Source organism: Blautia sp. DFI.1.216, assembly GCF_020594215.1.
Classification (GTDB): Bacteria; Bacillota; Clostridia; order Lachnospirales; family Lachnospiraceae; genus Blautia_A; species Blautia_A wexlerae.
This window is the reverse complement of record NZ_JAJDML010000032.1, coordinates 1-44,910: the sequence shown is the minus strand read 5'-3', so window position 1 is coordinate 44,910 and position 44,910 is coordinate 1. Positions and strand designations below refer to the sequence as shown.

Genomic DNA, 44,910 nt, shown 5'->3' with positions numbered 1-44,910 from the left:
CTGTAAAGTTTTTTAACTTTCTTCAATTTTAGTATTGACTTTTTATTTGCAGGCTAAAGTAAACTTAAATGAAAAACTAAATTCCAATTCTACTTAAAAGTCTACAACTGGAATTTAGTTTTTCATTTAAGTATCACTAAAGTAACGAGAATGCGACGCGCAGTTATTCAAAAGCGTTTTTTACTAAAAATGTATCCTCTGTTTTTAGGCATTATTACTATGTATTTTCATATCCTGCGGCATCAGCGGATGGTTACGCAGGGCAAATATCGTATCTTCGTGGATTTCCTGATTATTTTAATACGAAATTCTTTAATTCATCCCTCTTTTTGACATGAAGCTTGTTAAAGATATCTGTAAGATAATGCTTCACTGTGTTTAGGGATACCCCCATGTGTTCTGCGATCTCCCGGTTGCTCCAGTCCCGGCAGGCCAGCATGGCAATGGAAAATTCCATGGTAGTCAGAGCGTCTGTCACAGGGTTGTCTGATGCAGGATTGTGAACCGCCATCCATCCACGGCTGAAGGTAATAACTGCATCCGATATTTTTCTGTACATCTCCGGATTTTCTTTGCGGATGCAGGACTCCAGAAGTCCCTGGAGAAGTCCGTGGAGTTCGATAAACGGCTCGATAAGCTCATCCTTCTCTGCCAGTTTCCAGGCAGTGAGTATGGCTTTTTCTGCTTCTGCCTGATTCTTCAGACTGATTTCACACATAGCAGTCACACAGTAAAGATATATCATCCCAACAGGATAAATTTCTTTACAGGAAAACAGTGCCGCATCACAGATTCCCAGCGCTCTGCTGTATTCACCTTTCAGATAAAGGTCATGGGAAATTACATTGGCAGCAAAAATTCTCAGTCCCTGAGGCAGACTGCTCATATATTTCTTCATATCCGGCAGTTCCTCTGTAGAGAGGTGTAAAAGAACGGTTCCCATATATCCTGCAAATACACAATATGCTGTATTTCTCTCAGAAGTGGGAGCTGCCATCTCTTTTCTCAGACATTCCCGGATGATCTCAAGGCCACGTTCGGATGCCTTCGCATTTCCCAGCGTAAGATTAGAGTACACATAGAGCATACATGCAGACAGCTTCAGTTCCAGCCGGGAACTCATAATATAAATCTCCACCAGATCACTGCATTTCTGCGCCTGCCCTGTGAAATAATAAAATTCTGCAATAGCGATCTCCCGGAAATCTCTGTCTGCAAAACTCTCTGCTGCTTTTCTTGCATTTCCTGGCTCAAATGCTGTATTTATCAGTGGTAATACTGTATTTTCCGTCATATGTCCGCTCTGCCACGTCCTTTCTCTCTGTATTTTTTTATATTACCACCTTTTTCCTGTTTTTTCTATAACACTTATAAATTCTCGCCGCAGTGCGATCCTGCCCGAAGGGTTTTGTTATGTTATAGGAACATTACGGAGTAATTTCCTATAACATAACAAATACCGGATCAGGCCTGTTTGGCTCAATCCGGTATTTGTTTATTTCACATTGAAAACTTCCATCAGGATTATTTTACAGTGATTTTCAGAGCTTTGTATATGCCATTCTGTGCATATACCCATATTGTGCAGGTTCCTTTGCCTGTTGCCCTGATAAGGCCATCCGGGGTAACGGTGGCTACTTTTGTATTGCTGCTTTCGTAGCAGAGTTTTCTGTGGCGTTCGATCTTCTTATCTTTCTTTACTTCTTTTGCTTTTATCTGTGCGGTTTTTCCCATTTTCAGGGTGATCTTTGAAACATTCCTCTTATTTCCAATCTGGGTTACGGAAACAGCTTTTGCATTTCCGTATTTACCGCCTCCGGTGACTGCATGTACAGATATGGATGTGTCTGTCACTACCTTTTTGCCATTTACCAGTCTGTAGGCTTTTACCACATATTTATAGTAAGTACCTTTTTTCAGGTCCTTCTGGGTCCATGTGCTGATATCTCCACCGGTGATAGTGGCAAGCTTCCTGTACTTGTAAGACTTTGTACCTGTATTACAGCGGTTGCCGTATATGAAATATCCATCTGCATCCTTAATGATGTTCCACTGCAATGTCACAGAAGTTTTTGTCTGTTTTACAGAACGGGCTCTTAACCTTCTGAAGCCTGTGGTCTTATTGATCGTGGGTTCATCCGGGACTTTCACTGTGATCATAATGGAAGCTGTAATTTTTCCATCCTCTGTTGTAACTGTGATCTCTGCAGTTCCATTTCCCACTGCTGTTACCTTGCCGTTTTCATCTGTAGTGGCAACTTTTTCGTTATCGGATTTCCAGATCAGTTTCTGTAAATCTGCATTTTCAGGCTCGATCTTTACTTTCAGTTCTGTGGATTCACCAATCTTTGTCAGGGTTTCTTTCTCTGCTTCTATGGTGAGCTTCTGGATTTCCACAGGGATTTTCACTGTTACGGAAACTGTCGCTGTATAACTGCCGCTTACAGATGTTGCGGTAATGGTGGCAGTTCCGTTTCCAACTGCTGTTACCTTGCCGTTTTCATCTACAGTTGCTACTTTCTCATCGCTGGATTGCCAGGTTACACGCTTATTGTCTGCATAAGACGGTGTCACCTCTGCGGTAAGTTGGGCGGTTTCATCTTTCTTTGTTAAGGTAAGAGTATCCGGAGATACCTTAATGCCTGTTACCGGGTAGCTTGGGGAATAGTAGGTGTCTTTGTAAGTCAGTACATAAATGGAGAATTTATCTGACTTAAAGGTAAGCTCGTTAGTACTGCTGTTAAAGACAGAATCTAATATATCAACAGTTGCCTGATTCGTTGCACTGTCCTTATGCAGTCTGAGAATTTTATAATCCCGGATGGTATAAGGCTGATTATTAATCATTTTATCCGGGATTTTAATCCTGATATTCATATTGATACCCGGATTTGTAATAAGTACCCTGTTCTCACCCGCAAGCTGTCTGTATAAATCTATGTCGAATAAAATCTGGTCTGCATTTTTTCCCACTGTCTTTTCTATTTCCATGTTGATTAAATTCTGCCATGCAGGATCAAGATTATTAACATGATTGATTTCAAGCCATACTTTAGCTCCTGATCCATTATCAATTCTGGTTTTATCACTTCCCGGGAAAAGTCCAAAAAGGATTGTTTCTTCATTGTCCAGAGCTGCTGCTGTGATTTCTGAGCCAAATATCTGGATATATTTATCTATTTTATCTGCATAGGGATCCGCCGGTTTTCCATCCTGTTTCGGGATGGAATCATATCTTTTCTGACCACAGCCTGGTGCTGTACAGGTTCGCTCCTGCATTCCTTCTGACCATGAAGTTGCAGGGCTTAATATCTTTCCGTCTTTTGGCCAGTTATGGTCCTCAATTGTAAAGGTGCCTTTCTCTCGTGTGACAGTATAATTCGGATTTGCACCTGCTGTTTCTGTGGCTGTAATTTCATATTTTCTGGCATCCTCACCTGATACTCTCTGCAATGTGATCCCAGATAGTGTTTCACCTTCAACGATGCCGTCTGTGGTATAAGTAAGCTGAGGTTCCTCCCCGCCGATATGCTTGTGTAAATCATCCGGTTTCACTGTTACTTCTTTGGGTTTAATTTCAAATGAACCGGTTGCTGTTCCGGCATTATAATTGGCAGATTCCGGTATCTGGGCTTTTACATAATAGGTGCCTGCATTCTTCGGTACTCCACCTGCCGCTTCTGCTCCGTTTTCAGTTGAAGTCTGCGTGGTACATGCCCCATCTGTATAGTAAGTGTACTGGACTGTCTGATTTTCCGGGTTCAGGTCTGAAGCTATTGACGGTGCATTTTTCTTTCCATCATAGGAGCCATATGTCCATCCCTCGATATCGACTTTGGAATAGGAATCTGTAGCACTTGCTTTTTTAACATTAAAATCACAGGTAGCAGAAAATCCCTTATAATTCTCTGTTTCTTTCACCACTGCCTTTAAGGTATATTCTCCGGCAGAAAGTTTTTTCAGGCCTTCTTCCGTTATACCAACATAAGTACTGTCATCCTTATCCTTAACTTTGTATTGATAGATCACCTTACTGTCGGATGGTGCCCCTTGCAATTTTATAACTGGCTGCTCGCCATATGTGAACTCATCTAAAACAACCGTTAAGGTAACCGGTGCTTTTTTTATTTCCCATGGATGTACGCTCTCGTCTTCGCTGAGACTGTAATTGGTATTTCCGAGAGCTGTAACCTTTGCCGTGTACTTCCGGGCATTCTTTCCGGTATTTGTATAAATTTCATCAGCTACATATGTCAGTTTAAATGTATCGTCGGACAGGGCATTTCTCACCCTTGCAGTGACTGTCTGGAGCTGTCCATTATAAGTTAATTCTGAACTGCTCCAGTTAAGCTGTGCCGGACGTGGTTTTATTTCAAAATCAGCAGATATCTCTTTTGAGTTCTGTTCTCCAGGCAGTGCAATGTTTACTTTTGCTTTATATTTTCCAGTGGAAGTGGGAAGTACTGAACTTTCCGGATAAGTGGTCCCGTCACGGCCTGCATATATGATTGATCCTATTGTTGCCCCTATTTCTGACGGAGAAGTATTATCACATGTTACAGAATAGGTACTGCCATATTCAGCACAGTTATTGTTATCAAATCCATTAAGCTTAAGTGAAACTGTTGCCTGTGCATTGTCAGAACCTGTTCCATAATATTCACATGGTGAATTTGCATTTGAGCAATATGCCTTAAGAGTATCGCCACTTAAACTATAGTTCCAGGAATGCACATGAACCCATTTTGCATACAATGTTATTTCTCTTGGATATGGATAAGAAATATCTTGAACGGAATCAATTCTGTTTCCTTGACCGTTTTTTCCAGTATACCAACCATCAAATCTGTAACCTGTCTTTTGGGGAATTTTTTCATGGCCATTGCCCCATTGGCAATCCCTCGACCATACCCAGTCCGTTGGCGGTCCGTCCGTTCCACCATCTAAATCATAAACAACTTTTGTAGGATTAACAATATTGTTCTGTACTGCTGCTTCATAATAATAGCCTGAATATTTTGAACTTTCAATACAGAGAAATATATTAATAAACTTTTCAGTTATCCCTATTTTACGATTAACAGGAACATATAAATATTGATTATTACGGAACATTTGTTGCGTATCGTTACTTTCTGGATTCTTTCCATCCGTTCCAATTCCGACAGACGCTTGATAGTACATGACTTTATATTTTCCCGTATCCTTTTGATCTCCAATATAAACATCAGGATCAACTCCAATTGTCACGGTTCCATCATGATTATTAATTATATCAACTATCGTCTGTCGTTCTATTGGAAATGGCTCAACATTTTTAATATGTACTATATGTTTTTGACCTTGATTAATATTTTCTGCTGCTGTACCATTATCCACTAAACCACAAACATTTTCTCCGTCACTGAACCCATTTTCCACCTCCGGCACTCCTGCAGTAGTTGCCGGCTGTTCTTTCTCCTCCTCTACCTCCGGCTCATCTGTAAATACCTCTTTCTCTTCTGTCTCCCCGGATGCCCCCCCCATCCGAGAATTCCGTCATGTCACTGCCCCATGCTATGGATGGTGTCATGGAGAAGCACATTGTAAGTGCAAGTATTCCTGATAATATCCTTTTCTTCATTGAAATCCCTCCTTCTGATCCTGATCTGGTGGATATGTGCATCCGCTGTTTCTGCATACTCCTGACCGCAATGTCATTTCACAGTCCAATCAGGTTTCTGTTACCTGTAATTATAACTGATTTTCTCTCATTTGATAATGCACTTTTCGGCACCAAAAAGTGCCCCTGTACATGAAAGTGTGTCAGCTGACCGTATGGTTTCTCAATTATCTAAGTTGATCCTATATATCACTCTTTCACGCAAAAAAAAGCAAGTAGTTTTATATCAAAAAGGCGTGCAAGTCTCGCTCCTCACACGCCATAATAATATCCATATTCTTCCTTTAATACCTTTTAACGATTATCCCCATTCCAGTTCATTCTGTCTGATATTCCATAGTCCTGCCGTGACAGATAAAGAGCACTTTTATCCGAATACTTTCTTTAACAATTCCATAATATCCTCATTTTTCAGGCCATATCTTTTCAATGAATTTTGATCAAATGGTTCTTGCTCCAGCAAGTCAATAAAACTATGTATATCATTACCTACTGCAATCGGCAATCCTTCTACTTTTTCAAGTATAAGTTCCGATGCAATACGCAAAACATCTTTTTTATGCTTCTTTATGTCACTGGAATCCACTTTTTCACCTAAATCTTTTCGACTTTTCAAATCAAGATACGCTTTTGCCTTGAAAAGTATTATATATTCTGGTCTTAGAACAGAAAGTCCATTTCTTATAACTTTTCCATTAAGAAGTGCCTTATAGTAATCATCATTCAAAAGAATTGCTGATAAACTGGATACTTCATCATCAATATGTATCGGTGTAATTCCTTCCGCGCTTTTAAGTTCAAAATCGCTTCTACAAAACAATTCGATCATTTTCGGAAATTTATCGTCTTCTGGTTTATCAAACCTATAGAATTGAGGAGTATTACCATTTGTTGCTTTGTTTCTATATTTCCCATCAACGATAAACTTCCAAAACATCTCTCCAAACTCCGGAGTTAATGCTTCAACAATCAAAACCATATCCAGATCTCTTGTAGCCCTGAAATTCACTTCATTGCTCTCAAAAAGAATATCGCAGGCTGCGCCACCTATTAAAACATACTGTTCTTCATAATCTGCAAAGTACTTTCAAAATGTATCTAATCCTTTGACCATACATATTCCTCCAACATCTCATTAATAGAAATATCAACCCGTTCCTCTTCCTGTTCATCTCCTGTCAGTGACAGTACTACGCTTAAAGGATCTTGAAATCCTTTTCCCAGAAAATCAATGAAATATCCCAGTTCCAAAACAATACAGCCAATTTCTTCCAATTCACTCACTTGTTTTTCCGTTTTCACTCCACTATCTTTTAGTTCTTTCTTCGTCACGGCATAAGTAGGATAAACATTATCGGACAAAAGAGAATACTCACATAAAGCAGAAATACCTGCTTTCTTTTCAAATTTTATATCTTCTCTCAAAATAAATCTTCGAATTACCGGATTTCTTAATACATTTTTAATCTGCTGCCATAATTGTTCTCGTTCATCCGGAATATCGATGACTCTTGATTTACCTTTCATACCCAACACATCAATATTTAAATATTCCAGTTCATCAAAACACCGGCTTGCAGATTTTGTTGACACTTCCAATCGTTTCGCCGCATCAGATACTTTTACTTCATTCCATCGTTCATAAATGGCTATTAGAAGCATTTTTTGCGTCAAAAATGAAATCAAATGAACTGGTGCCAACTCTCTTTCATTTTCTTTACTCAGCAAATATCCAATAAACGGGAGAAATACCTGCTTCCTATCTATTACAAAAGGAATTCCTTCTTCTATCATCTTTTCTTTTATATAAAATGTTGTTCGATCAAGAAAAACTGCACAGTTTAATCCTGTTATTTTTTCCACGCCAGCTCTGTCTCTACGCAAAACAACAAGTCCGATATCATCTTTGGGATGAATAGCCATCCATAATACACCATTAGTCTCTACTGTAAAAATGTCATATCTTCCACGATATGCTAATGGAAGTTTTTTATATACCTCTTTATTCTCTGTCATTATTACATTTTGCCGTAATGTTTTTTCCAAAAATTCTCTCATACTAATCACCTTTTTATAAATGTGACTTTTTTTACGTCACATTTATAATTTATCATATGTTGTTTAATTTTTCAAGTAAAATGTAATTACATAATCATAGACTTTTGAAGGTTCCATACGAATTATCTGATAGAGAAACGTTTCAGAAGGAACCTGGAACCAAAAAGTGTCCCCGTATAGCAAAAGCAGTGGCCGATATTGCCTGAAAAACCACCTGGGAAAAAGTTTCATTTTGATACTTTGTATGCTAAAATAAAACATATCGTATCAAGTGAGGGGTTTTACAGATGTCTAAAAAGAAATATAATCTGAATACAATTTACATCTCTGAGCGTCTGCAGGAGAATCTGAAGCCGATTTCACAATCTGCATTCACTGCTGTGACCGCTCCCATGGGATATGGAAAAACAACTGCTATCAACTGGTATCTGGACAAACAGAGCAAAAACGGAAATTCCTGTGTGATCCGGATCAGTATTTATTCTGATAATCTGTCTGTTTTCTGGCAGAGCGTTCAGAAGGCATTTGCCTTTGCAGGGCTTGATTTTCTGGATAATTATGTTTGCCCCTCAGATGTTGCCAGTGCCGGGATGCTTGCTGATGAGCTTTGTTATTCCCTGAGCGGTCAGACCTCTTACTACATTTTTATTGATGATTTTCATCTGCTGGGTGAACCTCATGTTGCAGATTTTTTTTGTATGCTTGCCAACAGACTGCCTGAAAATATCCACCTGATCGTATCCGGCAGAAATGCTTTTCTGTCCGGAAAAGAGATTCTCCGTCTTGGCAAAAAGTTATATCAGATCCATACCAGGGATCTGTGTCTGAACCGCCGGGAGCTTTCTGTCTATACCCATCGCTGCGGTGCCAGCCTGAACGAAGATCAGCTGAACACGCTTCTCTATTCCAGTGAGGGATGGTTCTCTGCAGTCTATCTGAATCTCTGTACCTTTTTTGAAAGCGGACATTTTCCTGACCATACTTCTAATATCTATGATATGTTTTCCTCTGCCATGATCGCACCTCTTTCTGATGCGCAGCAGGAATTTCTCACTGTTATGGGACTTGCAGATGAATTTACCGTTGAGATGGCTCTTTTTATTACAGGGAATCCGGAAGCCGGACAGATTCTTTCCCTTATGACCAGACAGAATGCTTTTATCACTCCTTTGCCCGATGGAGTCAGCTTCCGTTTTCACCATATGATGAAGGAATGTACACAGCGTGCCTTTGCCATGCTTTCCCATGAAAAACAGACAGATTTCCGGAATCGTTACGGACAATGGTATGAATCCCGGGGACAGTTTCTGCAGGCACTTGCTGCCTATAACAAGGCTCTTAACTATGATGCAGCACTTGCTGTTATCCAAAAGGATGCAGGAATCCTCCTGGCTTCTCTTTCGCCGGAAAAGGTTCTCGCATTTCTTGATGTCTGTCCAACAGAAATCCTGAAGAACAGGCCTCTGGCCCTTCTCGTATTAATGCGCCGTATGTTTACCTGGCATCAGATTCCCAAAATGCTGGAACTGAAGCAGCTTCTGACAGATACCATAGCTGAAGATAACACTTTGTCCGAAGATGAGAGAAAGAATCTCTCCGGAGAATGTGATCTCATTATGAGTTTTCTGATGTATAACGATATCACCGGCATGAGCGTTCTGCACCGTCAGGCCAGTTCCAAAATGACCAGACCTGCCATCAGTATCCGCAAAACAGGAAGCTGGACCTTCGGTTCTCCTTCTGTTCTGATGATGTTTCACCGCAGATCCGGAACCCTGGATGCAGAACTGACAGCTATGAATGAATGTATGCCCCACTATTACAGGATTACCCAGGGACATGGACAGGGTGCGGAATTGCTCATGAATGCAGAGGCAGCATTTATGCAGGGAAATTTTTCAGATGCACAGATTCTGCTGGAGCAGACTTATTCCACCATTGCATCAAACGGACAGCACAATATTTCGCTCTGCTGTGACTTCCTTGCTGCAAGGCTTTCCCTTTTTCAGGAGAGTGTCACCTTTGTGAAGAACCCTGAAGTAAAGCGTAAGGAGCTTCTGTCTCTCCACAATATGATGTGGCTGAATATTTTTGACAGTACTTATGCTTACTACTATGCATTAATTAGAATGCCGGAAAAGATTCCTGCATTATTTAAAGACCATATGTTATCCACTGTCAGCTTTCTTTCTCCCTGCAGACCTATGATGGAAATGATCGAGAATCAGGTCTTTCTTTCACAGAAAATGTACGCAAAAGTTATAGGCAGAAGCGAAACGCTTCTGCCTGTCTGTGAGAAAATGCACTATGAACTTGTGTCTCTCCACGTTCAGATCCAGACCGCTGCTGCTTACGCAATGCTGGGCAAACATCATGATGCACGACAGCTTCTGCTGAAAGCCTTAGGACACGCCATGCCGGATGGCTTTCTGATTCCGTTTGTAGAAAATTATACCTATATCAAGGACGTGCTGAGCAGTATTAATTCCATAGCATCAGAGCTTTTCACAGACCGGATCCTTTCCCTTGGTTCTGTTTATGAACAACACTGCCTCCGCCTGTCCAGCCGTAATTCCAGACCTGAGATCCTAAATATGCTGAACAGCAGAGAAGCAGAAATCGCAGCTTTGATCACTGACCGTCTAAGCAACCGCGAAATTGCCGAAAGGTTATTTCTCTCTGAAGGCACTGTGAAACAATATGTCAACCAGATTTATTCCAAGTTGATGATCAACGGTGATACACGCACCAAAAGGAAACAACTGGCAGAGCTGATTTCTTCCATAAACAAGGGCCTTACCTGACACTTTGAGAAAAAAAAGCAAGGAAATCCACATGACCAAAGTCTTGCGATTTCCTTGCTATTTTGCAAGAATTATAAATTTAAAGTTTTTTACTTATTTGCATTTCTGTTTCCTTGAGAATATCCTCGGGAATCTCAGTTTTATTCAGCATCATATCTGCTCCCGGAGTACGATAGAAGGAAAAATCCCTATCTCCATCCGGATATGTATGTACCATAGCAAGCGTAGTATGAATTTTTTCATCTGTACATAATCCAATGTCATCAATTCCTGCTTCTTTTATGGCTGCTCTCAACTGATCTCCAAAAAAATCATTACCAACCTTACCAATAAATGCTGTATTATGTCCCATTTAGAACGCTTTATTATAATAAATCATATTTCACTATATCAAGCTTAGCTGCACCATCAGCAAAGAAAGAAATCCCCTTTGCTTCCTGCTTTGTAAGAATAACCGCAGACATAACCTGCTCGCCGTCATTAATAAATACTTCCACACTAAACTTATCCAAAATCACACGCAGTTTTAGTTCATTGCTGTCACCGTTTACCAGACAACTGCTCTGATGAACCAGCGCCCGTTCGCTTCCTGAGAATTTTCTATCGATTTTTAAAACAGATTCATCCGGACGGAAACATAATGTAGAATGATATTTCTCATTCTCTGCAAAACAGAGTTCAAATTTTTTATAAAGATTGTCTTTATCTGCCGGTCGTATCACAAGTTCCAGATCTACCGTTCGTCCTTCAATCTGATCCAGTGTGAGCCTGGTATCTTTTATCACAACATTGTTATACTCGACTTTGTTTGCGCGCATGGCATTAAGTTCTCTGATCGGAACCTGATACAATCTTCCGTTTTTAACAGACAGTTCTCTTGGAAGACTCATTTGTGCGAACCATCCAGAGTCATTGCATCGATATGCAAGCGTATCCCAGTTCTGCATCCAGGCGATCATAATTCTTCGTCCATCCGGTGCAAGCAGTGTCTGCATTGCGTAATAGTCAATTCCGTAATCAACACCTTGACAAAACTGTTCCTTTAAAGTATGTGTCTCAGGATCCAACTCCCCAATAATACATAACGTTCCATTTCCATTATGAAATTCTAATCCTTCCGGAAGCATATCCTGTGGACTTGTCAGAAGCACATATTTGCCGTCCAATTCAAAGAAATCCGGGCATTCCCACATTTTTCCATAACGATTTTGATTCTTTGCCAGAATGCTTACAAATTCCCATTCAAAGCCATTTTTACTTCTGTAAAGAAGGATCTGTCCGCTTCCATCAGCCGGACGACTTCCTATAACACAATAAAAGTTTCCATCGTTCCCTTTCCAGATTTTGGGATCACGAAAGTCTACTTTACTAGCCCCCTTTGGAAGATCTTTGGCTGTCAGAACCGGATTCTTATCATACTTTTCATAATCCTTACCATCTCCAACTGCCACTGCCTGTGTCTGAATATCCCTTACAGTTCCGTCTTCCAGTTTCTCCTGATTTACAGAAGTATACATAAGCAACTGTCTGCCATCCTCTAATTCTATGGCACTTCCTGAAAAACAGCCGAATTTATCATAATCTTCATCCGGTGCCAATGCAGTCGGAACATAGTTCCAATGCAATAAATCCTTACTCACTACATGTCCCCAGTGCATACTGTCCCAATGTGTGCTATACGGATTATACTGGTAGAACAAATGATACTCTCCTTTATAATAGGAAAATCCATTTGGATCATTCATCCAGCCAACATAAGGAGTTATATGAAAGGCTGGTCTTTCTTCCTCTTTGATCTGCTGTCCCTGTATAAATTCATATTTTCTTGCCTTTTCCAACATTTCGCTCATATAGTTCCTCCTGTCAAAATGATATCTTCTCTTATTTTTCACTGCTTAATGAATCCTGATACTGGTCAAAATATTTTTGCTTGATTGAAAGGTAATCGGAAAGCCCGTACTTCTCCATTTTTTTCAGATAAGAATCCCATTCTTCATCAATTCCTCCGTTCAGGATCCAATCTGCTTTCTTCTGTTCTGCATATTTCTTAATATCTGTATCATACTGTGACACTTTGTTTGTATCATCAATACTCATAAATACATTAGGATAAACATATTTGCTGTTCATATCCTGTAAATATGTCTCATGCATATTATCCAGACGCCATTTCGCATCTTCCGGCTGTGTTACATATACGCCATAATATTCATTTAATATAGCGAGAGGACCATTTACAGATTGCGCTTCACGTACTTCCACCGGTGACTGATCTCCTAAGTCCATATGCTTTAACATTTTTTCGCCATCTTTGTTTACAGACAGCTCAAAAATATTAAAGGAATCCTTCTCTCCATAGGTTCCCCAGTTATTTTGCGGAGACTGAAGGGGTGCATACATCTGATCAATCCATGCGGCAGCAAGTGCCGTGTTACGGCAGCTGGTAGTAAGCACACATCTTCCTCTGTCAAAACCGCTGGTCTCACTGTTGTTCTGTCTGGTGATATTTCTCATTCCATCCGGTCCGGTCAGTGCCGGAAGCATCACATAATCCGTATTGTTGTCTATATTAGCAATATCCCATGTGAAGCAAAGTCCATAACGGTGATTCTTTCCTTTTGCAACATAAGTAGACCATTCCTGTGTAAATGCTTCCGGATCGATCAGATTCTCTGTCACAAGTTTATGCAGCCATTTGATACCTTCTTTGTATCCTTCCTGAACCGTTGTATAAATCACCTTACCTTCATCTGTTACAGCAAAATGATCTCCTGTGTCCCCATAACCATCTCCGAATCCATTTATTAAGATTGAAGGATCCTGATCTCCGTTATTGATAATAAATGACATTGGTATTACATCACCTTCAATGGAAAACTCTTGTTTCAGATCATCTGCATGATCTCGAAATTGAATCAGTACCTGCTCCAGTTCATCTGTTGTGGTTGGAATCTCAAGACCAAGATAATCAAGCCATTTCTTATTAATATAAGGAATATCTCCAATGGCCTGAATTGCTTCTTTTCCGGAACCAAGCTGTTCAATCCACGGAAAAGAGTAAATATGTCCATCCGGTGCTGTACACATGGTTCTGTATTCCGGGTATTTTTCAAACACAGCCTGAAGGTTTGGCATATATTTGTCAATCAGATTTTCCAGCGGAATAATTATTCCCTGCTTTGCATAACGCAACAGATCATAATCACTCATGCCTGCATTAAACAGTCCATCCGGCAGATTTCCAAACTGAGCCAACGCCAGATTCTTTTTATCTGAAAACTGATCTGATACAAAGCAGGTCCAGTCAATATGAACATTTGTCTGTTCTTCCATTCTCTGGAAAATCACTCTTTTATTTGGATCCTGTGTTGAAGTGGCCGGTGCACTGGTAATAAAAGAAAGCTCCTCTGTTTCTTTCAATGGAAACTGTACATCCGATACCGGTGTATCCGGATTAATCTCAGCATCAAGCCTCTGCTGTTTTCCACACCCCATTATACTTACCATCATTGTTAAAGAAAGTCCAAGTGCAAGCAAACTTCTTACTCTGTTTTTCTTCATATCTGTATCATTCCTTTCTTTAGCCTTTTACCGATCCAACCATAATTCCTTTATCAAAATATTTCTGGAAAAATGGATACATCACTAAAAGTGGTAAACTTGATACTACAATTGTTGCATATTTCAACTGTTCTGCTACCTTTGCCATCTCTGCTGTGCTTTGGATATCTGCAATCATTCCCGGCTGTGGAGTATTCTGCACCAGGATTGAACGCAGTACCAGCTGCAGTGGCTGAAGATTTGCATCGTTCAGATAAATCATCGCATCAAAGTAGCTATTCCACATTCCGACAAATGACCACAGTGCCAGTACTGCAATAATCGGTTTACATACCGGCATCATAATTTTGAAAAAATGCTGAATTTCATTAGCACCGTCAATTGCAGATGCTTCTCTTAATTCTGCCGGAATTGACTGATAATAAGTTCTTGCAAGAATCATATTCCAAACGTTAAATGCTCCCGGAATCAAAACCGCCCATACTGTATTTACCATATGCAGCTGATTGATCAAAATAAATGTTGGAATCATTCCTCCCCCAAAAAACATTGTGATCAGAAAAATCAGATTAAAAAATTTTCTTCCCACAAATTCTTTTTTAGACAGAGGAAAGGCTGCCAGTAATGTTACAAAAACTGAGATCACTGTAAATACAAATGAATACAGAAAAGAATTCAAAAATCCGCGCCAGATCATCTCATTCTCCAGTACTCTTCTATAAGCATCCAAAGTCCAGTCCTTAATATCAGAGCTCAGTCCCTGATTATTCAAAACAGTAGGATCCATAAAAGATGCAAGCACTACATATATAATTGGAATCGCAATAGAAAGTACAAACAGTCCAAGAATCGTGAATCCAATTCCAAGGATCAGACGATCTGTCCTTGAATATTTTCTCTTCTTTTTCTCCATCTTCTCTTCCTCCTATAATCCCTCTCCATCATTCAGCTTCTTTACAACCCAGTTTACAAAAATCAACAGAATTACATTTACAACTGAATTAAACAGACCTACTGCCGTAGAATAACCATAATCACCGTTCAAAAGACCGATGCGATATACATATGTAGATAAAATTTCTGATGCCGGCAGGTTCATATCTGTCTGCAATGCATATGCCTTCTCAAATCCAATGCTCATAATATTTCCTGCCTGCAGGATAAACTGAATTACAATAATGTTCTTAATCGCCGGAAGCTCCACGTACCAGATCTGCTGCAAAAGGTTTGCACCATCCATAACTGCCGCTTCTTCCAACTCTTTGCTCGCATTAGATAATGCTGCAGTATACATAATAGATGCCCAGCCTGCAGTCTGCCAGATTCCACTTGCTATATAAATAGTACGGAAAGCAGATGGCATTGTCATCCAGTTTGTGCTAATCCCAAGCAGCCTGTTCAAAGGTCCTACCGGTGATAACAGCATACGAACCATACCACAAAGTACTATTACAGATATAAAATTCGGCATATAAATCAGAAGCTGTACTTTTTTCTTGATCCCTGTTTTTTGAATACGATTCATAAGTAATGCCAGAATAATCGGAACCGGAAATCCCCATAATAATCCATAGATACTCAGCTTTAATGTATTCATCAGATAGTTCATAAAATCCGGTGATGATAAAAAACGTCTGAAATATTCAAGTCCAACCCATGGACTTCCAAGTACTCCCTTGATTACATTATAATCTTCAAACGCAATCAAAAGCCCTCCCATCGGGAGATACTTAAAAATGATTGTCAGTAAAAGTCCCGGCATTAAGAAAAAAAGATATAACTGCCAGTTTTTCTTCACATACGTAACCTTATTTCTCCACGTCTGCTTGCTTACGGGCTTTGCTTGGTTCTGCACTGTTTTCATGCACTTTTTCCTCCATTCCTTTCATACATTGTTCACAAAACCGGTTAAGTAACCGGTTACTTTATAATCTGATGTTACTACATCACACACTCTCTGTCAACACTTTTCTTCATTAAAATAACCGGTTACGTAATCGGTTATTTTAATATTGCCTTTTTGTATAATAATTGCTATACTAAAAAAAATATTTGCATTTATTTATAAGGAGAATAAGTTTCATGTCAAAAAAACAGGTGACATTTGCAGATATTGCAGCATATACCCATTTTTCAAAAACTACAATATCAAGATATTTCAATCATCCTGATTCCCTTACACTTGAAAATCAGGAAAAAATTTCTCAGGCCCTTGATACCCTTGGATATAAAAAAAATAAACTTGCAAAAGTTCTGGCGAATGGAAAAAGTGAATTTATCGGAATCATTATTCCGAATCTTTATCTGCATTATTATTCTGAAATGCTGACACAGCTGCTGTCCAGCTACAGTGATTATCACTACAAATTTCTCATCTTTAGCAGTGAACATGGGGCTGAAGAAGAACAGCAATATATTGAAGAGCTCCTATCCTATCAGATTGAAGGTCTCATTGTTTTAAGTCATACGCTGTCATCAAAACAATTATCCTCCTATCAGATTCCCATCGTTGCCATTGAACGTGAAGCGGAATATATCAGCAGTGTTACCACTGACAACTATATGGGTGCGCTTCAGGCTACCACTCTGCTGATCCGTGATAAATGTGATATACTGATCCACATCAATGTCAATGTTGAGAAAGCAGTTCCTGCTTACGACCGTATTCGCGCATTTAAGGAAACCTGTGAAGAATATCAGGTTCCTTATGATATTGATCTAAGTGTAAGCGGTAATTCTTATCAGGAAATTTTAAATGAAATAAGACGCATTTTTACAAGAATAGAAGAGAAATATCCCAATCAAAAAAAAGGCATTTTCCTTGCCAACGATACTTATGCAAACATGTTTCTTAACCTGATTTTCCAGAAATACCGAGAATTACCCTCTTTCTATGAAATCATAGGATTTGATAATTCTCCCATTGCCAGTGAGGCAATTCTCCCAATCACAACCGTTGGTCAGCAGATTGATATTATTGCACAAACTGCCATGGAGCTTCTGGTTCAACAGATGGAAGAACAAAAAAAACGTTCCCCTAAACCACTGGAAAAGCCTGTCCATAAACAGATTGCTCCGGTATTGATTCGCCGTAATACAACCAGTTAAAACTAACTTATTTTGGCAAAAAGGCTATTGCACTAATTACTCAGTGCAATAGCCTTATATTAAATCTTATCATTCAAGCGGATATTCGTAATCCGCTTCGCTACTTGCTCATAACCGATTCCCTCACCTTTTCCACTGATAACGGTTGTTGTCATAATACACTAAATATTGATTGTAATTATCTTATTCCATATGATCTTTTTCAGTTATTTTGCGAATAACCCGGCATGGATTTCCAGCAGCCAGACTATATGGAGGAATATCCCTTGTCACAACACTTCCTGCTCCTATTATACATCCCTCTCCTATGGTAACACCGCCACAAACAACCACATTGGATGCCAGCCAGCAATTATCTTTTATAGTAATTGGTTTCGCCTATTCAAGATTATAAAAGCTTCCATCTTCTCTTTTTCTGCTATTACGTTCTTCAGGTAAAAATGGGTGCATGGGAGTTGCCAATGTGACATTTGGACCAATCATCACATTATCTCCTATATGTACTTCACATACATCCAAGCAGGTGAAATTAAAAATTGTTCCAATTCTTTATCCGTTGGATCATATAACTCTCCACTTACCATTTTTTCTCTTTCTGTCATTTCTGATAGCCTCCAGTAAAAATTTTATTACCAAGTTAGTTATTTCCGAATACTTGATAAGTTTTTCCTACTGCAATAATATATAGATAAGGAGAATCACTGTCAATGCAATCGTAAAAATTTGCGATTGATTTTTTGATTAATTTTAACTGTGTTATGGTCAAAAATCGTTTCTAACTCATGGGATTGTAAAACAGATTTTTGTACCCATCTATCAGGGCAAAATAACTGATATCTTTTAATTTAGACGTAGTGAACTCACGGTCAACAATAATCATCCCTTTTCGCGCAATGAGATTTCTAATCTATTCTTCATAGTTCAAAAATGGTTTTATCGGTTTTAATGCTTTTTCTATCGCTATAAAAATCTGCGTATATAGAAAAATGGAGGACCCTTAGGTCCTCCGTCCGGTCGCAGGCATCGCAAGTTTCTGCAACCTGATCACTGACAAGCATTTTAATACGAGTCTTTCTAAAAGACAAGTGCTTTCTGCGAACATTGTCCATTTGCACCATGACTCCTGCATTAGTTCCAAGATTACTTATAAAAACAATCTACAGTTTGGAAAAATCTATTCCAAACCAATTAGCAATTTTGCTTTGAATGTTCTCTCTTTCAAGCAGGTTCAATGGTTTTCTAATAATATCTTCTTGCTTCTACCTTAAGATATTATGAGAAAGAATGCTTTCCCTATTAAAGACTTTCAGGATAAATTCCAACAAATGAGAGCAGCGGAAGTACACGGAAATCATGTAAAACAATTTTCACTTTCTGGGCTTTTTGCCCCTTAACAGAAATGATCTTCTTATAACCAATTACTGTTCCTGTGTAAATACTGTTCCATATTTCCCCCTCTTTAACAAATATCTCAAATTTTTCCACTCTCTGACTATAGCAGACAGCCTCTTTTAATACCAGATACCCTAAGTTGTATGAACCGTCCAGACAAATGGTTATTTCTACTGGCAGTTCGCTGCTTTCAGGCTGAAACCAGGTTTCTGAAGTATCATCTGTCAAATCAGAAACCGGATGCGTCGGATCTTCATTTTCTGAAAAAATATGTGCTGTACTCATTAAATTATGAGTAAAAGATTTCTTTTTCCAACTTCCAAATTCTTCCAGACGTTTAACATCATTTTCATGAAGAAGCCCGTTTGGCATAGGTGGAATATTTAACAAAAAGGTTGCATTTCCTCCAACAGCCCCAATATAGATATAGATCAGCTCCTCCAGACTTTTCACCTGATCATCTTCTTCTGGATGATAAAACCATCCAGGTCTTATAGAAGTATTTACTTCTGCCGGATACCAGATCAGATTCGTTTCACCTTCAAGCGCTCTTCTGCTTCCAAGATCTTCCATGTCGCTGGTGATCCGGCGCATTCTAAATTCCTTATCATCGGTCTGCTGGCTTCTTTCCTGTACACTCTCTGCAAGTGCTGTACGTGCAGGAACAACACTCCACTCAGATTTTCTTACATCGCCAGCTTCATTTCCGCACCACCTGATATCCGGCCCACACACACAGATACATGCGTCTGGCTGATATTTTCTGACACATTCATAATAGCGTTTCCAGTCATATATCTGTTTTTTTCCATTTGGTCCTTCTCCGCAGGCACCATCTAGCCAGACACTAAAAATATCTCCATAACCGGTGAGAAGCTCAGTCAGCTGTGCCAGATAGTAATCATCATATTCTTTTCCGCTTCCGTAACAAGGCTTGTTGCGATCCCATGGTGAAAGATAAATTCCAAATTTCATCCCATAACGACGGCATGCTTCAGACACTTCCCAGACCACATCTCCCCTTCCATTTTTCCATGGACTGGAGACAACGCTATGGCTGGTATATCTGGTCGGCCACAGGCAGAAACCATCATGGTGTTTACAGGTAAGGATTACCCCTTTCATACCTGCATTTTGTGCTGCAGACACCCACTGGTCTGCAACAAACTCTGTAGGATTAAAAATTTGTGGTGTTTCTGTTCCATCTCCCCACTCACGATTGGTATATGTATTCATTCCAAAATGAAAGAACGCATAAAACTCTGTTGCCTGATAGGCAAGCTGGCGGCTGGAGGGAACTATTTTTATTAATTCCTGATCAGTTGGCATTTTATTTCCCCTTTCATTTTACCCTTTTAACCCGCCTGCACCAATTCCCTGAAGCAGATATCTTTGTCCAATCAGATAAATAATGATTGTTGGAATCATAATAATTACAAGTCCTGCAAACAGTGCACCCCAGTCCGTGGCATATTTCTGCACTTCAAACAAGTTTGCCATTCCGATGGGAAGAGTTTTCTTTGCATCTTCCGTGAGAAGAACAAGTGCCAATGGATATTCATTCCAGAAGCCCATGGCACTTAACATCGTAATGGTCGCAATTCCGGGTTTTGCAAGAGGCACCACAACTCTTGATAGCAGTTGGATATTAGTAGCACCGTCAATTCTTGCAGATTCCTCGTAATCTCTGGGTACTGCAGACATAAAGCCCTGTAAAGTAAAGATACAAAAAGGAAACTGCATAACTGCATAAACAAGGCATAGTACCGGCAGGTTATTTAATCCATTCACAGCCTGTAATTCCAGAAACAAAGGAATCATAATGTAGGTAGCCTGCAGAAAAATACATGCCATATAAATGGCAGAGATCAGTTTGCTGCCCGCAAAACGGTATCTTGCCAGTACATAAGAAATGGGAATAACCAGAAGCAATAGCAATACAGTGGAAAACACAGTCACAAATATGGAATTTCCAAAATAAGCGGCGATATTTGCTTTCTGCCATGCTGCCACAAAATTATCCAAATTCAAAGCTGTGGGCAATGCATAGGGATCTGTCAAATATTCTGCATTTGTCTTAAACGCAGACATCAGGTTCCAGAAAAGCGGGTACAAAAAGATAACGGTAAACAGAATCATCAGGATTCTGATACACCAGGTTCTTACAGTTTTCATCAGTCTCCCTCCTATTCTTTTTCAGATGATACTTTTTTAGAAATCATTGCAAGCACAATTGCAAGAATCAGGGTAAACATGGCGATTGCCATGGCATATCCAAAATTAGCGTTTCGCATACCCTGCGTATACATATACTGTAAAAGCACACTGGAAGCACCGTTTGGTCCACCGCCTGTCATAACGTTGGACAGAGTAAAACTTAAATTGATAGTACCAGACAGGGAAAGTATATAGGTCGTTCCAATGGATCTGCGAAGCAGAGGAATGGTAATCCTAAAGAACTTCTGCACTCCTGTTGCACCGTCAATGGAAGCAGCTTCATAAACCTCCTGGGAAATCCCGTCAATGGAAGCCACATGCATAACCATATAATAACCAATAGCCTGCCACACCAGGGCTGCACCGATACACCAGAGAGCCGTTTTTCCCTCTCCAAGCCATGCGTGTTTCCAAGTGGAGAAATGGAACAGATCCAGCATATGATTCAGAATTCCTCTTGTGGGATTAAACACAAAAGACCACACAATACCAACTACAGTCATGGAAACAATACTTGGGAAAAAGAATACGGTCCGGTAAAATGACTTTTCCTTGAGCTGTCCCTGAGTAAGGATAAATGCAAATACAAGACTTAGAAATATGGTCACAGCCGGGATTACCAGCATCAGCTTAAGAGTATTAAACAGTGCCTGAAGAAAATCCTTATCCTGGAACATATACTTGTAATTATCCAAAAATACAAATTTGCTGTTAAAGCCTACGCTAAGTGCAGTGGAACTGGTAAAAGACAGATAAATGGCATTTACCATAGGCACAATCATAAAAACAATGGTTAAAATCAATGCAGGAAGCGTACACAGGGCTATAAATAATCTGGGCTTCTTTACCACGCTTGTTCACCTCTTTAAATTTAAAGTATTTAATAAATGTGGATGACATCACCGATTGGCGATATATCTGTTCAGGGTTACAAAAGGCTGCTGCATAGCATACACTGTGTAGCAGCCTTTCCATGCTTTACCGTTTTTATCCGGCTGGTATATGAAGTTTAGTTGGCAGCTTCCATATCAGCACGAACCTGTGCAAAAGCATCTTCCACATTCTGTGCCCACTCTTCCACTGTCATTTCATCATTCATAACAGATGTAATCGGATTAAATATCTCATCTTTCGGGTTAACCTTGCAGTCAGCCGGAACTGCTGCGAAGCTCATAATCAGGGAGGAGGCATTTGCCTCTTCGTAGATTCCGTACATGTTGTAGATTGCAGTAGACAGCTTATCTTTTGCTACTTCACGGGCACTCTTGGTAGCATAGAGGGCACCGGAAGCTTCTGCAAAAGCAGATACAGATTCATCACTATACAGGAAACGAAGAAATTCTTTTGCAAGTTCTGGATTCTTGGCAGCTGCCGGAATGGAAAACTGCTCGCAGCTGTCAAATACATAGTGCACATCGTCTGCGTTCTCGGTCGGGATCGGAGCCATTGCAAATTCAAATCCATCTTCTCTTGGCGCATCCTGCATCTCATTTTCCATCCAGGTTCCGTTTGTGATAAATGCAGCTTTTCCAAGCATCATCTCTGTCTGAGACTCTGTATGGTTCATACCAACAGTGCCCTCTAACAGATAGCCTTTATCTGCAATCTCTTTAATATGACTTAAAGCCTTTAACACACCCTCATTATTAAAGGAACCTTCTTCGTAATTGGCAATCTTAGTAAGTGCTTCTTCGCCGCACTCATTTGCAATTGCCGGCCAGAGCATTTCTTCCATGTATCCCGGATAAATTCCCTGATATGTGAAAAGTGCACGTCCGTCAATATCTTTTACCTTATCACCAAGTGCAAAGAACTCATCCCAGGTCTTCGGCACTTCCAGATTATTCTCATCAAAGAATGTTTTGTTGTAAATCAGACCCTGCGGACCACTGTTGAATGGTGCCAGATAGATCTCATCATCTCCGTATGGTGCACACTTTGTACTGGAAAGGATCCCATCTGTAATATCATCGCGAAGGGCACCGGTTCCAGCATAATTTTCTCCGTCAAAAACATCATCCAGGTTGAGAAGTGCATGATCTTTGATCAGGGAAAGGATTACACCATCCTCACCACCATCGTTAAGACAGATAAAATCAGGTGCATTTCCAGCTACAATCTGTGGACGGATGATATCTCCAATTGTAGGGCTGATAGTCATGTTTACTTTCACGCCCTCATGGCTTTCTTCAAAAAGCTCCACCATCTGATTCCAGTAAGCATCCCCATATCCACCCTGGAAAATGGCAATGTTCAATTCCTGTTCTTCTGCCTCTGCAAATGCAGTAAGCGGGGAAAGTACTGTTGCTGCGCTCATAGCAAGGATCATAGCAGAAGCTGCAAATCTTTTCTTCATAGGTTGTTTCCTCCTTCTTGTTGGCTTTTATTATGTTTGCCTGATGATATTAGTATAATGGAAAATCTTCTTGTGGTAAATTCACAAAACAATTCTTTATATGGAACATTTTTCTGTTATTTTTATATAATATGGATTTTCTTGCGACATATATGTACAATCTTTTTCTATTTGTATTTTAAATGGATTATCTTGTTTTTTTCCTGTATAATAAATCTGTCACAATCCGATACAGTCATGAAAATCAGAACGATTTTTTCCATCTTTACCGGACCATGTACGAATTATTTTTTAGAAATGAGGGACAGCGGCATGGAAAAAAGACAACGATATCAGGGATTTCGAAAATTCAGTATTAGAACCAGGCTGATCATAGCGCTTTTCCTGATCTCTATTGTACCATTAACAGGAATCAGCTTCTATTCGTTTCATATTTTTTCAGAAGCGCTTCGGGAAAAACTTTCCACTTCCATCTCACAGACTTTATCCATGATCAATCTGAATATGGTAAGTGAGATTGAAAAGTATCAGTATCTCTGCGGCTCCATCTGCATCAGTCAGGAAATCAAGGACGGTCTTCTGAAAAAGGGTATGACAGATACGGAAAAGAATCAAGCCATCAATGAAATCCAACATATGATTCGAAGTAAAATCATCTATCCTGCACAGGCAAAAAACATTACAGTATATGATACAGATGGGAATATTTTTTATGATTTGGGATATGATGGGTTATATTCGGATGATGTAAGCAGGATCCTGAGTCGTCTTGAAGAAGAAAATCAGGATGTATGGGCATACGCACATACTTACCGTAACCGGGACATCCTGATTCTTGGAAGAAGAATTTATGAACAATACAGTCAGAGTCGTGTAATTGGTTATACCCTGATTTCCATTGATGAAAAAATTTTTTCCAAAACAGTACTGGAACCAGTAGGTCTGGCTGACTCTTCCAATATTATGTATCTGAATATGGATGGAACAATCCTTTCTTCCTGGGATCGTAGTATTCAACTGGGGCAAAAAACCGAAAAAAAGCTGCTGAAAAATATTCAAGCAAGACTTCCAAACAGAACAGATTTTTTCAGCATTTACAAAGATGGCGAAGAACAGCTGGTTACTTATATTTTCAATAAAAACCTGAACCAGCTGTTTGTATATACCATGCCATATCATTATATTAATTCTGAAGTTAACACTATGTTTTGGAAAATCCTGGCTGTGGCATTCTTCCTTGTTCTACTCTGCATTGGAATTGTAGCTATGGTGTATCCTGGAATTACCTCCCCCATCAGAAGCATGCTGGATTTTTGCAGGGAATTATCAAAGGGAAATCTTTCCGTACGGATCCAGGATGACCACAAAGACGAACTTTCCGATCTTTCCGGAAGCATGAATCATATGGCAGATACCATTGAGAGCCTGATGAAACAACAGAAAAGCCAGGAAAAGAAAAAAAGAGAATTGGAGCTACAGATGCTTCAATATCAGTTAAATCCTCATTTTCTTTTCAACACTTTAAACAGTCTGCGCTTTGTAGCCGCCATGCATAAAGACCAGATTGTAAGTGATGGAATCCAGGCCCTCAGCAGTCTTTTGCAAAATACACTGACTAATAAAAACGAGTATATAACCATTCAGGAAGAGCTTGAGAACCTGGAAAACTACTTCGCGATTTTAAGAATCCGGTATGCCGGAAGCTTTGAGTACTCTTTTGACGTAGAAGAGGAAGAACTGCTCTCCTGCCTTGTTCCTAAACTAATCCTGCAGCCCCTTGCAGAAAATTCTGTTATGCATGGTTCTTCTGATGACGGCTCCGTTATGGAAATTCTAATCACCTGTTGGGAAGAAAACAATCATCTTATCATAGAACTCTGTGACAATGGAAAAGGATTTGAAGTGACACCTGCAGCGCTGGAACCTCATACAAACCGGAAAAAAATTGGAATTACCAATGTAAATGACCGAATACAGCTGAATTTTGGAAAGGAATATGGACTTAAGGTCAATAGTCACCCTGGAGAAGGAACCACATGTACGCTGACTCTTCCCTTACTATATGTACAAGAACTGTCAAAAGATTATAACAACTAAAAATCACAACCACTTTTGCCCACAGAAAGGACTTTTATGTACAGTATATTAATTATTGACGATGAACCAATCGTAAAAATTGCGCTTCGCTCCATTCTTCCCTGGGAAGAGCATGGTTTTTTCATTTGTGGAACAGCATCAAATGGTCTTGAGGCTGTTCCACTGATTGAAAAACATCATCCGGATATCATTATCACTGACCTGAAAATGCCTGAAATGGACGGACTGGAACTAATTCGTTTTCTGAAGGAAAAAGAATATCCCGGAGAAATACTGGTACTAAGCAACTACGAAGACTTCGATTCAGTAAGAAGTGCATTGCTTTTAGGTGCTGCGGACTATCTGTTAAAAATCAAAATTCAACCAGATACACTCCTTGCCTGTCTGAACAAAACCACAAAAAAAATGCAAAATACAGCTGACCGAAAAGATTCCATTCTGAAAACAGACATCACTGAACCCATAACCGATCATCTTCTCTCCTTTTTTCAGGGAGAAGAGTCTCTCGATTCGTTCATTGAAAGATATGGAGCAGAAAAATTTGGATTTATGAAACATTCCTGTGCTGTATGCTATGTAACGTTTGAAAAATTTTTATCAAATGATGCATTTTCTATATCAGCTAATCTGCTGCGAGATATGATACTGGATGCTGTTCAGGGAGTGCTACAGCCATACATTCTTGTTCTTAGTGCCCATAATGCGCTCGTAGTATTTTCCCAAAAAGAATTAATGTGCAGTCAAGTAAAAGTGGAACAGCTGATAAAAAAGCTGTATAACCGTTTTACCATGTACCAATCCTTTGCACCAGATATGCCATATAAAGAAAATCTGAAAAATTATGAAGAGGCCAGGACCACATATCAGGACTTTCTTCATAGTGAGGGGCATTATAAAAATGATGTTGCCAAAACCCTTACATACATAGAAAATAATTACATGCACCGTCTCACATTATCCTCCATTTCGGCAAATGTCAATCTCAGCACTAGCTATTTATGCCGTGTTTTCAAGTCCGAAGTAGGAACAAGTATTACCAGCTACTTAAACAATCTGCGGATAAGAAAAGCTGCTACACTGATAAAGGAGAATACCTTTTCCCTGAAGGAGATCTCCGTTATGGTAGGAATTGACGATCAACTTTATTTTAGTCGATTATTCAAAAAGTGTATGGGAATTTCGCCTTCTGAATATGGGAAACGATTTCATCTATAAGCAGGTAATCTGATATAAAACAGCAGGATGTCTTATAATCACAAGATATCCTGCCTTTCATATATCATAATATATTCTTTATATCAGCGTCTTCTGATAACTGCTTCCAGCATTCAGGACGATTTCTTCTTCCATACCATTATATAAGATTACCAGTTTCGCATCAATTGGAGATTTCAGATTTATTTCCGTAACCCGTTTTTCTTTCCACTTGAAATTAAGTGTGATATTACCAGGTGCTTTCACGCCTTCTGCCATCCCATCTTTCCATTCATCTGGTAATGCCGGAAGAAAAACAATTTTCTGCTCTTCATACTGAACCAGCATTTCCAGCACAGCAGCAGCAAATCCAAAATTACCATCAATCTGAAACGGAGGATGGGCACAAAGCATATTCGGATATATCCCGCCACCTACCAGACTGCATGCTTCTTCTCTTGTTAAGCGAAGCTGATTTTTTAATAAAGTCAGGGCATGATTTCCATCTCCAAGTTTTGCCCACAGGCAGGCTTTCCACGCCATACACCAGCCGGTTCCCTTATCCCCACGCCTTTCCAAAGAAGTTCTGCAGGCTTCTATAAGAGGTTCATTCTCTTTATGAATCTGGTTCCCAGGATATAATCCAAACAGGTGAGAAATATGTCTGTGATTGATATCTGCTTCCGGGTAATCATAAAACCATTCCTGAAGCTGCCCTTCTTTCCCAATTTTATAGGGAGGAAGTTTCTGAAGCACATTTTTGACTGCATTTGTAAAATCTTCTACTCCCAGAATTTCACATGCTTTTAAATATAATCCAAACAGTTCTCTCAATATGCTGATATCCATTGTTGACGCAAACGTAACACCATGTGTCGTCATATCTGGTGCAAGGAATGTATTTTCAGGTGAAGTAGAGGGAGCAGTTACATAATATCCCTTATAAGGTACCAGATAGCCCAGGTAAAATTCTACGGCCCCTTGTATAATCGGAAATGCCTTCTTTTTTAAAAAAGCTTCATCCAATGTATAGCAGTAATGTTCCCATAAATGACAGCATAACCATCCAGAACTCATCGGCCACATGGAATATGTACAGGGATTTTCGTCCTGTCCAAATTGTCCAACCGGGCTTGAGTGTCCCCAAATATCCAGATTATGGTGGCTTACCCAGCCAGCCAGATGATAAACATCCTGAGCTGTTTTTTCACCTTTTTTTGAGGTACGTTCTATAAGTTCAAGCAAAGGCATATGACAGTCACTTAAATTTGCTTTTTCTGCCATCCAGTAATTCATTTCCGTATTAATATTTACAGTATAATTACTGCTCCAGGGAGCACGCATATGGTGATTCCAGATTCCCTGAAGATTTGTACATTGTGAACCGGGTACAGATGAACAGATCATCAGATAGCGGGCATAATGAAACATTTTTAATGCAAGTTCATTATCGGGTGTATAATTAATGTCAAGATGCATCCTATCAAAATAATTTGCGTATACATCCATATGCGCCTTTTTTTGCTTTTCATATTGAATGTGCTGGATGTTTTCCATCATACAGTTTCTTTTTGAAAAAAAGAGTTCTTTTTGTTTAAAATCAGTTACTCCGGACACGTAAATATACACATCATTTGGAGTATTTATAAAAAGCTTATCCGCTTGCTGATATACATTTCCACCGTTCGTTTGTACATATAATCCAATTGCAAAACGGATTCCCTGCCCCTCTTCATAAACGACAGGAACTTCGCAGGAATAATAAGGTGGTGCAACATAAATGGGTGCCTGCCCTTCTAATATAATTCCATTTTCTGCAAAAAAAGCAGATTTGTGCTTTATTTCACTTTCCAGTGTTATTGACATTTCAAGATTGCAATTTGGAGAAGTATGATAATGAATTGCCATCACTGGTTCTGACATACTCACAAAAAATTCTCTTTGATAAATCAAATCATCCTGGCAGAATTCTATTTTTTCAGTTGCATTCGTCAGGCACAGTTCTCTTCTATAAAAGCTGTTTCCATTTTGAATGGGTTCTTTCACATTAATGGAAAGCGTTCCTGCAGGCAGATAGCTTTCTGTCCAGTCTCCTAACACATTTTCTTTGCAATAATTCTCTGCTCCCTGGTAATCCCCTGCAAAAATGTGTTTTCTAAAAAGATCCCAGTCGACATTTTTGTTGGGATTTTCCTTGTTTCTTCCATTTCCAGACCAAAGCGAATCCAGATTCAATTCTATTCTTTCATTTTGAAATCTTCCATAGGACATTGCTCCCATGGTTCCATTTCCAAGGGGCAGCGCTTCATTCCAGGCTTCTGCTGGTTTATCAAAAATAAGTGCTAAGCGATCCATAACCCACTCCTCAATTCTAGTACATCGTTTTCGAAATAACTATACCACTCACTTGTCTGCGAATCCGATTGCACAGGTCTAAAAGCCTCAGCGTAGCCCGCTACGCCTGCGTTTTTATACCAGCACACTCGAATCCGCATCCTACGCGATTGGTATAGTTATTTACGAAACGATGTACTAGAAAACTTTATTTTTATAATTATACACAACTCTCAGGGATTAATCAACTGGTGTAATTTCGGATTTATTGTTGAAAAATGTAGAAAAATGAATGACTTATTTGCCTGATATATCCAAAAATAAAATATTCTTTCTCCCATTTAATCGCTCTAATATTTCTTCCGATTCAGCACTGATATTTCCAAATGCACGTTCTGGTTTTCCGAGGAAAAATCCCTGGCCGTAATGCACTCCCAGGCTGTGCAGACATTCCAGCTCCTGTACTGTTTCTATCCCTTCTGCGATCAGAATTGCTCCTGTTGCATTACAGTAATCTAACAGGAGTTTCATCATGATCTCTTTTTTCTTATACTTGTGAATATCCCTTACCAGTTCTATATCCGCTTTCAGATAGTCAGGTGTGGTATTCACTACACGATTTAGGCCTAAATGTCCAGCTCCCACATCATCCAATGCTATCTCATATCCCTGATTTGCATAATGTTTCATGATCTGCTGCAATATCTGATAGTTTTCTATGTCTGATCTCTCTGTTATTTCGAATACAATATCAGAAGCAGGAACCCCTGCCTGTCTGTAAATTGACGATTGGCTGAAACACCGGATATATGGATTTTCTCTCTAATATCTTATAGAATTCATCTGCTTTGTTTACTTTCATCCTTTTATGATCACTCCCATACTTGCGTAAATCCCCTGCATCAGTTCACTCCCAATAGAGTACATGGTGATGTAATCAGAATTCCTGCAAATGAAATGAATATTTCATCACACGATTACAGATCGGGTGTTCATTACATTGGAGAGTATAGAAACATTGAGAAAAAAGTTCAATAGACTTTACTGAGGTTTAACTATATTTAACATAGGTCTTACGCTACTGTTCGTTTCGTTCTCAGTAACAGCTGACACCAAAGTACATCCTGCAGGAAATTCGGCTCAAAGTGCTTTCCTCGGACAGGTTCTGACACATTCCATACACAAAATACATTCTGTTCCGTTTTTCCGTTTTCTGGAGTTATCGATCATATCAACATTCATCAGACAAACTTTTTTACATTTTCCACATGAAATACACTTCTCTTTGTCACACTTAACCCTGACTACAGAGAAATAACTCATAGGTTTCAGAAAAATCGTGACCGGACAAATATACTTACAGAACGCTCTGTTATCTTTAAGTCGGAATGCCAGAATAATCCCCACAATATAATACAGAATATTCCCCACGATAAAAGCTATAAACATGATTTTTTCCATATTTCCTACGTGATTCAGAAAAAGCATCACCACGAAAAGAAACGAAAATGCAAATGTAATATACCGGATGAAACCTATCTTTTTTCTTGCAGCCTGAGGCTTTTTATATGGTAAAAAGTCCAACACCATAGCTGTCCAACAGGCATATCCGCACCATCCTCTTCCAAACAAAAGTGGTCCGAATATTTTTGCAACAGCATAATGGATCGTAGCTGCTTCAAATACTCCGGTAAACAGATAATACCAAAAACCTTCCATCTGCATGTTTTCCCGGCATATAAGCCCCAGATAAATCAGCATATACAAACCAACCAGAAGTTGAACGATCCTACGTGCATGCTTATAGTTAAACTGAAAAAGCAAAAGCCCAACAGTAATCGATGTTCCAATATAACTGAAATTTAAAAGATAAAACAGATTATCTTTGGTAAGCCATAGTGTAACAGCCACTATTTCAAATACTATCCACATTCCAAAGGGTGCCAGCCGTTTCCGTCTCATATTCATTTTCTCCAACATTGTGCCCCTAACTTGATATCTACGAATTGCTCCGCTGCAAAGCAGCTCCCACAATTCTCATCATATCTCAATATAAGGTATTTGTCGAATGTTTATATTAAGCAAATATTTGTCAGACCAATTTGCCATAAGTACCAGAATATCAGGATTTGCGAAGGCAATTTATAGTAGATTTTGGCATATACATTTCGATTTTTTTTGAGTATAATAATTCCGAAAAAGTACTTTGACAGTAAATAAATGCAACATCATTGCACAGGAGGCATGGGATATGATTATTACAATAGCAAGACAGTGCGGAAGCGGCGGACATGAAATAGGAAAAGAACTGGCTTCCAGACTTGGACTGGAACTCTATGACAGAAAGAAGCTGGAAGAAGAGGCCAAAAAACTTGGAAAGCTTGACGAAAACAAAGAATTTTTCCAGGAAAAGGCAGTAAACAGCCTGCTCTACAGCATTGCTGTAAGCTACGGAGAAAGCAATCCGATGGAAAAATCTTTTGAACTTATACGTGAACTTACGCAGCAAAAATCTGCCGTAATCATCGGACGCTGTTCAGGAGCGATCTATGCAAATGATCCTGAGGCAACTACTGTTTTTCTTCACGCAGATAAAGACTGCCGTATCAAACGTGTAATGGAACGGGACGGTATTAATGAGAAAAAAGCTGCAAAGCTGATAAAGGAAGTGGATGAGAAAAGAGCATCTTTCCACAAATTCTGCACAGGCAAAGAATGGGAAGACGCCAGCCAGTATCAGCTGTCTATTGATACAGGCAAACTTGATATTTCCGATGCAGCAGACATGATCATAAATTATATCAATGCTAAAAATATCGGACAAAAGCACCTGTAATTTCCAAATAACACTGTAAAAATCAGGCACAAGTTTCCGAAATATAACTTATGCCTGATTTGCATTTTCTTTTAATATTTACTGTTTGACTGATCGGATTCATCCATCGGATATCTCTGTAAATTCGCAGATAGACTTCTCAAATATGCCATACAACGCATCAATGTTCCAGAATATATTCCATCTGCCTTTCTTTTGTTTTCATACCCATTTTTTCATAGAACTTTTCGGCTGAAGTATTTCCTGCCCATACGTTCAGTGTCACTTCATAACAGCCCATTCGCTTTGCTTCATTTTTTACATATTCAAACAAGCTCTCGCCGATATGCTGTCCTCGTGCGTGCTGATCAACACATAGATCATCTATAAAAAGAGACTTAAACGGTACCATATTAGTTGAAAAAGGCTGTTCCTGTAATTGGCAAAATGCATATCCTACACAAACATCTTCCTCGTTCACTGCTACATATATGGGTTTTTCTTCTTTTCCTAATAGCTCTGTCAATTGGCTTACAGTATATTTTGTGGTACCGGGAATAAAAATATCAGGTCTTATATCTGCATGGATCTGCAATACCTGTCCCAACAATTCAATTATTCTTAGAATGTCTTTTTCTTCTGCTTTTCTAATAGTCATTTTTTGTCCTCCAAGTAACAAATTATTCCACATGTCGATTTCTTTAAAGATATCTTCCCAGCATATTTTTCACACACTTTTCTACCATATCCATACTTTCTATACATACCTCTTTTTTCATTCCTGCCGCAATTCCCACAGTCAGGAGTTCTTTTCTGCCTGGATTACGTCCATTTCCATCAACTGTTGTAGTATGCTCTCCATAGTATGTGTTACTGTAAGTAAGATCATATGCCGGACTCAGGCTCCATCTGTCTTTTTCATCATCATATAAATAGGTGAAATTCTTTGAATGATCATCTCTGTTATGTGCAAAAACATTAAAACACATCCTGCGAAACATCTCTCTCATATCTTTCTCATTATCTCTGGTTAATATTTTTGTCAGTTTCATCAGACTGTGATAATCCAGACTTGGATGCTCAAAATTCAACTCCAGCAACGCAGCAGCTGTCAGCATATGAATTCTCTTTGTTCCATTTTTATCTGATATCCTGTCAAACCGCTTAATCCCAAAATACCCCTCACAGTTCTCAGATGAAAACAGTCTGGTTTCACTCATTATAATACCACATTTTTTTGCGCAGCATGAATAATCATATTCCATCTTCCCTGCATTTTCTCCATCCACATGTGCAGGAAATTTAATAATCCATTCCTCTCCATTCACTGTAGTCATAATTTTTGGTCTGGCTCCACCACTTGTACCACCGAGACGATATAATTCATCCAATCTATCGGAGTATTCCGTATTTAGTATTTTCCGGCACTGCTCCGCAAGTTCATCCAGATCCACATCTCCATATTGTTCATCTATTTTTTTCTCCGGATAATAGGTAAGTGCTCCCATACCTGACTTTCCAACAATTGCCAGCCGATCCAGCACTGTTAATTTGTCTGGATTCTGCTTATGTGCACGTAGCAGACGATCCAACAACAATCTCCCCCAATTATCCGGCAAACTATCTGCAAATACTCCAAATAATCCGTCAAAATAATCTTTTGTCGGTACAAAAACCTGCTTTTTAAGGGGAAGTGAAAACGGACTGATCGGAAAACCATTTTCAATCCATTCTTCACTATATTGAAATGCAGCTTTATGGTCAGCTGTCATAGCCAGTGTTCCTACAAGTTTTTCATCATAAAATACCTGTAATGCATTACCTTCCCTCATTTATGACCTCCTGAATATCTTTATATGGAACATGCGTAAAAATATTTCTAAGCTCATCTGCAATATCCAAAGCCATGGCAATCTTTGTCAGTGATATCAATGATATCTGTCCGGTAGTTTCGAATCTCTTAATTGAACCATAGCTTACTCCGCTCATGGAAGATAATTTTTCCTGAGAAATAGAGCGTCGTTTTCTGATATTACGCACCCTTTGTGCAAGCTTCTGATCCAGTTCCTCTGCTGTTTCCCATACAAACTGCTCCATTTTCCCTCCTTGCTTTTTATTATTTTATGGATATTATTTTATCCAATATTTCGCTATTTCATTAAAATCAGATAATATTTTATCCAGTATTATTCTATCATTTACTCTTTCATAAATCAAGCCTTTACCTATTCTTTATATATTATTGAAAATTTATTAAAAAAAGAAAAAGCACCTGATGTATCGTCAGATTTGTGATATACTTTATGTATTACTTACAGACTCCCGGGGGAAACAACTATGCAAAATATAATTCCCGATGAAAGATATTCTGTGGCTGACGAGGCCATTTTAGGTGCTTTTTTCAAATTGTTAAAAGAAAAGAAGCCTGACAGGATTACTGTATCCGACATCACTAAAACAGCTGGTATTGCCAGAAGTACCTTTTATAATCACTATCAGGACATCCCTTCACTGATCTCTGCAGTTGAGGATAAAACTATTCATGATGTTTTTTCCATGATGGAAAATTTCCAGCCAAAAAATGACCGGGATATCTGCAGTTCCTATTTTCTGACTCTGTGCCGGTACACCATGGAAAATCCTTTTCTGTCCGGTCTTTTAAGCACGCCTCATGGAAATGATCTGTTTGAAAAAATGCTGACTATGCTCCATCATTATGTCACAGAGACTACATCTAATTCCAGACCTGCCAGGCATACAAAGGAAGAAGTTTCCTATGTGATCACCTGCGCCATCGGCAGTACCATCGGCGTTCTCCACAAATGGAGCCGGGATAATTTTAATCTGGCACCGGAAGTGATCGCTGATATTCTGTCTGAGATTTTTTTATCCGGTATGCTTCCGCTTTTATCCTAGAGTGTGTCTGAAAAATATAAGCCTCTGTTTTATTCCAGAGGCTCATCGATCAGGACATCCTGTCTCCTGATCTTCTTTGTTGTGTTGCGGATAAACGGATTTTTGCGGACAACCAGTCCTGTAATGCGGCGATAGGTTGGCTGATTTCTGTTATATTCATCCAGAAATGCCTGAAGCTGTGTCTGAATTGCCTCTGCATCCAATGCTTTCGCTTCCACAACAGCCTGCTCCGGATAAATACGGGCAGTCAGGCCATTATCCTCACCTGTGACGATCACTTCGCCTACCAGCGGATTCAGAGCCAGCTTATTCTCAATCTCCTCCGGAGATACATTTTCACCATTGGACAAAATGATCAGGTTCTTCACACGTCCATTGATAAACAGATAACCGTCTTCATCCATATATCCCTTGTCACCGGTATGCAGCCAGCCATCCTTTAAAGTCTCTGCTGTCTCATCAGGCATCTGATAATATCCCTTCATAACACTGCTTCCCTTTACCAGAATCTCACCGTTTTCGAATCTGATTTCTGCATTTTCAAGTGGTTTTCCAATAGAACCCTTTTTATTGTTTTCCAGTGTATTATTGCTGATAACAGGAGAGCATTCTGACATTCCATAGCCTTCCAGTACTTCGACGCCATATTCTGCAAAACGGTCAATATAATACGGATCCAGATGTGCACCGCCTGTAAAGATAATGCGCAGTTTTCCGCCGAATACCTTTTCTGCCAGAACTGCCTTCGGGATTGACGGATCAGCGGCAGCCAGTCTCTTATAAATAGTTTCGATCATCATTGGAACCATAAGCATAATATCCGGTTTGAAAATACTCATATTCCTTACCATATGGAGCAGGGAATCATTGATGCAAAGAGTTGCACCCAGAGAGAATCCCTTCAGCCAGTCCATAACCAGGCAGAATGCGTGATGGATCGGAAGCACACTGAGCACGGCAGTTCCCGCTTCTGCCGTAATCTTTACTGCCTCAACATTGGAAGCCAGATTATTCTGTGTCAGCATAACACCCTTGCTCTTTCCTGTTGTTCCGGAAGTGAAAATGATGGTCGCAATATCCTCTGCATCCGGGCAGACAGAATCTGCTGATGCGCTCTTTCCTGCATTTCGAAGTTCACCAATACCATATACCTTTGCCGGTGCATCTTCTACCTCTTCCTGAAGCATCCACACCTTCTGAAGTTTCGGGCAGTTTTCAAGAAATGCATCCAGATATGGTCTAAGCTTCGGACTTAAGAAAAGAGCTGCGGAATCGGAACGGTTAAGCAGATCGATCAGATCCTCACAGGGAAGCGCTGCATCCAGCGGTACTGCAGTGGTACATCCTGTAATGATTCCCAGATAGCTTTCCATCCACTCTACGGAGCTGGTTCCGATCAGTGCAATGTGCTTTCCCTCAAAGCCTTCTGCAAGAAGACCTTTTCTGGTGGAAACTACATTTTCCATCAGTTCGCCATAGCTTCTTTCCATGATTTCCTTTTTGTTGAGCCATTTCACTGCTTTTACTTCATCAAATTTACGTACACTTTCTTCTAATATATTTCTGATCAGCATATCTGTCCCCCATTATTTTCTGAACTGTTCAAGTTATGGATATTCCGTCAGGTACAAAATATCTTTGACCCTGACATCTTTATAAGTTTTACTTCAAAAAAGATTACTGAAGTTCTTCCAGCAGATTTAAAGCTTCGCCAAGAGTTGTGATCTTCAGCACTTCACTCTCGTCAAGTTCGAGATCAAAGGTATCCTCAAGCTCACCTAAAAAGGACATAAAATCTAGAGAACTGAAACCCAGATCCTCGCGAAATTTCATCTCATTATTCATTTCTTCCGGTGCTACCTTGCTGTACTGTGCTACGATATTTTTAAATTCCATTTCCTGATTCATTACATTTCCTCCTGCTTATTTGTTCTGTTATCCTTATCGTCTATACTGTTCAATATTCTTAATAATCAAGCGGATATTTGAGTTCCACTTCGCTACGTAACTTTACACCAAATAACTGCTCCGCAGTTTGATTCAGTTAAACCAGTTCCATAATTTCGCCGATGCTCATATCCGGCTCTGCGATTCCCTTGAACAGAATACGCATCATATAATAATAGAGCAGTTCCATATCATGTTCCTCCAGATGAGCAGTCTGGTAATGATAGGAGAAGTTCATACCTCCATCCTCTGTATGGGATACGGTCAGATACATCTTCTTGGTGGCTGCACCGTTTGCAAACCATTTTGCATGCTGACGGATGGTTCCAAGCATTTCATTCTCCACCTTCACAGTCATTGGCTGATAAGTCAGATAGCAGCTCTCATATCCTGTATGCTCTGGTGTATTGTATCTCTTTCTCATCTCATCCATAATAAATGCCGGATCGTAATTGCTGTGCATGTAGATACGATTCTGCATATTCTGAATCTCATAAGCAGCAGAAAGGAAATCTGTCTCCGGTGCGATCACTGTTCTGCATGGGAACATGATGGTTCTGCTTCCTCCGGAAGTCCACTCATCATGAGTAGAACGTCTGGATATAAAATTCTGGATAGTGATATCTTCCTGTCCGTTATTTACCTTTGACAGATAAGTACGGATACCAAGCAGAAGAAGATTTGTCATGGACAGCTGATGGTTCATACAGAAATCGATCAGATTTTTAGTTGGTCCCGGCTCCAGATAATAATCCTTAACTGCCACAAACAGCTCCTTCATCTCAATGTCAGAAGAACGAAGTTTTGGATTTCCATGACGTTTTCTTGCTTCCTCCAGTACGGATGGTCCCTGAATATCAGAATACAGAGGTTCGCCCAGTGCATCCAGCTGGTCATCCCAGAATTTCTTATCTTTTGCAAAACGTTTCTCGTTGCCTGCTTTTGCCAGGTCTTTTTTCAGGACTGTCTCAAAGTCTGCCAGTTCCTGTGGATAGGCTGTTCCATATTTATAATAGGTATATAACTGAAACAGATCACCGATCATTACTACCAGACCACAGGAATCGATCAGTCTGTGATCCATATGTACAAAGAAACCATTATATCCTTCCGGCAGCTTCAGCATAGTAAACTCGCACATGGGAATGTCATCACCGTCAAAGGTTTCATATGCCCACTGCTGCATCAGCTCATCTGCTTTTGCAAGGCTTCCCATTCCTGACAGATCCTTGAATCCGATATCCCTTGGATCCTGTTTTACAAGGTACTGCTGTACATTTCCGTCTTTATCAGGCTTTGTAAAACGGATTCTGGTGCATCCGGAACGTTCTGTCTCCATCTGAATGCATTTTTTTAATAATCCAAAATCCAGTTCAGCCTGTACAGATGCCACAACACTGACACCGGATACCTGCTGTGTACCGTAATCCATGATCCAGTTGTGGTGCATTTTCTGTGCTGCTGTTAAAGGATAGTAGTTTGTCATACTTTATTTAACCTCCATCACCCGTTTTTTCTCTTTTCCCGGGTACAAAAACATTACATACTTGTTCAGTAGCCCACAGTTATTTTAAAAATAATGTACTGGCAGCTACAACATTACTTTTTTATTACGTGACAAAAATAGCACAGATTTTTCCCAAATGCCAGTACCCTCAGCACTTAATGAACACTTTACATAAAATTGACCGAGACTTATCATGCATTTAACAAAACGCATCTGATAAGTCCCGGTCAGGGATTGTTGTCATTCGTAATCGCCTTTGGCGGTTGAAAACAGTCACATTATTTTTCAGAATTACTGCCATCATATTTCTCAAAAAACTCCATCACTGTACGCTGATACAGTTCCGGATCTGCATAGGCACTGCACAGATGCCTCGCTCCCTGTACAATGACCAGTTCCTTTGGTGCTTTGCACAGCATATAGTTCTGGAATGAATTGTTCGGGTACACATAAGTATCCTTCTCTCCATGAAAGAAAAGGACAGGTCTTGTATTCCTTTTCATAGCTTCTGTGGTATCTGCATCTTTCATACGAAATCCTGCCACAAAATGGCACAGACAGTTCATTTCCTTCAAAAGCAAAGGAATATAATGCAAATGAAACCAGTTGTCAGCCATATCCCGCATCTGTCTTTCCATAGACTGAAAACCACAGTCTGCGATCAGCCCTTTCACCTCTGACGGAAGCCTGTATCCGGATGCCATCAGTACAGCGGCTGCTCCCATAGACTGTCCATACAGATAGATTGGAAGCTTCTCCTCATTTCTCTCGGACACATAAATTGCCCAACGCTGCACATCCCATTTTTCCTTTGCTCCAAAGGTAATATATTTTCCTTCACTTTCTCCACAACATCGCTGTTCCATAAACAGAAGATTACATTGATGCTCATGGAGATATTTTGCCATAAATGACAGGGAACCAAATCTGCTGCCCCTGTAACCATGGCTTAAGATAACAAACCGCTTTGCATGCTCTGCCGGCAGATAGAATCCGTGGAGTTTTAATCCATCCACGCTTTGGATATAACAGTCCTGCATCTTCTGAGCCTCACACCATGCCCTGCTCTCCTCATATTCCTTTGCGTATCCGTTTCTGGGATGATTATCCCGTATATGGGATAATTCAAACCATTTCTTTCTTTCCTTTTTCCTTCCCCCTCTTTTGCAGCAGACCACCATGTTAAAAAAACGCCAGCCAATCTCCATAATCCCTGAAAAAAAAAGCAATCCTGCTGCTGACAACCTGAAAAATTTTTTCTTCATCTGATTTTCTCCTCTTCTTACCTGTCAGAATGTGTTTGAAATAACTACACCACTTGCTTGTCTGCGAGTCCTGTTGTACAAATGAAAAAGCCTCAGTGTAGCCCGAAATATTCACGCCAGCTTTCTCATAATCTGCTTTCTGTAAATTTTCTCATAAATTCTTCATACTCACAAGGCTTCCCCCAGAAATATCCCTGTGTGAATTCCGGGTACAGTTTTCGGATCATGGCCCATTCCTGCTCATTTTCCACGCCTTCAATGCAAATCCTCATATCCAGATTATGGATCATGGTGCAGAACTGATTCAGCAGATAATATTCCTGTTCATCTGCAACTGCTTTCACAGTGAAAGAGCGGTCAATCTTAATGATCTCCGGTTTCAGCTCGCTGAGATAATGGAAGTTCGAATATCCGGTTCCAAAGTCATCCAATGCAAGACTGATTCCCATCCGCCTCAGTTCTGTGAGAAAATGCTTCTCATTGATATTTTGTTCCAGAAGGTCACTCTCTGTCAATTCCACGATCAACGCTTCCAGCGGCAGTCCTGCTCTTTTCGTTTCTGCACTGATATCCTGGATCACATCGGACTTGGATGCCTGAACCTGGGAAATATTAATACTCACTCTAAAACCTGGAAGTACTTTCCGGATCTCGCTGCATTTTCCCATAGCTTCTCTCATCATCCAGCGGCCAGCCGGAATAATAAGACCGGTTTCTTCCAGAATCGGAATAAACTCTGCCGGTGAAATCATCCCGAGTTTTTCAGAAGTAAAACGCATTAAAGCTTCTGCTCCATAAGGTACTTTTTTATCTTCGTCAAATACAGGCTGATAAAAAGCCGTAAAACCCTGGCAGCCATTGAGCACAGCCTCCCGCAGTTCCTGGGTAATCTCCCTCTTCCGAAGAAATTTCCTGTAGGTTTCTCCGTCAAATATATAACAGCGGTTTCTTCCCAGCGTCTTTGCCTCATTCAAAGCAAAATCCGTCAGCTTCAGGGCTTCTGAATACTGATTTCCCTCTAATGCCGCAAATGACACAATTCCTCCTGAAACCGTATACATGACCTTAAACTCGTTAGATTCAATAAATCTGTCTGTTGCAGCTCTCACTTTATCATAAAGTTTATCTGCATCCCTCACCTGGTCAGAAGAAACATCCAGAATCAGAAATTCATCTGCCACAAGCTTGTACACTTTCTGTCCTTCTGACAGGCATCCGGAAATACAATCAGCCGTTTTCCTAAGCACAAAGTCACCGTACTCCTGTCCGAAGTTATCATTTATTTCCTTAAAATGATCAATTCCAATCCGAAGCAGATATCCTGTTTCCAGAGGAGTGTCCTGTTGGTCCATATACTCCCGAAAGCCTTTTTCTCCCAACAGCCCGCTTACATTATCTGCCTTCTGTCTCTCTCCGATCTCATTGATACAACCGATCATGTAAAGAGGTTTCATGTTATCGTCGCGGACCAGATAGCCTTTGCACTGAATCCAGACCGGCATTTTTTTCAGATCCAGCCATCGATACTCCATACTATGAGTACAGCGGTCTGTTTTAAGAAGATCATCTAATTCCTCTTTCATTTTTTCATAATCAGGTCCATACACAAATTCTTTATGATTCGAAATTACATTGTGAAAACCATTTTTCGGAATGCAGAAACGGTCAAGAGCCTGGTTTGCTATGTAATAAAGGTCTGTCCGAAAATCAACCACATACGGATAATTATCTGTAGTCGGGCTCAGAAGATCAATCACGCTACAAAGCTCATCCACTGACATGCTCTGATACTTTTTCTCCTGCAGGATCACCTCATCTGTGATTTCCTCTGCCGAATGCTTTTCCATGCGGGAAAACAGATGATCCAGATCAGTTGACCGCGCAATCTTCTTCCTGCGCTTCTGACGGTACAACATGGTATCGCTTCGCCTTACAATATCTTTAAAATCAAAATCTATATCAGGCTGATAATAAGCGTATCCTGCTGATATACTAAGCGGATAATCCAGCTTGTGTGTTTTCGCTGTTTTTTTCAGAAGCAGCTCCAGGGTCTTCAGCCGTTCCGGAATCATATCTTTCTCGTCACTGTGATATACATACGCAAACTCATCACCACCGATTCTGAAACAGTTCTTCACATTCTGAAATGCCTGACTGATACACTGATAACACAGCTTCAGCGCCTCATCTCCCTTTTCATGTCCAAAATTATCATTTATCACTTTCAGATCATCCAGATCAAAAACCACCACACCTGTGGTACTCAGTTTAATTTCACCTTCATCCAGATATTTCACCATATCCTCGTAAGCATTTCGGTTCATGGCCTCTGTGAGCATATCCATATTGGCTATTTTCTGCAGATAAATCACCTTTTGCTTCTGGATATATTGATCGTAATATTGAGAAACCTGTATCCAGATCAGCATAATAATAAACAGCATAGTTCCCATGGAAAGCAAAATGGATATCTGTTCAAATCTTCTTAAATAATAAAAAATCATTTCCGCCATTCCAAATCCCATGACCACGCACATAGGATACCGGAATTTTTGGGCTACATCATTTTCTTTTTTTCCGGCTTCGTAAAGAATGATCACAACTGTGTAAACCACATTTGCAACCATAATAACATGAATTACAGAAAGTAACCGGGACATATCAATAATTCCTGTACACTGAAGCAAAACATCGACTGCCATATTTGTAAGATAGAGGATGGAAAAAATCAATGCACCTTTGTGGTACCTGCTTTTGCAGATATCATATAACAGGAAATTAAATGGCACCGGAAAAAGAAAAAGTGAAAAATACTCCACAAAATATAAGGTTCTTCCATCCGGGATCAAAAACTGCAGAAAACCACATTGTACCAGTGTCCATACTGCGACCAGCAATGAAAAAAATCCAAGATTTAAAAAAATCTCAATTTTCGCTTCTGTCTTGTCGCTTCTTTTTCTTCGCGCTGCGCCACAATAGAGAAGTATGCAGATAACAGCGGCAAACAGGATTCCACAGCTGATCACCAGAATTCCAAGACTGTCCGTTAAGATTTTCAGAATACAATCGCCTCGTGTTCCGTATACAAGGCTGACTTCATTTCCATAATAGCCCTCATATACCGGAATAATTCTGACCTCCAGGTTTTTACCTGAACTGTCTCCGGGAATATCCACAATATGCCAGCAGCTTCCAGGTGTCTTCATAAAACCCGGAGCATCCGCTTCATTTCCATATTCATATATTTTTTCTCCATCCAGCCAAACTTCTGCAATGGTGTGGGTGGTTTTAAATAAGATAGATTTGGGAACATCGAAGTCTTCGGGCAGGGCAATATTCTCTGATTTGATTTCTCCCTCTTTCAGTTCTTTTGTTTCGCACCGGATCGTATTATCCCAGAACATTTTTTCTCTGGCCGTACTCTGTCTGAAAATCCAACCTGAAAAACAAATGGCGAATATCCCAAATGCAAACAGAGTAATCCATAGTTTTTTTTCTATTTTCATAGTCTCTCCCTTATCCAATATATCTGTATTCTGAGATATATCCAACAGTCAAACGGATAATATCAGATATTTTCTATATTTCGCACTTTCCATTGTATCACAGATTTCTGAATAATTGTTAGTGCTTTTTGACACTTTCTTTATTTTTAAAAACACAAAATTTTACGGCATTTTGAGTAAGAAATCAAAAAGCAGAAATGTCTTTCACGAATAAAATCGCTTCAGACATTTCTGCTCTATCTGCTGCCCTGTCTGATATACTTCAGACACAGGATAAATATACAATTTTGGGATAACGGTCTGCGTATTCTTTTTCCAGGCCGCATCTTTCCAGAAGTTCTTCCACTTTTCTCCGGGTTTCGGTGCAGCTTATCCCCATATTTCTCAGACTTTCTCCAATTCCGTCTCCGAGCGTACAGCGCGGATCAAAGGATTCCATTGGCATCTGAAATACCATCTGAATATCCCTCTGCTACCTGAAAAAGTCAGTTTCCGCAATTATACTTTTCCAGATAGTTTTTCTTTTTTATAATAGTTATATCAGCAAAGCTAACGTTCCAACAACAATAAGCAGCAGTCCTGTTCCTGATTTCAATGACAGTTTTTCATGGAATACAATATATGAGAATGCAACGGTCACAAGAATACTCAGTTTATCAATGGGAACTATCACACTGGCCGGACCTGTCTGAAGTGCTCTGTAATAGCATAACCAGGAACCGCCTGTTGCAAATCCGGAAAGAATAAGGAACAGCCAGCTTTTTCTGTCAATGTTCTTAACCGTATTCTGCTTTCCGGTCACAAATACTACAATCCACGCCATCACCAATACAACAGCAGTCCTGATCGCAGTTCCAAGATTTGAATTGACATCCTGAATTCCAATCTTTCCCAAAATAGAGGTAAGACTGGCAAAAACAGCGGAACCGACTGCATAAAGCAGCCACTTCTTATCTTCTGCCTTTTCCTTTGTTTCCTTTTTCTGTATCATCAGATAAGTACCGATACCGATAAGAATCATTGAAACAAATTTCAGCCACGTTATTTCTTCCCTGAGAAAAATAAACGCCAGCAGCATCGTTATCACTGTACTTGATTTATCAATTGGTGTTACTTTATTGATATCGCCAATCTGCAGTGCTTTGAAATAGCATAGCCAGGATATCCCCGTTGACAGTCCTGACAAAATCAAAAAAATCAGGACTTTTGCCGAAATATCTCTGATTTCACTTTGTGCCCCGACCATGAATACCATAAGCCATGAAAAGACTAACACTACACCGGTTCTTAATGCCGTCGCAACATTAGAATCTGTATTTCTGATTCCGCATTTTGCCAGTATGGCAGTCAGGCCTGCAAACAGAGCAGAACCAAATGCAAATAATATCCACATATTATTTCCCCTCCATTACCCAGGCAAATGCTTTCGCAATTCTTATATCCGGTTCTCTAAAATGATTGCCCTGATTCCATTCCAGGTTACAATTGATTCCATGCTCTATGAGCCACCCATATCCCATCCGGATACAGGTTCCAACCTGTGACATCACCGAATTTCTCGTTTTTTCTTCTCTGTCACCAAGACTTAGATAAACTGTCTCACTTTTAATTTCATGTTCCTTCATATACTCAATAAATCCCGGAAACCAGACAGACGGTGAAGCAGCTGCAATGCCGGAAAATACATCTGTCTGATATGCTGCCCATAACGAGAACAGCCCCGCAAGAGAATATCCCCCGATATAATATGTCCTGCTTTTGTCTGTGCATAATGTCAGAATCTGCTCCAGTGTCCTGACAGCACCATCACCAAAGTCTTCATTTCCGAACACCGCTGGTGCTTTCCATGGAGACAACTCATAATTCCAGTCATCAACTTTTGCAGCAATGAGTCTGAAATCTGTTGAAGTCCTTTTTCGGATTTCTTCAACCTCATTCTTAAGAACAGATAATTCATGATCACCAGTCAACTGAATCAAAACAGTATCCGCATCTGGATTTCCATACTCATATATAGTCATATCTATCTGCTTACCTCGTAAAAATTTTTTACTTTCTCAAGTTCCTTGACGTGACATGCTCTCGCCACTTAAATCTTACAGATTTTGAAGTGAGAGCTTCCTGCTCAATTGCCCTTCAGGACAAAGCTAAAACAGGCTATCCCCGCGTGT

35 protein-coding genes and 2 pseudogenes are annotated in these 44,910 nt (G+C 39.8%); 6 read left to right on the top strand and 31 right to left on the bottom strand.

Going from position 1 to position 44,910, the window contains the following annotated elements:
- Window positions 1-292: 292 nt before the first annotated feature.
- The 5 genes from LJE11_RS12675 to LJE11_RS12655 all read right to left on the bottom strand — a co-directional run bounded on the left by LJE11_RS12675 (window position 293) and on the right by LJE11_RS12655 (window position 7,720).
- Window positions 293-1,294, bottom strand: a complete 1,002-nt coding sequence (locus tag LJE11_RS12675; protein WP_118408637.1) for a helix-turn-helix domain-containing protein — start codon at window positions 1,292-1,294, stop codon at window positions 293-295.
- A gap of 230 nt (window positions 1,295-1,524) precedes the next feature.
- Window positions 1,525-5,526, bottom strand: coding sequence for an Ig-like domain-containing protein (locus tag LJE11_RS12670; RefSeq protein ID WP_227296063.1), 4,002 nt, complete (start codon window positions 5,524-5,526; stop codon window positions 1,525-1,527).
- Window positions 5,477-5,623 carry a hypothetical protein gene (locus tag LJE11_RS12665; protein ID WP_227296062.1) on the bottom strand — a complete coding sequence of 49 codons (147 nt, stop codon included), beginning with the start codon at window positions 5,621-5,623 and terminating at the stop codon, window positions 5,477-5,479. Before LJE11_RS12665 ends, LJE11_RS12670 begins: the two co-directional genes overlap by 50 nt.
- Window positions 5,624-6,029: 406 nt before the next feature.
- Complete coding sequence (locus tag LJE11_RS12660) at window positions 6,030-6,641, bottom strand: hypothetical protein (protein WP_227296060.1); 612 nt, start codon at window positions 6,639-6,641, stop codon at window positions 6,030-6,032.
- A 119-nt stretch (window positions 6,642-6,760) separates the two neighbouring features.
- A complete protein-coding gene (locus LJE11_RS12655; protein WP_227296058.1) occupies window positions 6,761-7,720 on the bottom strand; it encodes a hypothetical protein in 960 nt (319 codons plus the stop codon).
- 287 nt (window positions 7,721-8,007) lie between these two features.
- Between LJE11_RS12655 and LJE11_RS12650 the strand changes: the two genes are divergently transcribed.
- Window positions 8,008-10,524, top strand: coding sequence for a LuxR C-terminal-related transcriptional regulator (locus LJE11_RS12650; RefSeq protein ID WP_227296056.1), 2,517 nt, complete (start codon window positions 8,008-8,010; stop codon window positions 10,522-10,524).
- A gap of 100 nt (window positions 10,525-10,624) precedes the next feature.
- On the opposite strand, the pseudogene LJE11_RS12645 reads toward LJE11_RS12650, so the two are convergent.
- The 5 genes and pseudogenes from LJE11_RS12645 to LJE11_RS12625 all read right to left on the bottom strand — a co-directional run.
- Window positions 10,625-10,876 (bottom strand): annotated as a pseudogene (locus LJE11_RS12645) (PfkB family carbohydrate kinase); the annotation flags it as partial.
- Window positions 10,877-10,889: 13 nt separating this feature from the next.
- A complete protein-coding gene (locus LJE11_RS12640) occupies window positions 10,890-12,374 on the bottom strand; it encodes a glycoside hydrolase family 32 protein (RefSeq protein WP_008706700.1) in 1,485 nt (494 codons plus the stop codon).
- A gap of 31 nt (window positions 12,375-12,405) precedes the next feature.
- Window positions 12,406-14,085, bottom strand: coding sequence for an ABC transporter substrate-binding protein (locus LJE11_RS12635; RefSeq protein ID WP_008706701.1), 1,680 nt, complete (start codon window positions 14,083-14,085; stop codon window positions 12,406-12,408).
- A gap of 19 nt (window positions 14,086-14,104) precedes the next feature.
- Window positions 14,105-14,998 (bottom strand): carbohydrate ABC transporter permease, encoded by an 894-nt coding sequence (locus tag LJE11_RS12630; RefSeq protein ID WP_022380668.1) that lies wholly within the window; start codon window positions 14,996-14,998, stop codon window positions 14,105-14,107.
- 12 nt (window positions 14,999-15,010) lie between these two features.
- Window positions 15,011-15,949 (bottom strand): ABC transporter permease, encoded by a 939-nt coding sequence (locus LJE11_RS12625; protein WP_008706704.1) that lies wholly within the window; start codon window positions 15,947-15,949, stop codon window positions 15,011-15,013.
- Window positions 15,950-16,167: 218 nt separating this feature from the next.
- On the opposite strand from LJE11_RS12625, the gene LJE11_RS12620 reads away from it, so the two are divergent.
- The gene (locus LJE11_RS12620) at window positions 16,168-17,193 is read left to right on the top strand and encodes a LacI family DNA-binding transcriptional regulator (protein WP_008706705.1); all 1,026 of its coding nucleotides are present in this window, start codon (window positions 16,168-16,170) and stop codon (window positions 17,191-17,193) included.
- 183 nt (window positions 17,194-17,376) lie between these two features.
- On the opposite strand, the gene LJE11_RS20830 is transcribed toward LJE11_RS12620, so the two are convergent.
- The 7 genes and pseudogenes from LJE11_RS20830 to LJE11_RS12595 all read right to left on the bottom strand — a co-directional run bounded on the left by LJE11_RS20830 (window position 17,377) and on the right by LJE11_RS12595 (window position 23,158).
- On the bottom strand, window positions 17,377-17,526 hold the full coding sequence (locus tag LJE11_RS20830) for an acetyltransferase (protein WP_008706706.1): 150 nt from the start codon (window positions 17,524-17,526) through the stop codon (window positions 17,377-17,379).
- A 161-nt stretch (window positions 17,527-17,687) separates the two neighbouring features.
- Window positions 17,688-17,795 (bottom strand): maltose acetyltransferase domain-containing protein, encoded by a 108-nt coding sequence (locus LJE11_RS20825; protein ID WP_020993554.1) that lies wholly within the window; start codon window positions 17,793-17,795, stop codon window positions 17,688-17,690.
- A 558-nt stretch (window positions 17,796-18,353) separates the two neighbouring features.
- Window positions 18,354-18,452 (bottom strand): annotated as a pseudogene (locus tag LJE11_RS20440) (LysR family transcriptional regulator); the annotation flags it as partial.
- A gap of 37 nt (window positions 18,453-18,489) precedes the next feature.
- On the bottom strand, window positions 18,490-19,914 hold the full coding sequence (locus LJE11_RS12610; protein ID WP_008706707.1) for an alpha-L-fucosidase: 1,425 nt from the start codon (window positions 19,912-19,914) through the stop codon (window positions 18,490-18,492).
- A gap of 18 nt (window positions 19,915-19,932) precedes the next feature.
- Window positions 19,933-20,760, bottom strand: coding sequence for a carbohydrate ABC transporter permease (locus LJE11_RS12605; RefSeq protein WP_008706708.1), 828 nt, complete (start codon window positions 20,758-20,760; stop codon window positions 19,933-19,935).
- Window positions 20,761-20,771: 11 nt separating this feature from the next.
- Complete coding sequence (locus LJE11_RS12600) at window positions 20,772-21,653, bottom strand: carbohydrate ABC transporter permease (protein WP_055199589.1); 882 nt, start codon at window positions 21,651-21,653, stop codon at window positions 20,772-20,774.
- A gap of 158 nt (window positions 21,654-21,811) precedes the next feature.
- Complete coding sequence (locus tag LJE11_RS12595; protein WP_008706710.1) at window positions 21,812-23,158, bottom strand: carbohydrate ABC transporter substrate-binding protein; 1,347 nt, start codon at window positions 23,156-23,158, stop codon at window positions 21,812-21,814.
- 312 nt (window positions 23,159-23,470) lie between these two features.
- Here LJE11_RS12595 and LJE11_RS12590 point away from each other — a divergent pair, with 312 nt between their 5' ends.
- Together LJE11_RS12590 and LJE11_RS12585 are read left to right on the top strand one after the other, a co-directional pair.
- Window positions 23,471-25,255 carry a cache domain-containing sensor histidine kinase gene (locus tag LJE11_RS12590; protein WP_008706711.1) on the top strand — a complete coding sequence of 595 codons (1,785 nt, stop codon included), beginning with the start codon at window positions 23,471-23,473 and terminating at the stop codon, window positions 25,253-25,255.
- A gap of 36 nt (window positions 25,256-25,291) precedes the next feature.
- Window positions 25,292-26,470, top strand: coding sequence for a response regulator transcription factor (locus LJE11_RS12585; protein ID WP_008706712.1), 1,179 nt, complete (start codon window positions 25,292-25,294; stop codon window positions 26,468-26,470).
- Window positions 26,471-26,548: 78 nt separating this feature from the next.
- Here LJE11_RS12585 and LJE11_RS12580 read toward each other — a convergent pair whose 3' ends face one another.
- The 3 genes from LJE11_RS12580 to LJE11_RS12570 all read right to left on the bottom strand — a co-directional run bounded on the left by LJE11_RS12580 (window position 26,549) and on the right by LJE11_RS12570 (window position 30,745).
- Entirely contained in the window at window positions 26,549-28,804 is a 2,256-nt protein-coding gene (locus LJE11_RS12580; protein ID WP_008706714.1) for a glycoside hydrolase family 95 protein, read from the bottom strand.
- Window positions 28,805-29,080: 276 nt separating this feature from the next.
- Complete coding sequence (locus LJE11_RS12575) at window positions 29,081-29,521, bottom strand: EAL domain-containing protein (protein ID WP_242832803.1); 441 nt, start codon at window positions 29,519-29,521, stop codon at window positions 29,081-29,083.
- Window positions 29,522-29,923: 402 nt separating this feature from the next.
- Window positions 29,924-30,745, bottom strand: a complete 822-nt coding sequence (locus LJE11_RS12570) for a 4Fe-4S binding protein (RefSeq protein ID WP_020993556.1) — start codon at window positions 30,743-30,745, stop codon at window positions 29,924-29,926.
- Window positions 30,746-31,034: 289 nt separating this feature from the next.
- On the opposite strand from LJE11_RS12570, the gene LJE11_RS12565 reads away from it, so the two are divergent.
- Window positions 31,035-31,619, top strand: a complete 585-nt coding sequence (locus LJE11_RS12565) for a cytidylate kinase-like family protein (protein ID WP_008706723.1) — start codon at window positions 31,035-31,037, stop codon at window positions 31,617-31,619.
- Window positions 31,620-31,779: 160 nt separating this feature from the next.
- Here LJE11_RS12565 and LJE11_RS12560 read toward each other — a convergent pair whose 3' ends face one another.
- The 3 genes from LJE11_RS12560 to LJE11_RS12550 are packed head-to-tail and all read right to left on the bottom strand — an operon-like array spanning window position 31,780 to window position 33,695.
- The gene (locus tag LJE11_RS12560; protein ID WP_055058448.1) at window positions 31,780-32,256 is read right to left on the bottom strand and encodes a GNAT family N-acetyltransferase; all 477 of its coding nucleotides are present in this window, start codon (window positions 32,254-32,256) and stop codon (window positions 31,780-31,782) included.
- Between the two features lie 43 nt (window positions 32,257-32,299).
- Window positions 32,300-33,430, bottom strand: a complete 1,131-nt coding sequence (locus LJE11_RS12555; protein ID WP_008706727.1) for a type II toxin-antitoxin system HipA family toxin — start codon at window positions 33,428-33,430, stop codon at window positions 32,300-32,302.
- Complete coding sequence (locus LJE11_RS12550) at window positions 33,417-33,695, bottom strand: helix-turn-helix domain-containing protein (RefSeq protein WP_008706728.1); 279 nt, start codon at window positions 33,693-33,695, stop codon at window positions 33,417-33,419. The genes LJE11_RS12555 and LJE11_RS12550 overlap by 14 nt, the downstream gene beginning before the upstream one ends.
- A 240-nt stretch (window positions 33,696-33,935) precedes the next feature.
- On the opposite strand from LJE11_RS12550, the gene LJE11_RS12545 reads away from it, so the two are divergent.
- Window positions 33,936-34,514, top strand: a complete 579-nt coding sequence (locus LJE11_RS12545) for a TetR/AcrR family transcriptional regulator (RefSeq protein WP_173705377.1) — start codon at window positions 33,936-33,938, stop codon at window positions 34,512-34,514.
- A 29-nt stretch (window positions 34,515-34,543) separates the two neighbouring features.
- Here LJE11_RS12545 and LJE11_RS12540 read toward each other — a convergent pair whose 3' ends face one another.
- From LJE11_RS12540 to LJE11_RS12505, 8 genes are all read right to left on the bottom strand, one after another.
- A complete protein-coding gene (locus LJE11_RS12540) occupies window positions 34,544-36,088 on the bottom strand; it encodes an AMP-binding protein (RefSeq protein ID WP_173705378.1) in 1,545 nt (514 codons plus the stop codon).
- A gap of 103 nt (window positions 36,089-36,191) precedes the next feature.
- Entirely contained in the window at window positions 36,192-36,422 is a 231-nt protein-coding gene (locus tag LJE11_RS12535) for an acyl carrier protein (protein ID WP_118630463.1), read from the bottom strand.
- Window positions 36,423-36,558: 136 nt separating this feature from the next.
- The gene (locus LJE11_RS12530; protein WP_227296053.1) at window positions 36,559-37,947 is read right to left on the bottom strand and encodes a condensation domain-containing protein; all 1,389 of its coding nucleotides are present in this window, start codon (window positions 37,945-37,947) and stop codon (window positions 36,559-36,561) included.
- Between the two features lie 299 nt (window positions 37,948-38,246).
- Window positions 38,247-39,233, bottom strand: coding sequence for an alpha/beta hydrolase (locus tag LJE11_RS12525; RefSeq protein WP_025577507.1), 987 nt, complete (start codon window positions 39,231-39,233; stop codon window positions 38,247-38,249).
- A gap of 125 nt (window positions 39,234-39,358) precedes the next feature.
- Window positions 39,359-42,739 carry a bifunctional diguanylate cyclase/phosphodiesterase gene (locus tag LJE11_RS12520; RefSeq protein ID WP_227296052.1) on the bottom strand — a complete coding sequence of 1,127 codons (3,381 nt, stop codon included), beginning with the start codon at window positions 42,737-42,739 and terminating at the stop codon, window positions 39,359-39,361.
- Window positions 42,740-43,001: 262 nt separating this feature from the next.
- Window positions 43,002-43,196, bottom strand: a complete 195-nt coding sequence (locus LJE11_RS12515; protein ID WP_008706738.1) for a hypothetical protein — start codon at window positions 43,194-43,196, stop codon at window positions 43,002-43,004.
- A 78-nt stretch (window positions 43,197-43,274) separates the two neighbouring features.
- Window positions 43,275-44,132, bottom strand: coding sequence for an EamA family transporter (locus tag LJE11_RS12510; RefSeq protein WP_008706740.1), 858 nt, complete (start codon window positions 44,130-44,132; stop codon window positions 43,275-43,277).
- A gap of 1 nt (window position 44,133) precedes the next feature.
- The gene (locus tag LJE11_RS12505; RefSeq protein ID WP_008706742.1) at window positions 44,134-44,760 is read right to left on the bottom strand and encodes an esterase; all 627 of its coding nucleotides are present in this window, start codon (window positions 44,758-44,760) and stop codon (window positions 44,134-44,136) included.
- Window positions 44,761-44,910: the final 150 nt, after the last annotated feature.

Coding starts and splice junctions, on each gene's coding strand:
- LJE11_RS12675 (WP_118408637.1), bottom strand. CDS start 1,294: ATGACGGAAAATACAGTATTACCACTGATAAATACAGCATTTGAGCCA.
- LJE11_RS12670 (WP_227296063.1), bottom strand. CDS start 5,526: ATGGGGGGGGCATCCGGGGAGACAGAAGAGAAAGAGGTATTTACAGAT.
- LJE11_RS12665 (WP_227296062.1), bottom strand. CDS start 5,623: ATGAAGAAAAGGATATTATCAGGAATACTTGCACTTACAATGTGCTTC.
- LJE11_RS12660 (WP_227296060.1), bottom strand. CDS start 6,641: ATGGTTTTGATTGTTGAAGCATTAACTCCGGAGTTTGGAGAGATGTTT.
- LJE11_RS12655 (WP_227296058.1), bottom strand. CDS start 7,720: ATGAGAGAATTTTTGGAAAAAACATTACGGCAAAATGTAATAATGACA.
- LJE11_RS12650 (WP_227296056.1), top strand. CDS start 8,008: ATGTCTAAAAAGAAATATAATCTGAATACAATTTACATCTCTGAGCGT.
- LJE11_RS12640 (WP_008706700.1), bottom strand. CDS start 12,374: ATGAGCGAAATGTTGGAAAAGGCAAGAAAATATGAATTTATACAGGGA.
- LJE11_RS12635 (WP_008706701.1), bottom strand. CDS start 14,085: ATGAAGAAAAACAGAGTAAGAAGTTTGCTTGCACTTGGACTTTCTTTA.
- LJE11_RS12630 (WP_022380668.1), bottom strand. CDS start 14,998: ATGGAGAAAAAGAAGAGAAAATATTCAAGGACAGATCGTCTGATCCTT.
- LJE11_RS12625 (WP_008706704.1), bottom strand. CDS start 15,949: ATGAAAACAGTGCAGAACCAAGCAAAGCCCGTAAGCAAGCAGACGTGG.
- LJE11_RS12620 (WP_008706705.1), top strand. CDS start 16,168: ATGTCAAAAAAACAGGTGACATTTGCAGATATTGCAGCATATACCCAT.
- LJE11_RS20825 (WP_020993554.1), bottom strand. CDS start 17,795: ATGACAGAAAGAGAAAAAATGGTAAGTGGAGAGTTATATGATCCAACG.
- LJE11_RS12610 (WP_008706707.1), bottom strand. CDS start 19,914: ATGCCAACTGATCAGGAATTAATAAAAATAGTTCCCTCCAGCCGCCAG.
- LJE11_RS12605 (WP_008706708.1), bottom strand. CDS start 20,760: ATGAAAACTGTAAGAACCTGGTGTATCAGAATCCTGATGATTCTGTTT.
- LJE11_RS12595 (WP_008706710.1), bottom strand. CDS start 23,158: ATGAAGAAAAGATTTGCAGCTTCTGCTATGATCCTTGCTATGAGCGCA.
- LJE11_RS12590 (WP_008706711.1), top strand. CDS start 23,471: ATGGAAAAAAGACAACGATATCAGGGATTTCGAAAATTCAGTATTAGA.
- LJE11_RS12585 (WP_008706712.1), top strand. CDS start 25,292: ATGTACAGTATATTAATTATTGACGATGAACCAATCGTAAAAATTGCG.
- LJE11_RS12580 (WP_008706714.1), bottom strand. CDS start 28,804: ATGGATCGCTTAGCACTTATTTTTGATAAACCAGCAGAAGCCTGGAAT.
- LJE11_RS12570 (WP_020993556.1), bottom strand. CDS start 30,745: ATGAGACGGAAACGGCTGGCACCCTTTGGAATGTGGATAGTATTTGAA.
- LJE11_RS12565 (WP_008706723.1), top strand. CDS start 31,035: ATGATTATTACAATAGCAAGACAGTGCGGAAGCGGCGGACATGAAATA.
- LJE11_RS12560 (WP_055058448.1), bottom strand. CDS start 32,256: ATGACTATTAGAAAAGCAGAAGAAAAAGACATTCTAAGAATAATTGAA.
- LJE11_RS12555 (WP_008706727.1), bottom strand. CDS start 33,430: ATGAGGGAAGGTAATGCATTACAGGTATTTTATGATGAAAAACTTGTA.
- LJE11_RS12550 (WP_008706728.1), bottom strand. CDS start 33,695: ATGGAGCAGTTTGTATGGGAAACAGCAGAGGAACTGGATCAGAAGCTT.
- LJE11_RS12545 (WP_173705377.1), top strand. CDS start 33,936: ATGCAAAATATAATTCCCGATGAAAGATATTCTGTGGCTGACGAGGCC.
- LJE11_RS12540 (WP_173705378.1), bottom strand. CDS start 36,088: ATGCTGATCAGAAATATATTAGAAGAAAGTGTACGTAAATTTGATGAA.
- LJE11_RS12535 (WP_118630463.1), bottom strand. CDS start 36,422: ATGAATCAGGAAATGGAATTTAAAAATATCGTAGCACAGTACAGCAAG.
- LJE11_RS12530 (WP_227296053.1), bottom strand. CDS start 37,947: ATGACAAACTACTATCCTTTAACAGCAGCACAGAAAATGCACCACAAC.
- LJE11_RS12525 (WP_025577507.1), bottom strand. CDS start 39,233: ATGAAGAAAAAATTTTTCAGGTTGTCAGCAGCAGGATTGCTTTTTTTT.
- LJE11_RS12520 (WP_227296052.1), bottom strand. CDS start 42,739: ATGAAAATAGAAAAAAAACTATGGATTACTCTGTTTGCATTTGGGATA.
- LJE11_RS12515 (WP_008706738.1), bottom strand. CDS start 43,196: ATGGTATTTCAGATGCCAATGGAATCCTTTGATCCGCGCTGTACGCTC.
- LJE11_RS12510 (WP_008706740.1), bottom strand. CDS start 44,132: ATGTGGATATTATTTGCATTTGGTTCTGCTCTGTTTGCAGGCCTGACT.
- LJE11_RS12505 (WP_008706742.1), bottom strand. CDS start 44,760: ATGACTATATATGAGTATGGAAATCCAGATGCGGATACTGTTTTGATT.